Origin of the sequence: Paracoccus bogoriensis (genome assembly GCF_019431455.1) — a bacterium.
GTDB classification, from domain to species: domain Bacteria; phylum Pseudomonadota; class Alphaproteobacteria; order Rhodobacterales; family Rhodobacteraceae; genus Paracoccus; species Paracoccus bogoriensis.
In genome coordinates this window covers 54931-109383 of sequence record NZ_JAHYSR010000008.1, presented here as the reverse complement: position 1 = coordinate 109383, position 54453 = coordinate 54931, and the positions used below count along the sequence as shown (strand labels likewise).

General features: G+C 68.1%; 57 protein-coding genes, 1 tRNA gene and 2 pseudogenes (1 of these 60 only partly in view). 28 read left to right on the top strand and 32 right to left on the bottom strand.

The features are described 5' to 3' along the window. Positions 1-50: 50 nt before the first annotated feature. Positions 51-209: pseudogene (locus tag KY389_RS05920) on the bottom strand (IS5/IS1182 family transposase); the annotation flags it as partial. A 322-nt stretch (positions 210-531) separates the two neighbouring features. Here KY389_RS05920 and KY389_RS05915 point away from each other — a divergent pair. Continuing rightward, positions 532-837 (top strand): H-NS histone family protein, encoded by a 306-nt coding sequence (locus tag KY389_RS05915; RefSeq protein ID WP_219829929.1) that lies wholly within the window; start codon positions 532-534, stop codon positions 835-837. Between the two features lie 3 nt (positions 838-840). On the opposite strand, the gene KY389_RS05910 is transcribed toward KY389_RS05915, so the two are convergent. Genes KY389_RS05910 through KY389_RS05900 form a run of 3 tightly spaced genes read right to left on the bottom strand, consistent with a single transcriptional unit; the run spans position 841 to position 2598 of the window. Continuing rightward, positions 841-1446, bottom strand: a complete 606-nt coding sequence (locus tag KY389_RS05910; protein WP_219829928.1) for an HD domain-containing protein — start codon at positions 1444-1446, stop codon at positions 841-843. 6 nt (positions 1447-1452) lie between these two features. Continuing rightward, the gene (gene secB, locus KY389_RS05905) at positions 1453-1989 is read right to left on the bottom strand and encodes a protein-export chaperone SecB (protein WP_219829927.1); all 537 of its coding nucleotides are present in this window, start codon (positions 1987-1989) and stop codon (positions 1453-1455) included. Positions 1990-2043: 54 nt separating this feature from the next. Then, positions 2044-2598: an FxsA family protein gene (locus KY389_RS05900; protein WP_219829926.1), complete on the bottom strand. Its 555-nt coding sequence runs from the start codon at positions 2596-2598 to the stop codon at positions 2044-2046. A gap of 109 nt (positions 2599-2707) precedes the next feature. Between KY389_RS05900 and KY389_RS05895 the strand changes: the two genes are divergently transcribed. Further along, positions 2708-3364 (top strand): Tim44/TimA family putative adaptor protein, encoded by a 657-nt coding sequence (locus tag KY389_RS05895; protein WP_219829925.1) that lies wholly within the window; start codon positions 2708-2710, stop codon positions 3362-3364. Then, a complete protein-coding gene (locus KY389_RS05890) occupies positions 3364-3981 on the top strand; it encodes a Smr/MutS family protein (protein WP_219829924.1) in 618 nt (205 codons plus the stop codon). Before KY389_RS05895 ends, KY389_RS05890 begins: the two co-directional genes overlap by 1 nt. On the opposite strand, the gene hslU is transcribed toward KY389_RS05890, so the two are convergent. Further along, positions 3976-5274 (bottom strand): ATP-dependent protease ATPase subunit HslU, encoded by a 1299-nt coding sequence (gene hslU, locus KY389_RS05885; RefSeq protein WP_219829923.1) that lies wholly within the window; start codon positions 5272-5274, stop codon positions 3976-3978. The two genes, KY389_RS05890 and hslU, sit on opposite strands and share 6 nt — an antisense overlap. A 62-nt stretch (positions 5275-5336) precedes the next feature. Further along, positions 5337-5891 carry an ATP-dependent protease subunit HslV gene (gene hslV / locus KY389_RS05880; RefSeq protein WP_219829922.1) on the bottom strand — a complete coding sequence of 185 codons (555 nt, stop codon included), beginning with the start codon at positions 5889-5891 and terminating at the stop codon, positions 5337-5339. Between the two features lie 97 nt (positions 5892-5988). Here hslV and KY389_RS05875 point away from each other — a divergent pair, with 97 nt between their 5' ends. Next, positions 5989-6909, top strand: coding sequence for a capsular polysaccharide export protein, LipB/KpsS family (locus KY389_RS05875; protein ID WP_219829921.1), 921 nt, complete (start codon positions 5989-5991; stop codon positions 6907-6909). 34 nt (positions 6910-6943) lie between these two features. Here the strand turns inward: KY389_RS05875 and trxA are convergent, their stop codons facing one another. Genes trxA through KY389_RS05840 form a run of 7 tightly spaced genes read right to left on the bottom strand, consistent with a single transcriptional unit; the run spans position 6944 to position 17075 of the window. Beyond that, positions 6944-7264 carry a thioredoxin gene (gene trxA / locus KY389_RS05870; protein ID WP_219829920.1) on the bottom strand — a complete coding sequence of 107 codons (321 nt, stop codon included), beginning with the start codon at positions 7262-7264 and terminating at the stop codon, positions 6944-6946. 59 nt (positions 7265-7323) lie between these two features. Next, the gene (addA, locus tag KY389_RS05865; RefSeq protein ID WP_219829919.1) at positions 7324-10692 is read right to left on the bottom strand and encodes a double-strand break repair helicase AddA; all 3369 of its coding nucleotides are present in this window, start codon (positions 10690-10692) and stop codon (positions 7324-7326) included. Continuing rightward, entirely contained in the window at positions 10685-13624 is a 2940-nt protein-coding gene (gene addB / locus KY389_RS05860) for a double-strand break repair protein AddB (RefSeq protein ID WP_219829918.1), read from the bottom strand. The genes addA and addB overlap by 8 nt, the downstream gene beginning before the upstream one ends. Further along, positions 13617-14291, bottom strand: coding sequence for a nucleotidyltransferase family protein (locus KY389_RS05855; protein ID WP_219829917.1), 675 nt, complete (start codon positions 14289-14291; stop codon positions 13617-13619). The genes addB and KY389_RS05855 overlap by 8 nt, the downstream gene beginning before the upstream one ends. Further along, complete coding sequence (tsaE, locus tag KY389_RS05850; RefSeq protein WP_219829916.1) at positions 14288-15670, bottom strand: tRNA (adenosine(37)-N6)-threonylcarbamoyltransferase complex ATPase subunit type 1 TsaE; 1383 nt, start codon at positions 15668-15670, stop codon at positions 14288-14290. Before tsaE ends, KY389_RS05855 begins: the two co-directional genes overlap by 4 nt. Before the next feature lie 46 nt (positions 15671-15716). Then, positions 15717-16769, bottom strand: coding sequence for an NAD(P)H-dependent flavin oxidoreductase (locus KY389_RS05845; RefSeq protein WP_281426517.1), 1053 nt, complete (start codon positions 16767-16769; stop codon positions 15717-15719). Between the two features lie 33 nt (positions 16770-16802). Continuing rightward, on the bottom strand, positions 16803-17075 hold the full coding sequence (locus KY389_RS05840; RefSeq protein ID WP_219829915.1) for a hypothetical protein: 273 nt from the start codon (positions 17073-17075) through the stop codon (positions 16803-16805). Positions 17076-17261: 186 nt separating this feature from the next. Here KY389_RS05840 and KY389_RS05835 point away from each other — a divergent pair, with 186 nt between their 5' ends. Continuing rightward, the gene (locus KY389_RS05835; protein WP_219829914.1) at positions 17262-17735 is read left to right on the top strand and encodes a sigma-70 family RNA polymerase sigma factor; all 474 of its coding nucleotides are present in this window, start codon (positions 17262-17264) and stop codon (positions 17733-17735) included. A 6-nt stretch (positions 17736-17741) separates the two neighbouring features. Here the strand turns inward: KY389_RS05835 and KY389_RS05830 are convergent, their stop codons facing one another. From KY389_RS05830 to KY389_RS05820, 3 genes are read right to left on the bottom strand one after another with little or no spacing between them, the layout of a single operon-like run. Continuing rightward, positions 17742-19997, bottom strand: a complete 2256-nt coding sequence (locus KY389_RS05830) for a hybrid sensor histidine kinase/response regulator (RefSeq protein WP_219829913.1) — start codon at positions 19995-19997, stop codon at positions 17742-17744. Further along, entirely contained in the window at positions 19994-21184 is a 1191-nt protein-coding gene (locus KY389_RS05825; protein WP_219829912.1) for an FIST N-terminal domain-containing protein, read from the bottom strand. Before KY389_RS05825 ends, KY389_RS05830 begins: the two co-directional genes overlap by 4 nt. Continuing rightward, on the bottom strand, positions 21165-21884 hold the full coding sequence (locus KY389_RS05820; RefSeq protein WP_219829911.1) for a response regulator: 720 nt from the start codon (positions 21882-21884) through the stop codon (positions 21165-21167). Before KY389_RS05820 ends, KY389_RS05825 begins: the two co-directional genes overlap by 20 nt. A 167-nt stretch (positions 21885-22051) precedes the next feature. Here KY389_RS05820 and KY389_RS05815 point away from each other — a divergent pair, with 167 nt between their 5' ends. Continuing rightward, complete coding sequence (locus tag KY389_RS05815) at positions 22052-22654, top strand: COG3650 family protein (RefSeq protein ID WP_219829910.1); 603 nt, start codon at positions 22052-22054, stop codon at positions 22652-22654. On the opposite strand, the gene KY389_RS05810 is transcribed toward KY389_RS05815, so the two are convergent. Further along, the gene (locus KY389_RS05810) at positions 22651-23082 is read right to left on the bottom strand and encodes an HIT family protein (RefSeq protein WP_219829909.1); all 432 of its coding nucleotides are present in this window, start codon (positions 23080-23082) and stop codon (positions 22651-22653) included. The genes KY389_RS05815 and KY389_RS05810 overlap by 4 nt on opposite strands. Positions 23083-23142: 60 nt before the next feature. Continuing rightward, the gene (gene dapB, locus KY389_RS05805) at positions 23143-23976 is read right to left on the bottom strand and encodes a 4-hydroxy-tetrahydrodipicolinate reductase (protein WP_219829908.1); all 834 of its coding nucleotides are present in this window, start codon (positions 23974-23976) and stop codon (positions 23143-23145) included. 76 nt (positions 23977-24052) lie between these two features. Between dapB and rbfA the strand changes: the two genes are divergently transcribed. The 3 genes from rbfA (at position 24053) to truB (ending at position 26183) form a co-directional block, all read left to right on the top strand. Next, positions 24053-24475 carry a 30S ribosome-binding factor RbfA gene (rbfA, locus tag KY389_RS05800; RefSeq protein ID WP_219829907.1) on the top strand — a complete coding sequence of 141 codons (423 nt, stop codon included), beginning with the start codon at positions 24053-24055 and terminating at the stop codon, positions 24473-24475. Further along, positions 24465-25223, top strand: a complete 759-nt coding sequence (locus KY389_RS05795; RefSeq protein ID WP_219829906.1) for a phosphodiester glycosidase family protein — start codon at positions 24465-24467, stop codon at positions 25221-25223. Before rbfA ends, KY389_RS05795 begins: the two co-directional genes overlap by 11 nt. A gap of 66 nt (positions 25224-25289) precedes the next feature. Beyond that, complete coding sequence (truB, locus tag KY389_RS05790) at positions 25290-26183, top strand: tRNA pseudouridine(55) synthase TruB (protein WP_219829905.1); 894 nt, start codon at positions 25290-25292, stop codon at positions 26181-26183. Here the strand turns inward: truB and KY389_RS05785 are convergent. The 8 genes and pseudogenes from KY389_RS05785 to leuB form a co-directional block, all read right to left on the bottom strand. Continuing rightward, positions 26173-26990: pseudogene (locus KY389_RS05785) on the bottom strand (IS5 family transposase). The gene truB and the pseudogene KY389_RS05785 sit on opposite strands and share 11 nt — an antisense overlap. A gap of 25 nt (positions 26991-27015) precedes the next feature. Then, complete coding sequence (locus tag KY389_RS05780) at positions 27016-27345, bottom strand: transposase (RefSeq protein WP_219829904.1); 330 nt, start codon at positions 27343-27345, stop codon at positions 27016-27018. Positions 27346-27456: 111 nt separating this feature from the next. Continuing rightward, the gene (locus KY389_RS05775; RefSeq protein WP_219829903.1) at positions 27457-28269 is read right to left on the bottom strand and encodes a C40 family peptidase; all 813 of its coding nucleotides are present in this window, start codon (positions 28267-28269) and stop codon (positions 27457-27459) included. Next, complete coding sequence (locus KY389_RS05770) at positions 28266-29633, bottom strand: leucyl aminopeptidase family protein (protein ID WP_219829902.1); 1368 nt, start codon at positions 29631-29633, stop codon at positions 28266-28268. Before KY389_RS05770 ends, KY389_RS05775 begins: the two co-directional genes overlap by 4 nt. Before the next feature lie 98 nt (positions 29634-29731). Then, positions 29732-30109: a DNA repair protein RecO C-terminal domain-containing protein gene (locus KY389_RS05765; RefSeq protein ID WP_246587979.1), complete on the bottom strand. Its 378-nt coding sequence runs from the start codon at positions 30107-30109 to the stop codon at positions 29732-29734. A 258-nt stretch (positions 30110-30367) separates the two neighbouring features. After that, positions 30368-30444: transfer RNA gene (locus tag KY389_RS05760), tRNA-Pro, on the bottom strand. Between the two features lie 47 nt (positions 30445-30491). Continuing rightward, positions 30492-31448, bottom strand: a complete 957-nt coding sequence (locus tag KY389_RS05755; protein WP_219829900.1) for a DMT family transporter — start codon at positions 31446-31448, stop codon at positions 30492-30494. A gap of 245 nt (positions 31449-31693) precedes the next feature. Then, positions 31694-32812, bottom strand: coding sequence for a 3-isopropylmalate dehydrogenase (gene leuB / locus KY389_RS05750; protein WP_219829939.1), 1119 nt, complete (start codon positions 32810-32812; stop codon positions 31694-31696). 181 nt (positions 32813-32993) lie between these two features. Here leuB and KY389_RS05745 point away from each other — a divergent pair, with 181 nt between their 5' ends. The 5 genes from KY389_RS05745 (at position 32994) to KY389_RS05725 (ending at position 37571) form a co-directional block, all read left to right on the top strand. Next, positions 32994-33425, top strand: coding sequence for a hypothetical protein (locus KY389_RS05745; RefSeq protein ID WP_246587978.1), 432 nt, complete (start codon positions 32994-32996; stop codon positions 33423-33425). Between the two features lie 88 nt (positions 33426-33513). Further along, positions 33514-34719 (top strand): MFS transporter, encoded by a 1206-nt coding sequence (locus KY389_RS05740; RefSeq protein ID WP_219829899.1) that lies wholly within the window; start codon positions 33514-33516, stop codon positions 34717-34719. Then, positions 34700-35743: a glycosyltransferase family 4 protein gene (locus tag KY389_RS05735; RefSeq protein ID WP_219829898.1), complete on the top strand. Its 1044-nt coding sequence runs from the start codon at positions 34700-34702 to the stop codon at positions 35741-35743. Before KY389_RS05740 ends, KY389_RS05735 begins: the two co-directional genes overlap by 20 nt. Beyond that, entirely contained in the window at positions 35740-36354 is a 615-nt protein-coding gene (locus KY389_RS05730) for a glycosyltransferase family 29 protein (protein WP_219829897.1), read from the top strand. The genes KY389_RS05735 and KY389_RS05730 overlap by 4 nt, the downstream gene beginning before the upstream one ends. A 194-nt stretch (positions 36355-36548) precedes the next feature. Continuing rightward, the gene (locus KY389_RS05725; protein ID WP_219829896.1) at positions 36549-37571 is read left to right on the top strand and encodes an aspartate-semialdehyde dehydrogenase; all 1023 of its coding nucleotides are present in this window, start codon (positions 36549-36551) and stop codon (positions 37569-37571) included. A gap of 81 nt (positions 37572-37652) precedes the next feature. Here KY389_RS05725 and KY389_RS05720 read toward each other — a convergent pair whose 3' ends face one another. After that, entirely contained in the window at positions 37653-39050 is a 1398-nt protein-coding gene (locus tag KY389_RS05720) for a phosphohexomutase domain-containing protein (RefSeq protein ID WP_281426511.1), read from the bottom strand. Positions 39051-39193: 143 nt separating this feature from the next. Here KY389_RS05720 and KY389_RS05715 point away from each other — a divergent pair, with 143 nt between their 5' ends. Genes KY389_RS05715 through KY389_RS05690 form a run of 6 tightly spaced genes read left to right on the top strand, consistent with a single transcriptional unit; the run spans position 39194 to position 43426 of the window. Then, positions 39194-39595, top strand: coding sequence for a ketosteroid isomerase-related protein (locus tag KY389_RS05715; RefSeq protein WP_219829895.1), 402 nt, complete (start codon positions 39194-39196; stop codon positions 39593-39595). Next, a complete protein-coding gene (locus KY389_RS05710; protein WP_219829893.1) occupies positions 39592-40176 on the top strand; it encodes a GNAT family N-acetyltransferase in 585 nt (194 codons plus the stop codon). Before KY389_RS05715 ends, KY389_RS05710 begins: the two co-directional genes overlap by 4 nt. Next, complete coding sequence (locus tag KY389_RS05705; RefSeq protein WP_219829936.1) at positions 40176-41048, top strand: carbon-nitrogen hydrolase family protein; 873 nt, start codon at positions 40176-40178, stop codon at positions 41046-41048. Before KY389_RS05710 ends, KY389_RS05705 begins: the two co-directional genes overlap by 1 nt. A gap of 56 nt (positions 41049-41104) precedes the next feature. Then, a complete protein-coding gene (gene arfB, locus KY389_RS05700; RefSeq protein ID WP_219829891.1) occupies positions 41105-41527 on the top strand; it encodes an alternative ribosome rescue aminoacyl-tRNA hydrolase ArfB in 423 nt (140 codons plus the stop codon). After that, complete coding sequence (locus KY389_RS05695) at positions 41524-41979, top strand: NUDIX hydrolase (protein ID WP_219829889.1); 456 nt, start codon at positions 41524-41526, stop codon at positions 41977-41979. Before arfB ends, KY389_RS05695 begins: the two co-directional genes overlap by 4 nt. Next, complete coding sequence (locus KY389_RS05690; protein WP_343222907.1) at positions 41972-43426, top strand: inorganic phosphate transporter; 1455 nt, start codon at positions 41972-41974, stop codon at positions 43424-43426. The genes KY389_RS05695 and KY389_RS05690 overlap by 8 nt, the downstream gene beginning before the upstream one ends. 3 nt (positions 43427-43429) lie before the next feature. On the opposite strand, the gene KY389_RS05685 is transcribed toward KY389_RS05690, so the two are convergent. From KY389_RS05685 to KY389_RS05675, 3 genes are all read right to left on the bottom strand, one after another. Continuing rightward, on the bottom strand, positions 43430-44161 hold the full coding sequence (locus tag KY389_RS05685) for a metallophosphoesterase (protein ID WP_219829887.1): 732 nt from the start codon (positions 44159-44161) through the stop codon (positions 43430-43432). A 54-nt stretch (positions 44162-44215) separates the two neighbouring features. Further along, positions 44216-45805 (bottom strand): phosphoglycerate dehydrogenase, encoded by a 1590-nt coding sequence (gene serA / locus KY389_RS05680; protein WP_219829885.1) that lies wholly within the window; start codon positions 45803-45805, stop codon positions 44216-44218. Between the two features lie 117 nt (positions 45806-45922). Then, on the bottom strand, positions 45923-47068 hold the full coding sequence (locus tag KY389_RS05675) for a phosphoserine transaminase (RefSeq protein ID WP_219829884.1): 1146 nt from the start codon (positions 47066-47068) through the stop codon (positions 45923-45925). Positions 47069-47212: 144 nt separating this feature from the next. Here KY389_RS05675 and KY389_RS05670 point away from each other — a divergent pair, with 144 nt between their 5' ends. The 5 genes from KY389_RS05670 (at position 47213) to KY389_RS05650 (ending at position 50235) form a co-directional block, all read left to right on the top strand. Beyond that, entirely contained in the window at positions 47213-47638 is a 426-nt protein-coding gene (locus tag KY389_RS05670) for a hypothetical protein (RefSeq protein ID WP_219829941.1), read from the top strand. Next, positions 47635-47793 carry a hypothetical protein gene (locus KY389_RS05665; protein ID WP_219829882.1) on the top strand — a complete coding sequence of 53 codons (159 nt, stop codon included), beginning with the start codon at positions 47635-47637 and terminating at the stop codon, positions 47791-47793. Before KY389_RS05670 ends, KY389_RS05665 begins: the two co-directional genes overlap by 4 nt. Further along, positions 47790-48374, top strand: a complete 585-nt coding sequence (locus tag KY389_RS05660; protein WP_219829881.1) for a site-specific integrase — start codon at positions 47790-47792, stop codon at positions 48372-48374. The genes KY389_RS05665 and KY389_RS05660 overlap by 4 nt, the downstream gene beginning before the upstream one ends. Before the next feature lie 123 nt (positions 48375-48497). Next, on the top strand, positions 48498-49376 hold the full coding sequence (gene serB / locus KY389_RS05655; RefSeq protein ID WP_219829880.1) for a phosphoserine phosphatase SerB: 879 nt from the start codon (positions 48498-48500) through the stop codon (positions 49374-49376). Between the two features lie 100 nt (positions 49377-49476). Further along, complete coding sequence (locus tag KY389_RS05650; protein WP_219829879.1) at positions 49477-50235, top strand: TSUP family transporter; 759 nt, start codon at positions 49477-49479, stop codon at positions 50233-50235. 131 nt (positions 50236-50366) lie between these two features. Here KY389_RS05650 and KY389_RS05645 read toward each other — a convergent pair whose 3' ends face one another. Then, the gene (locus KY389_RS05645) at positions 50367-51353 is read right to left on the bottom strand and encodes an asparaginase (RefSeq protein WP_425517146.1); all 987 of its coding nucleotides are present in this window, start codon (positions 51351-51353) and stop codon (positions 50367-50369) included. Positions 51354-51544: 191 nt separating this feature from the next. On the opposite strand from KY389_RS05645, the gene KY389_RS05640 reads away from it, so the two are divergent. Further along, positions 51545-52066, top strand: a complete 522-nt coding sequence (locus KY389_RS05640; protein ID WP_219829877.1) for an invasion associated locus B family protein — start codon at positions 51545-51547, stop codon at positions 52064-52066. 154 nt (positions 52067-52220) lie between these two features. After that, positions 52221-53405 carry a dual-specificity RNA methyltransferase RlmN gene (rlmN, locus tag KY389_RS05635; protein WP_219829876.1) on the top strand — a complete coding sequence of 395 codons (1185 nt, stop codon included), beginning with the start codon at positions 52221-52223 and terminating at the stop codon, positions 53403-53405. Here the strand turns inward: rlmN and KY389_RS05630 are convergent. Continuing rightward, entirely contained in the window at positions 53402-54226 is an 825-nt protein-coding gene (locus KY389_RS05630) for an LOG family protein (RefSeq protein ID WP_219829875.1), read from the bottom strand. The two genes, rlmN and KY389_RS05630, sit on opposite strands and share 4 nt — an antisense overlap. Before the next feature lie 213 nt (positions 54227-54439). Between KY389_RS05630 and dapD the strand changes: the two genes are divergently transcribed. After that, on the top strand, positions 54440-54453 hold the start of the coding sequence (gene dapD, locus KY389_RS05625; RefSeq protein WP_219829874.1) for a 2,3,4,5-tetrahydropyridine-2,6-dicarboxylate N-succinyltransferase. 817 nt of this gene lie beyond the right edge of the window; 14 of the gene's 831 nt are visible here — the first part of the coding sequence; its start codon is at positions 54440-54442; the stop codon falls past the right edge of the window.

Here is a 54453-nt window from a genome sequence, read left to right as displayed (position 1 = left end):
GCCTGGTCGCGGCGGGTTTCGGCCCCTGCGGCCAGAGTGTCGTGCCATAGTCACGCCGGGCACGGGTTGAGGCGACGCAGCCGGACCAGACGGCGCATCGTCCCGGCGAGGTTCCTCATCCCGATCCTGGCCTTGGCGCGGATCAGGCCGATGCGGCACACCAGCGTCCCGCCCGAGCCGTTGGACTGGACGCCGCAGAAATGCTCGATCAAGGGCGCATGGCGGGCTTGCCCGCCCGGACCTCCCGCCCGGACCTGGGGCACCTCCCCGTTCCTGATCGCCGTGTTGTTGTGACTCTTCGGCAGCGGCCCGATGGCGTCGATCTCGACCAGCGGGCTCGCTTGGCTTCAAGGCCCGCATGGCGGTCTGAAGGATCAAGGAAACCCCTTTGCGCCATCGGCACACCCCGGCGGTCTGCCGTGCTCTGCCTTCCATCCCGGCCACCCGGCCAGAGCGATTTTTCGTGGGGGCCTGAAGTTGCTTTCGGACCGGTCATATCTGCTGAAGGCGAAAGGAATAGACTTCGACAAGATGTCACCCAGGGAATTGCGCGATCTGCCGAACAGGCCGGATCGCGCGATTTCCCGTTGCGAGGATCGCCGCCGACGCGAGGCGATCCGGACCGTCGAAAGCACCGCCCGCGCGAACACCGCCCGCGCACGTGGCTTCGATCTGCCGGATCTGTTCAAAGCCACACCGCGCAAAGGCGGCAAGGTTGCGCCGAAATACGCCCGTCCCGAAAGCCCCTCGCTGACCTGGCCCGGCCGGGGCCGAAAGCTGCGTTGGGTTCAGGACAGCCTGAATGCGGGCAAGTCGCTGGAATACCTGCCGATCTGACGCCTAGCCCGCATCCATCAGCGCCATGATCCTGGCAAAGCGCGCCAGATAGGCGGCGCGTGTTTCGGCAGGGGGGCGCAGGACCAGTTCCAGCCCCTCGGTCGCGCGCTCGTCCCGCAGCGGGAACAGCCGCCGCGCCTCGGCCGGATCAAAGCCGGCAATCGCCACAGCCTCGATCCGGGCCGAGATGCGGTCGGCCTGCTTGATGCGCGCCTTGATCGGCTTGGGCAGCGTGGCGGGCAGCCCGAAACGCCGGTGGATCGCAGCGGCGATGCGTTCGTCCATCGCGCCATATTCCGCCCCAAGCGCCGCCTTGACCGGCGAGATCATGTCCCCGATCACATATTCCGGGGCGTCATGCAGCAAGGCGGCCAACCGCCATTGCGGCGGCAGAGCCGGTTCCAGCCGGGTGAAGATCTCCTCGACCAACAGCGAATGCTCTGCCACGGAATAGGGCCAGTCGCCGCGCGTCTGGCCGTTCCATCGCGCGACAAAGGCCAAACCGTGGGCGATGTCCTCGATTTCGATGTCGAATGGCGTCGGGTCCAGAAGATCAAGCCTGCGGCCAGACAGCATCCGCTGCCAGGCCCTGCGCGGTCGCGGGGCCATGCTGGATCAGGACGGTTTGGCTTCGGCCTGCGCCTGCTGGGCTTGGGCGCGGCGCGCCAGTTCCTGACGATACAGCGCCACGAAATCGACCGGGTCCATGTTGAAGGCCGGGAAGCCGCTGTCGCGCGTCAGGTCGGCGATGATCCGGCGCACGAAGGGAAATAGCATCCGCGGGCATTCGATCATCAGGAAGGGATGCATCTGCTCGTTGGGCACGCCTTCGATCTGGAACACCCCAGCATAGTCAAGCTCGGCCAGAAACAGCGTTGCGCCATCGGCGCGGTTCTTCGAGGTCACGCGGAACTTGTTGATGACCTCGTACTGGTTTTCGCCGCCGCGGCGGCGGGCATCCAGGCTGACCTGCACCGATATCTCGGGCTGGATCTCGCCGGCGGGCGCGCCCTTCTGCGCCACACCGTTCTCGAACGAGAGGTCACGGATATACTGGGCAAGAACCTGCATGCGAAGCTGCGGCTGGCCTGCATTCTGCGCCTGTGCGGCGGGTTGCGGCGCGGCGCCGTTCGGGGTGTTTTCGTCAGCCATCTTGCTTCCTCGTTTGCGACGTTTGCCCGCTTCTATCAGGCAGGCCCGGCCGCCTCAATGCTGCGTCCAGCCCGAGCCATCGGGGCGGCGAGGTCCGCGGCGGGGCAGCTCGTCCAGTTGGGGCGGCAGGTCCAGCGGAGCGGGTTGGGGCGGGCGCGGCTCATCATCGGCCACATAATACTCGCCGTCGATCACGCCCTCGCCATAGGGCGGGCGATGATCGTCGCGACGCATCGTCGCATGACTGGCCTGCACCCGCGTCACGCGGATGCGGCTTGCAAGCTGGCGCAGCACCAGATCGCGGATGCCCGGCACCAGAAGCGCCAGCCCGGCCGCATCGGTGAAAAAGCCTGGTGTCAGCAACAGCATCCCCGCGACAAGGATCATCACGCCATGCGCCAAGGGCCGCGTCGGATCCCGCAATTCCGAGAAACTGCGCTGAATCTCGGCCCAGGCATGGGCGCCCTGACTGCGCATCACCGCCGCTCCCACGATCGCGGTCAGCACGACGATGGCCAGCGTCGGCCACAACCCGATCAGGCCCCCGACCTGGATGAACAGGGCGATCTCGATGATCGGGACGGCCAGAAACAGCCAGAAAAGCCACATGCGCTGATCCCTCCTTGCGGTGCTGAAACTGGACTTGCACCGGCGCGTTTCCTACATAAGGGCCACGCCGTCCGATACCAACAGACCCGATCGCACAAAAGGTTGCCTCATGTCCAACCCCCTTCTTCAGCTGCTTGTTCTGGCGGGGATCGCCATTTTCCTGATCCTGCGCTTGCGGAACGTGCTGGGAACGCGCGACGGGTTCGAGCCCCCGCAGGTCGAGAATCCGGCCCCGACGCCGCGCCGCTTCGAGGTGATCGACGGCACCGCCGAGGAAGTGGATCACGACATCCTCGACCATGCCGAAGCGGGCAGTCCGACCGCCGAGGCGCTGGCCGCGATGAAGCAGGTCGAACCGTCCTTTGGCGTGCGCGAGTTCCTCAGCGGGTCCAAGGTGGCCTACGAAATGATCCTGATGGCCTTTGAACGCGGCGACCTGTCCGAGGTGCGGCCTTTCCTGGCCGAGCCCGTGGCCGAGGCCTTCCAGTCGGTGATCGACCAGCGCGCGGCGAACGGCCAGAGCGTCGAGGCCAGCTATCTGGGCACGCGCGAGACTGCGCTTGTCTCGGCCGAATTCGACCGCGTGACCGGCATGGCCGAGGTAACGGTGCGCTTCGTGGGCGAACTGATCGCCGCCACCCGCGACGCAGAGGGCAATGTGATCGAGGGCGACCCCAAGGCCCCGCGCAAGCAGAAGGATGTCTGGACCTTCGCCCGCGTCATGGGGCAGGATGACCCGAACTGGCAGCTTGTCGCGACCGGCTGATGCCCCGCCGCAGGGGCCTGTCGCCCGAAGAGGCCGAACTATGGGCGCGCATCGCGGCAACGGCATCGCCGCTTGACGGCAAGGCACGGGGGCCGCTGACCCAGCCCCCCAAGACCCCCGCCGCCTCCGAACCGATGCCGCCGAAATCCGCGCCGCGCCCCCAGCCGGGCGCGGTTCCTGCTTTCCGCATAGGGCAGCTTGTCCAGCACCCGCTGCGCCAGACCAGCACCGCGCGCAGCCCGGCGGCTTCCCTGGCGGCTCAGCCCCTGCGAATGGACCCCAAGACGCATAGGCGCATGACGCGCGGCAAGCTGCGTCCCGAGGCGCGGCTGGACCTGCACGGGCTGACCCTGGCCCAGGCCCATCCGCGACTCATCGAGTTCATCCTCTCTTGCCATGCCGCAGGGCTGCGGCTGGTTCTGGTGATCACCGGCAAGGGGCGCGGCGATCACGGCCCGCTGCCGACGCGGCCGGGCGCGCTGCGCCATCAGGTGCCGTTCTGGCTGCATACTGGCCCACTTTCGGCGGTGGTGCAGCAGGCCACCCCCGCGCATCACAATCACGGGGGCGAGGGCGCCTATTACGTCTATCTGCGCCGCCTGCGCGGGGCGCTATAGCACATAGCGCGACAGGTCGGTGGACCGCGCCAGATCGCCCAGGTGCTGCTCGACATAGGCGGCATCCACCCTGACCGACTCGCCACTGCGATCGGGCGCGACAAAGGACAATTCCTCGAAGACCCGCTCGATGACGGTGTAAAGCCGGCGCGCGCCGATATTCTCGACCGCGCCGTTTACCTCGGCGGCAATGCGGGCAAGGGCGGCGATCCCGTCCTCGGTGAAGGTGACGTGGACATCCTCGGTGGCCATCAGCGCGGAATATTGCCGTGTCAGGGCATTGTCGGTCTCGGTCAGGATGCGGATGAAATCGCCCTCGGTCAGGGCGCGCAGCTCGACCCGAATCGGCAGGCGGCCCTGCAATTCCGGCAGCAGATCCGAGGGCTTGGCGACATGGAACGCCCCCGAGGCGATGAACAGGATGTGGTCGGTCCGCACGGGGCCGTATTTCGTGCTGACGGTGGTGCCCTCGATCAAAGGCAGCAGGTCGCGCTGCACTCCCTCGCGACTGATGTCGCCGCCGCGCGCCTCGGTCCGGGCGCAAACCTTGTCGATCTCGTCGATGAAGACGATACCATTCTCCTGCACGGCCTCCAGCGCGGCGGTCCTGACCGTCTCATCGTCCAGCAGCTTGTCGGCTTCTTCGGCGATCAACAGGTCATAGCTTTCCCGCACGCTGACCTTGCGGCGCACCCGCCGCCCGCCAAAGGCCTTGAACAGCGCTGAAAGGTCCATGCCGCCCGCCAGGCCCGGCTGGCCCGGAATCTCCATGCCCAGAGGCGAGGAATTGTCCTGCAGTTCCAGCTCGATCACGGTGTCGTCCAGCTCGCCGCGCTTCAGCTTGTCGCGGAACATCTGGCGGGTGCCCTCGCGCGCCGCATCCCCGGCCAGAGCGGCGATCACACGATCTTCGGCCGCCTTGTATGCGCGCGCCTTGACGGCCTCGCGCATCCGCTCGCGGGTCTCGACCATGGCGGCATCGGCCAGATCGCGGATGATCTGCTCGACATCGCGCCCGACATAGCCGACCTCGGTGAATTTCGTGGCCTCGACCTTGATGAAGGGCGCATTGGCCAGCTTGGCCAGCCGACGGCTGATCTCGGTCTTGCCGACGCCGGTCGGCCCGATCATCAGGATGTTCTTGGGATAGACCTCGTCGCGCAGATCCGCCCCCAACCGCTTGCGCCGCCAGCGGTTGCGCAAAGCCACGGCGACGGCCCGCTTGGCTTCGCTCTGCCCGATGATGAAACGGTCCAGCTCGGACACGATCTCGCGAGGGGTCAGGTCAGTCATGTCACTCTCCACGGGGCCGCAGCACGACGCCGCAGGCCCCTTCTCCGTTGCCCAAATACCCATCAACCGATCGTTTCGACAGTCAACCGCCCGTTGGTATAGACGCAGATATCGGCGGCGATCTGCATGGCCTTGCGGGCAATGGCCTCGGCGTCCAGGTCGCTTTCCAGCAGCCCCCGCGCCGCGGCCAACGCGAAGTTTCCCCCCGATCCGATGGCGGCCACGTCATGTTCGGGCTCCAGCACATCGCCCGCGCCGGTCACCACCAGCAGGTCCACGCCGTCGGTGACGATCAGCATCGCTTCCAGGTTGCGCAGGTACTTGTCCATCCGCCAGTCCTTGGCCAGATCGACGCAGGCGCGCTGCAACTGGCCAGGCGCGGCCTCCAGCTTCTTCTCCAGCCGCTCCAGCAGGGTGAAGGCGTCGGCGGTCGAACCGGCGAAGCCCACCACCACGTCGCGCCCTCCGGGGCTGAGGCGGCGCACCTTGCGCGCGCTGCCCTTCATCACCGTCTGGCCCACGCTGACCTGACCGTCACCCGCCACCACGACCTTGCCGCCGCGCCGCACCGCCAGGATGGTGGTGCCGTGCCAGCCGGGAAATCCGTCCTCTGCCATGATCGCTCCGCATGATCGTTCAGGGCGTCAGATATGGACCCCGCGGGCTGCTTGCAACCCGTTGAAAAGCGGCCCCCGGCTCCCTAGCCTGCCGCGCATGAGCAGTGATCTGGTCCTCAACGTCTATCTGCATCCCCCGATCCTGCACACGGCCCGGGCCGGCAAGCTGGGCTTTCTGAACCGCATCCGCGCCGTGCTGGAGCCGCGCGGCTGGCAGATCAACATCCGTCCTTCCGGCATGGACGCCCGGGCCGAGGCGCCGCATCAGCCCGGCTATGCGCTGTTCAACATGGAGCGGCCTACCCATGATCGCGCCCTGACCTTCCGGCTGGCCTATCATTATCCCTATTGGCGGCTGGAGCGGCTGGCCGAACGCTGGCGCTGGCCCATCGCAAGGGCGCGCTTCGACCCCTCGCGGATCGAGGATGACGCGGCGGCCAATTTCGCCCGCCGTCTGCGGAACCGTGTCCTGCCCGGCCCCGATCCGGTGCGGGGCGATCACATCCTGATCCCGCTGCAAGGCCATATCCGCCGCCAGCGCAGCTTTCAGTCGGCCAGCCCTGTCCAGATGATCCGCGCCGCTGCGCGCAGCGGGCGCCCCTGCATCGCGACCCTTCACCCGAAAGAGACCTATGATCAGGCCGACCACGAGGCGCTGCACGCGCTTGCGCGGGAATTTCCGAACCTGACCATCGGAGGCGACACGCAGGCCCTCCTGCGTGACTGCGCCTTTGTCGTGACGCAGAATTCCTCGGTGGGGTTCGACGGGCTGATCCTGGACAAGCCGGTGGTGCTGTTCGGGCAATCCGATTACCACCATGTCTGCCTGAACGCGGCCCGGCTCGGCGCAGACGAGGCGATCGCCCGCGCACCGGACCACGCCCCGCCGACCGGGAAGTTCCTCGACTGGTTCCTGCGCCGGACGGCGCTGGACATGATGGCGCCGGATGCCGACCAGAGGCTGCTGGCGGCCATGAGAAAGGGCGGCTGGCCCGTTCAGGCCGCCGCCCCCGGCTGACCGAAGCCCGGCTGACCGAAGCCCGAGGCCCCGATCAGATCGATTCGTCGATCCAGCTTTTCAGCGCGGCCTTGGGGGCTGCGCCCATGCGGTTGCTGACGACCTCGCCGCCCTTGAACATGAACAGGGCCGGGATACCGCGCACGCCAAGCGCCGCCGCCTGTTCGGGGTTCTCGTCCACGTTGATCTTCACGATCTTCACCCGACCCGCATATTCGTCGGACAGTTCCTCCAGCGCGGGGCCGATCTGCTTGCAGGGGCCGCACCATTCGGCCCAGAAATCGACCACGACAGGCGTGTCGGCCTGACGGACCTCGGCATCGAATTCGGCGTCGTTCACATGCACGGTGGCCATGCGCTGCTCCTTCCTGGAAATGGGGTCGCCGGCGCGGGCCGACGCATCATCTCCAACAGCTATGGACCCGGGTGGCTCTGGTCAAGTCCGGCCATCACCGCGTCCAGCAGCGGGTCGGGCAGGATCATCAGGCTGCGCGTCGCCGTCCACAGGATTGCCGTCTCGACAGGGCGGTCCGTCCAGATGCCGCGCAGAGCCGCACGGTAGGCCGCCATCTGCCGCAGGATGCCCAGGGGAACGGCGCCGGGCGCGTCGGGCACTTCGGCATTGGTCTTGTAGTCCACGGCCAGGATACGCGCCTCCTCGACGATCAGCCGGTCAATCACGCCGTTCAGCACGCCGATTCCGGGCAGAGGAGCGGTGATTGCCACCTCTGCCAGGATCTCGGCCCCCGGCGCGGGACGCAGCACCTGCGCCAGATCGGGCGCGTCGATCACGGCTTGTGCCTCGGCCAGCAGGTCGTCCAGTTCCACCGCATCGGGCAGGCCGCCCTCGGCCCCGGCCAGCAGGGCGCGGGCCAGAGCGGGCCAGTCGGCGCGCGCGTGGTGGGGCAGATGTTCCAGCAGCAGATGCAGGCGGATACCCCTCTCGATCGCGGATTCCCGGTCGGCCTTTCCCGAGCCGATACTCTTGAGCCCTTCAAACTTGCTGGGCCGCACTGGCGAGACATGACCCGGAGGGGTGGCCGCTTTTCTCAGCGCCCAATCCGGCAGCGCGACCGGCACCGGCGCGCTGGGCGCCGCCGCCTCGGCCTGGTCGGGCCAGTCGCCGAAGGACAGGCGCAACCCGTCGGGCAAATCGGGCAGAGGCAGGGGCGCGCGGGCCAGATCGCAGCGCGCCGCCCCCGCCGCGATCATGGAATGCCAACTGTCCAGCGCGTCGCCCACCTCGCCGGCCGCCGCCACGATCAGCCAGCTTTCCGCGCGCGTCATGGCGACGTAAAGCAGCCGCCTGCGTTCTTCCTCTTGCCGCCGTTCCCAATCGGCCACGGCCACGGCCACCGCATCGCAGCGTTCCGCCGCATTGCCGCGCCAGACCGGCATCCCGTCCAGATCGACGATCCGCCCGCCCGCAGGCGCACGGCGCTTCTGTGTCTCGGGCAGAAAGACGATGGGGCTTTCCAGACCCTTGGAGCCGTGGACCGTCATCACCCGGATCAGCCCGCCCGCCCCCGAGGGAAGCTGCCGCTTGACCTCGACCTCGTCGCCCTCCAGCCAGACGAGGAAGCCGGTCAGCGAGGGCGTCTCGACCTGCTCATAGGCCAGCGCCTGCGACAGAAGCTCGTCGATCCCGTCCTCGGCCTCGGGGCCAAGGCGGGCCAGCAGCGCGGCGCGCCCGCCATGCCGGGTCAGCAGCCGCGCGATCAGGTCATGGGGGCGCAGAAAATCCGCCAGCGCGGCCAGATCGTTCAACACCTCGCGCGCGCGTTGATGCGCCGAATGCCGCAGCCGCTCCCATACTGTTTCTCGCGGCTTGCGGTTGACGGCCAGCCGATAGAGATCATCCTCGGACAGCCCGAACAGCGGCGAGCGCAGGGCGGCGGCCAGCGCCAGATCGTCCTCGGGCGTGGCCAGAACCGACAAGGTGACGGTGATGTCGCGCACGGCCAGCTCGGCGGCCAGCTTCAGCCGGTCGGCCCCCGCCACCGGCAGGTTCGCGGCCTTCAGCGCCCCGATCAGCGCGTCGAACAGCCGCCCGCGCCGCTGGACCAGGATCTGGATGTCGCCCGGCCCGATCGGGCGCGGCTGGCCGGTCTTGGCGTCCAGGATCGGGCTGCCCAGCATCGCGCCGATCTGGCGGGCGATGGCGCGGGCCAGCACCACCTCGGCGTCGTTTTCGGCCGGCGCATCGACGGGGCGGGTCCAGTCGCCCTCTTCGGGCTTTTCGGGGGCGGGGATCGGCGGCCACAGATCGACGCGCCCCGGCAGACCCGCGCGAAAGGCGATATGGTTCGGCTGATCGCCCAGACCCTGCGCGGCCTCGCCCTGAAACACCGCATCGACCAGCCGCAGAATCGCGGGCGAGGACCGGAAGCTGTGCGCCAGCCCGCGCTGTTGCATCGGGGCCTGCGCCTCGCGAAAAGCGGTGTCGAAGCGGTCGCGCATCTCCTCGAAGACGGCGATGTCGGCGCCCTGGAAGGAATAGATCGACTGCTTGGGATCGCCCACCACGAACAGCGTGCGCGGCCTGTCCTGCGCGCCCGCCCCGCTGGTGAATTCGTCGGTCAGGCGGCGGATCACGCGCCACTGGCCGGGGCTGGTATCCTGCGCCTCGTCCACCAGGATGTGGTCGATCCCGCCATCCAGCCGCCACAGCACCCATTGCGCCATGCTGGATTCCTCCAGCAGCGCGGCGGTGCGGCGGATCAGGTCGTCGAAATCCAGCCAGCCATGCGCGGCCTTTTCGGCCTCCATCCGCAGGGTGAAGGCATGGCCGAAGCGGTGCAGCGCCAGCGTGTGTTCGGCGGTGGCCAGCGCGTGCATCAAGGGCCGGGCCTGTTCGACCCGAATCATCAGATCGTCCAGATCGGGCATCAGGGCCGCGCAGGGGCCCGTGCGCAGATCCTTGGTCGGGATCGCGCCGATCTTGGCGGCATAGGGCGCCTTGGTGGTGGCACCGAACAAGAGGCAGCCCGTCAGGATCGCCAGATCGTCAAGGCCGGGATTGCGCCATCTGCCCCGCGCCAGCTTCTCGGCCAGCTTGGCATCGGTGGATTTGCCCCCCCGAAGCAGAGGCAGCAGCGCGTCCATCAGATCGCCCTCGGACCCGGTAAAGACCTGCGCCAGCAGCGCCTCGGCGGTCAGTCCGGGCGGCAGGTCCAGCGCGCGCCAGATTGCCGCCGCATCGGGCGGGCTTGCATAATCGGATGCCGACAGCCCGGCCAGAAAGCCGTCGATTCCCTCGCCCGAATGCAGCCGCGTCAGCTCCGCGATGGCCGGATCGCCAGCCTCGGCCATGTCTTCCAGAATGCGCGCGCGCAAGGCGCCGGCACTGCGGTCGTCCAGTTCCCTGAACCCCATCGGCACGCCGGCCTCCAGCGGAAAGCGCCGCAGAAGCGCCGCGCAGAAGCTGTGGATCGTCTGCACCTTCAACCCGCCGGGCGTCTCGATCGCGCGGGCGAAAAGACGCCGCGCCTCGGCCAGATCGGGGGCGCCCTCCTCGCCAAGCGCGGCCAGTTCGGCGCGCAAGGCGGGTTCGGGCAGCATCGCCCATTGACCCAGCCGCGACAACAGGCGGTTCTGCATCTCGGTCGCGGCGGCCTTGGTATAGGTCAGGCACAGGATGCGTTCGGGCGCTGTGCCTGCCAGCAAAAGCCGCGCCACCCGGTCGGTCAGCACCCGCGTCTTGCCCGACCCGGCATTCGCCGTCAGCCATGTGGATCGCAGCGGGTCTGCCGCCGCGATCTGGTTTCGTGTCGCGTCATCCATGATCGCCCACCTTCCGCGGTTCGGCGGCATCGGTCAGCGCCCATTCCCCATAGCGCGCCAGATGGTTGTAATCGCCCGCAAAGGACAGGGTCTCGGGCGCGCGCATGGCGGTAAAGCCCACCTCACCGGTCAGATAGGCGCGCAGCAGGGCGATCAGCCCCTCCCAGTTCCGGCGCTCGAGATCGGGGGAGTGCTCGCGCGGATGGGTCTCGCCGCGCTCGCCCAACTGGATATAACGGATTCCCGCGACATCGACCGGCCCCAGATCGGCAAAGCCGCCGCGCCGCGCCATCGCAGCCTGCAGGACAAGCTGCTTGTCGAAGGCCGCAATCTGCTTGTCCGAGGGCGGCTTGCCGGTCTTGTAATCGTAGATCATCACGCGGCCGTCATGCAGCAAGTCGATCCGGTCGGGCCGGGCGGTCAGCACGATGCCAAGGCCCTCGATGGCGACCCGGCCGCCATTCTCGATTACCACGGGGCGGCCTTCGGCGCGGCGTGCAACCTCGTCGGCGACAAGCTGGTCCGCAATTCCCGCGATCCGCGCCGACCAGAAGGCACGGGCAGCAGACCAGGGCACATGTTCGGCCAGAACCTTGTCGGACAGCGCCAGAAAGCGCGCCTTCAGCGCCACCGGATCGGTCACGTCCGCATTGCCGAGCAGCAAGGCTTCGACGATGGCATGGAGCGCCTGCCCGCGCAGCGAGGCGTCGGGCTGCGGCCGCAGCGGCGGCAGGGGGCGCAGGCCCAGAACGCGCTTGGCATAGACCGCGTAAGGGTCGCGGATCAGCGTGGCCACATCCGTCACCGGCAATTCGGCAAAGGGTTTGCCCGGCGGCACCGGTGCCGGGCGGCGGGCCGGGGGCGTGCGCGTCTCGGGGCGGGCCATCGCCTCGGCCATGTCCAGCCAACGCTGCCCCCGCGCGCGCATCGCGGCCAGCGCCCGGGGCCCGCCGCGGTCGGGCAGGCCGTTCATCAGGTTGACCAGCCGGTTCAGCCAGCGCGAGGGGATGGTTTCCGCCTCGGCATCGCGCCGCGCGCGGGTCAGGATGACACGCTCGGCGCCGATGCCTTGCTGGAAATCATGCGCGGCCAGCCCGATCTGGCGTTCGGGCACCGGCAGGCCCGCCGCCAGCCGCATCTGCCGCGACAGCCACGGATCGGGCGAGGGCGCCTGCGGCCAGCCCCCCTCGTTCAGGCCCGACAGGATCACCGTGCCATGTCCGAAGATCCGCGCCTCGCGCGGGCCTCGGATGCGCAGGCGATGGTCGGTGGTAATATCCTCGCGCTGCGATTCCGTCTGAAGCTGCTCGATCAGCAGGGCGCAGAAATCGCCGGGCGTCAGGGGCGGGCCAAGTGCGGCATGCTCGGCCAGATGATCCAGCACGGCGCGCGACAATTGCCCCGCCTTGTCCTGCCACAGCCGCGACCGGCCCGCATCGCCGTCCGGCCCCGCCGCCAGTGCTTCGGCCAGGGACATCAGATCGGCCAGCCGGTCGGGCAAGGGCCGGGGGCGGCGATCGCGGGCAAAGAGAGCGATCCGCTCGACCATCCCGGCCAGCCATTCGGCCCAGAGCTTGCGGCTGGTATCGCCCCGGGTGGCCCAATCACGCAGGAAGGCTGCATCGGGAAAGGCGGGGCCGCGGCGGCGCAGCCGCAATTCCAGATCGCGGGTATGGCGCAGCATGTCGTTGCGCGCCACCAGGTCCGACCCGGTCGCGGTCAGCGGATGTTTCAGCAGGATCAGCAGCCGGTCGATGGTCAGAGCCTCGCCGAACACAGCCGCTACCTGCCGCAGGAACAGCCCCGGCGGGGTCAGCGGCAGGGGCTGGCCCGCGCTGTCATCAGGGCGGATATGCCAGCGGTCCAGCGCGGCCTTGACGCGCCGGATCAATCCGGCATCGGCGGCGATCAGGGTGATCTCCTGCCCGGTCTCGGCGGCCTCGCGCATGATGAGGGCGATGGCCTCGGCCTCCTGTCCCGGCTGGTCGGCTTCGATCAGGGTCAGGCCGTCGGTTGCCATGATCAGGTCGGGCAGGGACGGGCCCTCGGTGATCCATTGATCCGTGACCGGCGCGGGGCGGAGGGCCAGCGACACAAGCTGCGCCCGCGCGGGGCTGGGTGGCGCCAGATCGGTCCAGGGGCGCGGCAGCCCGCCTGTGATCAGCGGCGCATAGCGGGCCTGCGGGTGATCCTCGGACCGTTCGTCCAGCCGGTCCCAGACCGCCTGCGGCTGGTCGAAATCGAAGCCGGGCAGCACAACGGCGCCTTCGGGCAGGGCCATCACGGCCTGCATGAACAGCCGCGTTGCCCCATTAGAGCCGGTCGAGCCCGCAACGATCACGGGTCCGTCCGGCAGGTTCAGCCCAAGCGGCCAGTCGCGCGCGGCGGCTTCGGCCGCCAGCCGCTGGCGGGCGGCTTGATCGCGGGCGGCACCGTCCAGATAGAACCCGGCCGCGATGCGCAGAAAGGCCAGCGCGTTCTGCCAGTGGCGCGCGTGATCGCCGGTGTCGATCCCCTCCAGGGCAGCCGGGTCGCGGCCCTCGCGCTGCATCTCGGTCATCAGGTCGGCCAGCGATTTCGCCAGAACCGGAACCGAGCTTGCCGCCAGATCGGGTCGCGTCGCCGCAAAGCCCGCCACCAGCCGCGCCAGCTGCAGCTGCCGGGCCAGGGGCGGCTCGGGCGGGTCGGGCAGGGCCAGCGGTCCGGGCGCCAGTCTGGTCACGACGCGCAGACGCGGCAGCAGCAGCGGGCCGCGATCGTCCAGTGCACGGCGGATGGCCGAAAGGGTCGCAGATTGACGGACGAAAATCGTCACCCGCGCCAGATCCTGCGGCGGCCGGCCGCGAAACCGCTCCAGCAGGCCGCGCACGAATTCGGCGGCGTAATCCACCCCGCAGGGCAGAGCATAGAGACCACGCATCGGCTCAACCATGTAGCAGCCCTTCAGCCAGCGGGATGGCTTGCGGATAGCCCACATCGCACCAGCCGCCGTGATGGATCATGCCAAAGGCGCGGCCCTCGGCGATCATCAGATCCCACAGGCGATTCAGCGAAAAGGCGCGGTCGGGGATGGCGGCCAGCCGCTCGGTCCGGATGATCTGCGCACCGCCATAGACCAGATCGCCCCGCCGCGTGATGCGCCCTGCGCCATCCAGCGCGAAATCGCCCGCGCCCCGGCGCCCGACGGCGCGGTCCAGCGGCACCAGCGCCAGCAGCGCCTCCATCCGGGCGCCGTCCCAGGCAGCAGCCAGCGCCGCCAGCGGGTTCGGCCCCGTCCAGACCACATCCGGGTTCAGTGTCATCACCGGCCCCGGTCCCAGCAGGGGCAGCGCCTTTCGCAGCCCGCCCCCGGTATCGAGAATCGCGCCCGCCTCGCTGCTGATGGCGATGTCGCGCCCGGCCAGATGGCGGCGGATCTGCGCGCCCAGATAATGCGTGTTGACCACGATGGGCGCGGCCCCGGCCTCGGCACCCAGATCCAGCGCGCGGTCCAGGAGCGTTCGGCCTGCGACCTCGATCAGGGGTTTGGGGCGCATGTCGGTCAGCGGGCGCATCCGTGTGCCCAAGCCCGCGGCAAAGATCATCAGGGGCAGGGTCATCGCGCGGAAAGCCTTTCGATCATCGCATCCGAGGGCGGCGGCACGCCCTTCAACGCCCGCGCCAGAGGCGCCAGCGCAGGGTGGCGCAGGTTCGTCTGCACATGGTCCCAGACCCGCGGCATCAGCCCCAGATAGCGCGGCTTGTTGTCGCGCAGCGCCAGCCGCGCGAAGATGCCCAGGATCCGCAGGTTGCGCGCTGCACCCAGCAGCGCATAGGCGGCGGCGAAGCCGTCCGGGTCGTGGCCGGCCGCGTCCAGATAGCGGCGGATCGTGGCTTGGGCGATGTCGGGGGCGACGTCGCGGCGGGCATCCTGCAGCGCCGAGACCAGATCATAGGCCGGATGCGCGGCCACCGCGTCCTGATAATCGATCAGCCCAAGCGGCGCCGCGCCGCGCCAGATCAGGTTTTCGGCATGGAGATCGCGCAAGGCGACGACGGGCGCGACATCTTCGGCCAGATCGCGGTGAAGGGCGGCGATGATCGGGGCAATATCGGGCGCCGTGGCCCCGGCGGCGGGCAGGTAGAACTGCGCGAACAGCCCGACCTGATCGGCCAGCGCCGCCGCGTTCAGGGGCGGGACGCCCTCGGGCACCGGCAGGCGGTGCAGCCCGGCCAGCAGATCGGCGATGCGCGCATAGGCGACGGGGGCCAGATCGGGCTGGCGTTCCAGCACCCGCGCCAGAAGGTCGTCGCCCAGATCCTCGACCAGGGCCAGCCCCTGCGCGGCATCTTCGGTCAGGATCGCGGGCGCGCCGAATCCGTGGCCGCGCAGCCAATGCGTCATGGCCAGAAACGCCTCCATGCTGCCGCCCGGATCGTCCATCAGCACGGCCCGGCCCTCGGCGCCCTCCAGCCGGAAATAGCGCCGCGCCGAGGCATCGCCCGCCAAAGGCATCACCCGCGCATCGGACCAGCCCGCCCGGTGCAGGAAGCCCGCGCAAAGTGCAATGCGCGGATCGTCGCCAGCAAGGTCGATCCGGCGCAGGGCCGGGTCTGGCAGATTGGCCAGCCGCAGCCAGATCGCGCCTTTCGGCACGCGGTCCAGCCGGTCGGGCCATTCGATCAGACAGATCGCCTCGTCCAGCGCCTCGTCCAGACCCAGCTCGGTCAATTCCGAGGCGTCTGTCAGACGATAGAGGTCGGCGTGCCAGATCTCGGTCCCCATCGGGTCGTCATAGGTCTGGACCAGCGTGAAGGTGGGGCTGGGCACGTCCTCGGCCGCATCGCCCTGACGGGCGCGGATGAAGGCGCGGGCGAAATGGGTCTTGCCCGCGCCGACCGGCCCCTCCAGCAGCAGGGTCTGGCCGGGGCGCGTCGTGGCGGCCAGCATCCGGGCCAGCCCGGCGGTCAGGGTCTCGTCGGCGATCAGCGTGTCCATGTCGCCGTTCTAGCCAAAGCGGCGGGCCGGGGGAACAGGCCGCGCGTCAGGGCGCGGCGGCCTCGCGCGCCAGTTCCGCCACCAGCCTGGCGGCGGGCAGGGCGCGCGCCCGCGCCGCGCCGGTCCCGGCCCAATGCGCGCCAAAGCCGGTCTCGCCGGCAGCGCGGGCGGCGGCGTTCAGCGCCTTGCCCAGATCATAGGCGCAGGGATAGGGCGCGGGCGCGTCCTGCGGCTGGTCCCCGGCCCAGAGGGTGAAGCGGTTTTCCAGACAGCGCGCCGGCCGCCCCGAGATCGCCCGCGTCATCACCGTCCGCCCGCCCGCCATCCGGGCGCGGTAATCGGCATCGGCGGCGCTTTCGGGGCAGGCGATGAAGGCGGTGCCCAGCTGCGCGGCCTCGGCGCCCCATGACAGGGCGCGAGCGATGTCGCGCCCGTCCATCAGCCCGCCCGCCGCCACGACCGGCAGCGGCAGCTCGGCCCGGATGCGGCGGGTCAGATCCTCGGTCGTCAGGCGGCTGTCGGGGGCGTCGGGGTCGAAGATGCCGCGATGCCCGCCCGCCTGCCAGCCCTGCGCGATGATCCCGTCCAGCCCGGCCGCGGCGATGGCGCGCGCCTCGGGAAGGTCGGTCGCGCAGGCCAGCAGCACCGCGCCCGTCTGGCGCAGGGCGGCCAGTTGGTCGGGGCGGGGCAGGCCGAAGTGAAAGCTGATGACGGCAGGGCGCAGATCCAGCAGCACGGCCAGCATCGCCGGATCGTCGAGAAAGCTGCGATAGATTTCGGCCAGCGCCTCGGGCGGGCGGGCGCCGAACTCCGCGAAAAGGGGCGCGCTGCGGGCGATCCAGGCGGCCTCAAGCGCGGGGTCGCGGCGGGCCGGGGCGTGGCAGAAGAGGTTCACGTTGAAGGGCCGCGCGGTCAGGGCCTGCGTGTCACGGATCATCCGGGCCGCGCCCTCGGCCCCGGCGGCGCCGAGACCCAGCCCGCCAAGCGCGCCCGCATTGCTGACGGCAGCCGCAAGGGCGGGTGTGGCGACACCGGCCATCGGGGCCTGGAACAGGGGATGGGTCAAAGACAGGCGTTCGGTCAGGCGCATCGCGGCCATGCTGCCCCAGGCCCGCGCCCGGGGCAAGCGGCCTCAGCCCTGAAAGCGGCGGCGCAGTTCGTAGCGCAGAGCACCGCAGACATCGCGGAACAGGCGGCGCGGGTCATGTTCGCACAGGGCAAGCCAGGGCATGTCGCCCGAAGTCACCTGAATCGCGCCGTCATCGCGCATTTCCAGATTGAGGGTAATCGTGGTGCGCCGCAGGATCCGAGGCGGCGAATTGCGCCCCGGTCCGACCAGCGGAACCGGATCGGCCTGGGCCAGGAGGTCGCTGCCACCTTGGGCGGTCAGGGCGTGAAAGCTCATCGGGCTGCTCCGAATATCTGCCGCGGGAAGATGGGATTGAAACAGCTCTGCTGCGCGTTTGTTCCCGCGCCGGATCGCGTTGTGATCGGCGTTGGAGCGCCGGTTCCTGGCGGTCGCGGAACCGAACAGTCAGGCGCGGCATTGGGTGAGGCACATGCGATCCTCAATCCGGCCTGAAAGCTCATCATGTCCGACGACATCCTGGCCCATGTTCGCGCGCTGAAAGCCTATGGCAGATCGCTTTGCGGCAACGCCGCCGATGCCGAGGATCTGGTTCAGGACACCCTGCTGCGCGCCATCGAGAAGGCCCACAGCTATCGGCCCGGCACCCATATGCGGGCTTGGCTGTTTACCATCATGCGCAACCGTTTCTATACCGATTGCCGCAAGCGGGCGCGCGAAAGGACGGGGGCCGAGGATTGTGTCTCGGGCGGGCCGGTCGTGGCGGCGGCGCAGGACTGGCACATGGCGTCGCAGGAAATGCAGCAGGCGCTGCGCGACATGCCCGTTCACTACCGCGAGGCGCTGGTTCTGGTCGCGGTGATCGGCGAAAGCTATCAGCACGCCTCCGAAGTGCTGGGCTGCGATATCGGCACGATCAAGAGCCGCGTGAACCGCGCCCGGGCCATCCTGCGCCGCAGCCTGCACGCAGAGGCGTAAGCAGCGCTATTCGACCGGCCGCGCCTGACGCCCGGCCGCCATGACGATCCGCGCCAGCGTGGCGGGCAGGATCGGTTTCGTCAGCAACTCCACCGACAGGGCGGCGGCCTCCTGCGCCAGCGCATCAGCCCGGTTCGCGGTCATCAGCCAGCGACCAGAATGCGGCGGCAGCATCCCCGCCAGCGCCTTGAGGCATTCCAGCCCGTCCATGCCCGCGCCCAGCTGGTAATCGCACAGGCACAGATCCGGCTCGACCCCGGTTTCCTCGATCAGGGCGACGGCTTCCTCGCCCGAGGTGACGTCCAGCACGTCCACCCCCCATTGCTCCAGCAGCTGGGTCAGGGCCTGGGTCATGCCCTGGTCGTTTTCCACGATCAGCGCGGTCAGGCACAAGGCCTGCGCGGGCGCCGCCGCGACCGGACCGGCCAGCGCGTCGCTGGCCCCTTGCCGCGTCGTCGCCATCTCGACCGAGAAGGTCGAGCCCCGGCCCGGCGCCGAGCGCAGGCTGAGCCTGTGTCCCAGAAGCGAGGCCGCCCGATCCACGATCGCCAGCCCCAGCCCCAGACCTTCGGCCGCCGAGGCCTTGGCATCCAGCCGCCGGAACTCGGCAAAGATCACCTGATGGTCCTTTTCCGCGATGCCCCGCCCGCTGTCGCGCACCTGCACCAGCAGCCGGTCGCCCCGCATCCGCACCGCGACCATCACCCGGCCCCGATCCGTGTAGCGGATCGCGTTCGAGATCAGGTTTTGCAGGATGCGCCGCAGATAGGTCCGGTCCGAAAGGACCGTGGCGCGCGCCGGGCGCAGCACCAGTTCCAGCCCCTTCTGTTCGGCCAGGGGCGCGAATTCGGCGCGCAGCTGTTCCAGCATCGGCGCCAGCGCGACCGGCTCGATCGTCAGCGCGGCCTGTCCGGCCTCAAGGCGCGAGATGTCCAGCAGCGCCTCGATCAGGCCGCTGACGGAATCCAGTGAACGCTGGATCTTGTCCAGCTTGGCGCGCGGCCCCGCGCCTGCGATTTCCTCCATCAGCGAACCGACGTAAAGCGTTGCCGCGGACAGGGGCTGCATCAGGTCATGGCCGACCGCCGCGACGAAGCGCGCGCGCGACGCATTGGCGCGTTCGGCGCGGGCCAGCGCGTCCTTCAGCTCCATCGTGCGTTCCTGAACGCGCGTTTCCAGCGTCTCGTTGGCGCGGCTGATCTCGTAGAGGGCACGCTTGTGGTCGGTGATGTCGTCCAGCGACATGACGAAGCCGCCATCGGGGATCTCCTGCGCAAAGATGGCCAGCGTGCGGCCCGCGCCCAGCGTCACTTCGGTCCGGTAGCTTTCCTTGCGCCGGACCGACCGCGCCCAGGACAGCAGCGAATGCGCCCCCTGCCCGGCGGGAAAGACGAATTGCCGCCGGATCTGTTGCCACAATTCGTCGAAATGCATCCCACGCCGCAAGCGCGGCAGCGGCAAGGCCAGCATCTGCGACAGGTTGCTGTTCCAGCCCAGAAGCCGCAGCCCGCCATCGAACAGGCAGACCCCAAGCGGCAGATGTTCCAGCGTCGCCTGAAGGATTGCGGCCTGATCGTCCAGCATCCGTCCGCGCAGGGCGCGTTCGGCGCGCACCAGCTCCGTCACCTCGGTCTGGATGATTGCGGTGCCGCCGTCGCCCGTCCGCTGCTCGGAGACCTGCACCAGCCGCCCGTCGGCCATGCCCTGCGTCAGGATGAAGTGGCGTTCGGCATGGCGGCGGCGGCGCATCTCGATCCAGCCGGCGCGGGTCATGCCCTCGGGCAGAACCAGATGGCGCGAACTGGCCGCCAAGGCCAGATATTCCTCGAAGGTCAGGCCGGGGCTCAGGCGGTCGCGGATGTCGGGCAGCAGCGCGTTGAAGCGCGAATTGCACATCACCATCACGTCCGAGGCATCGAACAGCGCGAATCCCTCGTGCATCGTCTCGATGGCCGAGGCCAGGTTGCGCCGCGCAGCCTCCTTCTCGGCCAGGGCCGCCGAAAGCTGCGCGTTCGAGGCGTTCAACAGGTCCAGCGCATGTTCCAGTTGTTCGGTGCGGGCGCGGACTTCCTCTTCCAGCACGGCGGCGCGCTGGAACTGGGCATAGCCCGCGCCGTGATCGTCGGGCAGATCCTCGATCTGGCGGATCAGCGATTGTACGATCCTGACCAGCTTTTCATGCCGCCGGGCCGGATCGTCGCCGGGTCGCAGCATCGCCTCGATATCGGCGGGCAGGTCGGGCAGGACGGGAACGCGCGTCATGCCCAGCCTGCCCCGTCGGGATAGAAGGCCACGCCTGTCAGCGTCTGGTTCAGGTGCATCCCGTTGATCTGCTCGCCATAGGTCGAAAAGCCCGCAACCCGGTGACGCGCCAGCAGCGCCGAGACCTCGGCCAGACGCTGGCGCACCTCGACCTCGACGCGGCGGAACACGCAGTCGAAGCCCAGGATCAGACTGGGCGGCCCGTCGCGCGACAGGCCCTCCAGCGCGCGTTCCAGATGGGCCGCGATGTCGGTTTCCGCCGAGAGGGTCAGCACCATCCCTTCGGCCACGGCGCCGAAGAAGACCAGCGATTGCCCCGGTCCGACATCGCGGATCGCGCGCACGAAGTGGCGCCCGCCCACGCGCACCAGAACCGGGCGGGTGGCAAAAAGCTCTGGGCCCAGATTGTCGGGCGGGCAATCCAGAAGCCGCGCATATTCGGCGGCGGCGGGCTCGTCATTGATCCGCAGGATGATGCGCCGGGCCGGATCGGCCTGCGTCACCACCATCTGCCGACGCGAGGGCATGGTCGAATCGAAGGAAAAGGTCCGCATCATCATCCGGCTGCGGATCAGGCAGAGAATGGCCGCGTTGTCATGCACGCGCTCGCCGCGAAAGACCTGCGTGCGGGTGAAATTGCGACCGTCCCCGGCCGAGCCCCCGACAATGGGTATCGGCCCCAACCCGCCCGTAAGCGAGGCGATCAGGAATTCTTCCTCGCCCGAGACGCCATCGACCAGCAGCAGCGCCAGCTCGTGCCGTAACCGGTCGGCATGGCGGCTCAGATCCAGCCGCGCCTGCTGAAGCCGCGCGACCATCCGGCGCGAATCGATGGCCGACAGGGGGTCGATTACCACCGTCTCGACCGCAAAGGAGGATGCGGGAAAGGCGATGGCGACCAGATGCCCCTCGGCATAGCCGTTCTCGCCGATCTCGCCGGCCGTGGTGCAGCCCAGGATCTCGGTCCGGGGGTAGCGCGCGGTCAGGCCGGCCAGCACCTGCGGCAATGCTGCGCCTTCGCCCGCGAACAGCACGATCAGCGCGTGCGGGCCAGGCCCCAGCCGCGCGGCCAGGGCGCCCGCCGGATCGGCCAGTGCCGCCGCGACCGAGGCCCGGCGCGGCGCCTCCTCCTGCGCCGCGTCCTGCCCGCGATGCTGTGCCGTCAGATCATGCCGTGCCTCCACCATCGGCAGTCCGTCCCTTCAGATTCGCGTCCCGCGCCATCAGCACCGCCTGCGTCCGCGACGACACGCCCATCTTCCGCATGATCGCGGTGACATGGGCCTTTACCGTCGTCTCGGCGATCGACAATTCATGCGCGATCTGCTTGTTCATCTGCCCCTCGCAGATCAGATCAAGGATCCTGGCCTGCTGTCTTGTCAACTGCGACAGGCGGCGCATGATCGCCTCCGGGGTCGGACGGCCGCCCGGAGCCTCGTCCATGGCGGCTTCGGGGGGCAGGTCGGGGGCGAAGACCTCGCCCGCGGCCAGCGCCTCGAAGGCGGCGCGGAACACGTCGCGGCGCGAATGTTTGGGCACGAAACCCGCAGCGCCCCCGGCCAGGGCCGAACGGATCACCTGCGTCTCGTTGACCGATGTGACCAGCAGGACCGGCACGCCCGGCGCTGTGCGGCGCAGCGTCAGCAGGCCCTCCAGCCCGTCCACATCGGGCAGGTTCAGGTCCAGCAGGATCACGTCGAAGGGATGGCCCGGCCCCAGCAGCCCGCAGGCCTGCGCCAGGCTTTCGGCATGTGTCACATGCGCGATCCCCGAGACCGAGCGAAGCGTCATCGCCAGAGCATCACCGAACAGGGGATGGTCCTCGACGATCAGGGCCGACCGGAAACCTTCGGCGCTATTCTGGGCTTCGTGCCTGCTGTCTGCCATGTCTGGCCCCCGTTGGCGACGCTGTTAGCCGCCAGTCTAGACCTTTCCGCAGGAAAGGCCGACTTGTCAAAAGGTCGAATGGCGCGCGCAAAAGCGTGAAGCCCGCCCGGCTTCTGCCGGCGGCTCTGCCGCGATAGGCTGGCGCGGTTCCTCAAGGAGTGCCACTCATGCGCCTGCTGCCCTCTGCCTGCCTTGCCGCCCTTCTGGCGCTGAATGTCGCGCCCGCCCATGCGACGCAGGAATACATCCTGCCGACGCTGTTCGACGTGGCCCGCGTGGCCTCGGACGACGTGCTGAACATCCGCCAGCGCCCCGATGCGCGATCCCCGGTGATCGGCACGCTGGCCCCGGACGCCACCGGGATCGAGGTCGTCGAACAGATCGGCAATTGGGGTCGCGTGAATGCGGGCGAGATCTCGGGCTGGGTCTCGATGCGCTATCTCGATTACCGCACCGATGTCTGGGAATGGGGCCAGCTGCCGCAGGGCTTTTCCTGTTACGGGACCGAGCCCTTCTGGTCGCTTCACGCCGAGGGCGGCGACCTTGTCCATGCCACGCCCGAGGGCGAGACGCGCCACCGGATCGGCGCGATCCTCGACAGCGGCGTCTTCCGCGACCCGGCGCGTGCGATCGTGGCCGGGCCGATCACGCTGACGGCCACGCCGCAGGTCTGCTCGGACGGGATGTCCGACCGGGTGATGGGCTTGCGCGCCATGGCGGTGATGAACGGGACCGAGCTTCTGACCGGTTGCTGCCGCATCGCACGCTAGAGGCGCATCGCCCGCGCCAGATCGGCCGCGACGGCGGCCATGCGGTCGTCGGCCGCCCGCGGCGGGACCGAGAACGCCTGGGGCCCGTCCGCCAGATAGGCGGCCGAGGTCACGTCATGGACATGATGCATCGGCACGACATGGGCATGGGCATGGGGCACATGGATGCCGGTGAAGAACATCGACACCCGCTCGACCCGGTAAAGCGCCTTCATCGCGCGGGCGATGCCCTGGGCGCAATGGGTCACGCGGGCGGCCAGATCGGCGGGCATGTCCTCGAACCAGACGTGATGGGCGCGCGGGATGACCAGCGCATGGCCCTCGCGGATCGGATGCAGGTCCAGAAAGGCCATGACGTGATCGTCCCGGTGCAGGACATGGGCGGGCAGCGCGCCTTGGGCGATCTTGCAGAACAGGCAATCCTTCATGGCATCCTCCGGCTGGCACGGCGCAAGGCTGCGCCGGGCCGGGGGCCGCTGGCAAGAGGGTTACAGCCCCAGCACGTCATGCATGTCGTATTCGCCGGGGCCCTTGTCCTGCCCCCACAGCGCCGCGCGCAGCGCGCCGCGCGCAAAGATCGCGCGGTCGGTCGCCAGATGGCGCAGCACGATCCGCTCGCCTTCGGTTGCGAAGATCACGTCATGTTCGCCCACCACGTCGCCGCCGCGAATGGCGGCAAAGCCGATGCTGCCGGGCGCCCGGGCGCCGGTGATCCCCTCGCGCGCGGGGGTGCGCAGATCGTCAAGGCTGGCGCCGCGCCCCTCGGCGGCGGCCTCTCCCAGCATCAGCGCCGTCCCCGAGGGCGCATCGACCTTGTGGCGGTGATGGGCCTCGACCACCTCGATATCCCAATCGGTGCCCAGGGCGGCGGCGACCTTGCGCGTCAGCCCGACCAGCAGGTTCACGCCAAGGCTCATGTTCCCCGCCCGGATGATCGGGGCATGACGCGCGGCGGCCCGCAGCGCGTCCAGATGGGCAGGCTCGAACCCCGTCGTGCCGATCACATGAACCGCGCGGGCCTGCGCGGTCAGTTCGGCAAAGGCCACGGTCGCGGCAGGGGCGGTGAAGTCGATCACCGCCTGCGCCCGCGCGATGGCCGCGACCGCGTCGTCACTGACCGTCACGCCCACCGGCGCGCCGCCCATCGCCTGGCCCACATCGCGGCCGATCCAGTCATGGCCGGTCCGCTCCAGCGCGCCGACCAGCCGCAGGTCCGGGCTGTCCAGCAAGAGCCGGATCAGCATCTGCCCCATCCGGCCCGACGCCCCGGTGACGACCACGCCCGGACGCTGGGGCTGGGTGCTGTTCTGGAAATCGCTCATCGGGCTTCTCCGCTTTGGCTGTCCTGTGGCTCATATCCCGTTGCGGGCCGCGCCGCGACCCCCTACATCGGACGGCATGGCACAGAACCGCTTTTCCCATGGACCAGGCCCGTCGCAGCGACAGCTGCGCGTGGGCGAACTGATCCGGCGCACCCTGTCCGACGTGCTGTTGCGCGGGGATGTGCATGATCCCGACCTCAACCGGCATTCGATCACCGTGGGCGAGGTCCGCACCTCGCCCGACCTGAAGATCGCGACCGCCTTCGTGCTGCCCCTGGGCGGCGCAGAGGCCCAGGACGCGCTGGCCGCTCTGCGCCGCAACGCGCCCGAACTGCGCCATCTGGTTGCCAGGGCGATGTCGCTGAAATACGCGCCGCAGCTGCGCTTTCAGCTGGACGAGACCTTCGACCGGCTGGACGACACGCGCCGCATGTTCGCCGATGAGCGCGTGCGCCGCGATGTCGAAAGCGATACCCCCGAGGATGACGATGAGCGCTGACCTGCCGCGCCGTCTGGGCGTGGCCTTCGGGATGCTGTTGGCGCTGACCCTGCCCGCCGCCGCCGCGATCTGCGAACGGGTCGAACATGACGGACAGGGCTATGTCCTCTGCGAGGTGACTGCTGCGCAGGAAGGCGCGCTGCGGCTCTGGCAGGACGGGCCGGACGGCGCGCCGCTGCGCCACTTCGCCAATCTCCGCCGCGTGCTGGCGCCGGGCGAGTCGCTGGCCTTTGCGATGAATGCCGGGATGTTCCACGCTGATTACCGGGCGGTCGGCCTGCTGGTCATCGACGGGGTCGAGTTGTCGCCTATCGTGACAGGCGCCAGCAACGACAATTTCGGGATGCTGCCCAACGGCGTCTTCTGTTCGGGCGGCGCGCAGCCCTTCGCGGTGATCGAAAGCCGCACCTTCGCGCAGACCCGCCCTGATTGCCGGCTGGCCACCCAATCCGGCCCCATGCTGGTGATCGAGGGCGAATTGCATCCCCGCTTTCTGGTCGATTCGACCAGCCGCTACATCCGCAACGGGGTCGGCGTCTCGGCCGACGGGCAGACGGCCTGGTTCGCCATTTCGAATCGTCCCGTGACCTTCCACGAATTCGGCCGCTTCTTCCGCGACGGGTTGGGCGTGCCGAACGCGCTCTATTTCGACGGATCGGTGTCGCGGCTTTATGCGCCCTCGGTCCGGCGCGCGGATTTCGGCCGCTCGATGGGGCCGATCATCGGGCTGGTGGGGCAGGACGGCTGACCTCGCCCTGTTGACCGTGGGGCGCCGCCCGGCTATGCCGCCGCCTTCATTTCGGAAAGGTGGGACATGGGACGCAGGAAGGGTCGCGACATCAATGGCTGGCTGATCGTGGACAAGCCCGCAGGTGTGACCTCGACCGCCGTGGTCGCCAAGGTGCGTTGGGCGCTGGACGCGAAAAAGGCGGGTCATGCCGGCACGCTGGACCCGGATGCGACCGGCGTTCTGGCCGTGGCCCTGGGCGAGGCGACCAAGACTGTTCCCATCGTCACCGATGCGCTGAAATGCTACGATTTCACCGTGATCTGGGGCGCCGAGACGACGACCGACGACGCCTCGGGCGAGGTGGTGCGCCGCGCGGATGCCCGCCCCGACCGCGCCGCGATCGAGGCGGCGCTGCCCGCCTTCACCGGCGAGATCATGCAGGTTCCCCCCGCCTTTTCCGCCGTCAAGGTCGAAGGCGAACGCGCCTATGACCTGGCCCGCGAGGGGGTCGAGATGGAACTGGCCGCCCGCCCCCTCTGGGTCGAGAGCCTGACCCTGCTGGAAGTGGCCGAGGGTTCGGCACGATTCGAGATGGTCTGCGGCAAGGGTGGCTATGTCCGGTCCATCGCCCGCGATCTGGGCCGCGCGCTTGGCTGTCTGGGCCATGTCGCGCATCTGCGCCGCACCTGGTCCGGCCCCTTCGACGCGACCGAGGGCGTCGATTTCGACCGCGTGGACCGCGAGGCGCAGGATTGGCTTCAGACGCAGCTGAAACCGCTGGAGACCGGGCTGAGCGACTTGCCGATGCTGCGCGCCACGCCCGAAGGCGCGGTCCGCATCCGGAACGGCAATCCCGGTCAGGTGACGGGTGGGGCTGAATGGGGCGAGCTGGTCTGGGTCTCGGACCCTGCCGGGCCGGTCTGCATCGGGCGCTATCAGGGTGGCATGGTCCAGCCCGAGCGCGTGTTCAACCTCTAGGTTCCGTCTTCATCCACCTGAGCCAATCGAGGGCTGAGATGAGGAAGACCAGCCCATGAAGCCGGCGAGCGTTTTCTCGCAGCGCAGGGCGATGCGGCAGAAGCGTTTGATCCGTTGGAAGAAATTTTCGACCTTGTGACGCTTGGCATAGAGGTCGGGATCGAGGAAAGGCTTGATCGCGCGGGACGGGGTGGCCTGGATGGGGCCCTGTGCCCCGAGTTCTCCTTCGATCTTCTTGCGCAAGGCGCCCGAGTCATAAGGCTGCATCGGCGATGACATGACCCACATCGTCCAGCCCGTCGATCAGGGCGGCAGCCTGCGGGCTGTCACTGCGCTGGCCCGCCGTCGGGAGCAGTCGCACCGGCAGCCTTAGCGCATCGACGGCGGCGTGGATCCTGGTCGTCAGGCTACCACGCGACGCCCGATCCCGTGAGCCTGCGTCCCCCCTTCCGCCCGTCGCATCTGCGTTCGCCAATGTCACTTGGACCATTGGCGTTCCATTGGCGCACCCTTGCAGATGGTGCTGTCGATCAGGGCATATTCGAAGTCGGGGTCCGCGCTCAACTCATGGACAAGGCGCTCCCATACCGCTGCCAGCGCCCTGCGTCGGAAGCGAGCCTGCGCGCCGGTCCACTTGCCGAACTCAGGCGGCAGATCGCGTCAAGGCGCGGCTGTCCGTGCCAGCCAACGCACCGCGTCCATAAAAAGCCGATTGTCCGCTCCGCTCTGCCCCGGCAGCCCCTCACGGCCCGGAAGAAGCCCCTCGATCTGGGCCCATTGCGCGTCCGTCAATGGCCGTCTGCTCAAGATCGCCTCCGGTTTCGATCCTGAATCAGAACTCACCCCACAAGGGGGTCACATGAATGCAGACAGAACCGAGTTCAAGACCCTGCTGCGGCTGCGGAAATGGCCTGACGGCACCGGGGACAGGTCCATTCCCCCAGAACTTCGGGGACTGGCGGTGATTGCGCAAGTGCTGGAAGTCCCCGGCCTTGGCCAGCATGGCCAGCGCGTTGACAGGCTCGATGCCCGGAAGTGAGCGCAGCAACCGATCGCCGGGATGGTCTTCGAGAATCCTGGCCGCGCTGTTCTCGATGGCGTTGCGGCTCGGGATCGACATGATCTGTGAGGCAACCGAGAGCGAGCACCGCTTGATCGTCAATACGACCCAGCAGATGACAGGACTGAACAACGAGGCCGGCAAGGGAGGGCGCTGTCCCCCCCGTCGCGTTCCGCGCCCCCTCCGGGATGTTTGCGCCAAGGCGAAGGGGCGTCAGGGGCGATGCGCGCCGAGGAAGGGGCCCTGGCCTGCGGCCTCGATCCGGTTCATGGCGCTGACGATAGGCTCGTGGATGACGGCCATGGCCCAAGCGGTTGCGTGGATCATCATGTCCGCCGAGACGGCCATCGCCACATGACCCGGCCAGAACAGCAGGTCGCCGCGTTCGATCCTGTCGATGGGCGGGAAAGCCGCCCGCTGCAGGTCGCTGTCGCCGGGGCAGGCACGGTCGCAGGCGGTCAGCGCCATCTGCACCAGGCCCGAGCAGTCGATTCCCCACCGGCTGTTGCCGCCCCAGAGATAGGGCGTGCCAAGCAGGCTTTCCGCGATGGGAACCGGGTCCGGGGCCGGGTCCGTGCCGACATGCTGGACGGGCACATATCCGCCGGTGGCAAGGGCCGCGAAGCCGTCGTGCGTGGCGATGACGGCCAGGCGGCTGCCGATCGACAGGCTGCAGATTTCGCGCGTCTTCATGTCGGGTTCGGAATAGACATGTGTGGCCGGCGCCGTGACCCGGTGCGTCAGGGGAGGCAGGTCGGCGGTCAGCGCCGCGTTGTCGATCCAGCCGCAATAGCCGTCGGCCTTTGACTGAACGAAGGCGTGATCGCCCCGTGTCTCGATCACGGTAACATCCGCGCCCCAGAGCAGCTGGCGGTCGCGCGGCCCGCACGGTCGGGCCAGCAGGTCCGTGACCGGGCGGGCGATGCGGGCTGGCTGGCCATCCGTCCATTCCGGGCGGTCCAGCACGCCGCGCAGGCGGCTTAGCGCCACCCGGTCGGTGGCGGGGGTCAGGCGGCGGTCGCTCATGCGATGATCCGGGGCAGCGCCGCCAGGATCGCGCGCGCCCCTTGGCCCACGCCGCCCTTGGGCCGGCCTGGCGCTGCCGTCGGTTGCCAGCCATAGATGTCGAAATGCGCGTAGCGGCCCGCGCCTTCGGCGAAGCGGCGCAGGAACAGCGCCGCCGTGATCGAGCCCGCCATCCCCCCCGAGGGCGCGTTGTCCAGATCCGCGATGGCCGGTTCGATCTGCGATTCATAGGGCGCCCAGAAGGGCATCCGCCAGATCGGGTCGCCGACACGCATCCCGGCCTGTTGCAGCGCCTCGGCCGTCGCGTCGTCGTCGCAGTAGAAGGGTGGCAGATCGGGGCCAAGCGCCACCCGCGCCGCCCCCGTCAGCGTGGCCAGCGTGATCATCAGGTCGGGGCTTTCCTCGGCCCCGTAGGCCATCGCATCGGCCAGGACCAGCCGTCCCTCGGCATCGGTGTTGTTCACCTCGACGCTTGGCCCCTTGCGGCTGGCCAGCACGTCGCCCGGGCGGAAGGCATTGCCTGCCACGCTGTTTTCCACCGCCGGGATCAGCAGCCGAACGCGCATCCGGTCCGCAGCACCCGTCGCGGCCAGCATCTTCAGCAGGCCAAGCGCCGTCGCCGCCCCGCCCATGTCCTTTTTCATCAGCCCCATCGAGGCGCCGGGCTTGAGGTTCAGCCCGCCCGTGTCGAAGCACACGCCCTTGCCCACGATGGTCAGCAGCGGTCCGTCGTCGCCAAGCCGCATGTCGATCAGGCGCGGTTCGACCGCCGAGGCGCGGCCGACCGCATGGATCAGCGGAAAGTTCTGCTTGGCAAGCGCCGCGCCGCAGATCACCTCGACCCTTGCGCCGATGCTGTTGCCAAGCGCGCGGGCGGCGGCCTCAAGCTTGTCGGGGCCCATGTCGCTGGCGGGGGTGTTGATCAGGTCGCGCGTCAGGAACTCGGCCGAGGCGATGGCGACCAGCCTGTCGGCATCAAGCCCTTCGGGGCAGACGAGGCGCGGGCCGGGCGTGGGGCTGCCTTTGTAGCGGGTGAAGCGGTATTGTCCCAGAAGCCAGCCCAAGGCCGATTCCTCGGGGTCGAGGCCCTTGGGCAGGGCGGCAATGTGCCAATCCCGCGCGGGCAGGGCATGGGCGCGGGCCAGCGCGAAACGCTCTCGCCCGGCCTGCGCCTGATCGCCCAGGCCCAGCAGCGCGCCCGCCAGCCCGCCATCCGCGCCGGGCAGCAGGCAGATTTCGCCCGCGCGGGCGGAAAAGCCGCAGGCGCGGGGCCAGTCGCCAGCCTCGGACGGCAGATCCTGCCCTTTCCACAAGGGCCAAAGCGGAAGCGTATCGGCCGAGGCCGGGGCGAATTCAGGGGTCATCATCGGTTCCGTTCGCGGTTCGGCGCAAGGTTACAGCCTGCGCCATGGCCTGCAACCCCCCCCCATTGCCCCCAGTCCGCAGCCTGCAGGCGGCCTATTCAGGCCAAGGCGGTCCGGTCCCAGATCGCCGTCAGCGAGCGGTTGCCGACCCGCATCAGCCGCGCCTGCACCGCCGCCAGCGCCACCTGGTCGCCCCGGTCCGCGCAAGAGCCCAGATCCATCGCGACCCCTGCCAGAGACAGAAGGCCGATCTGCCATGCCAGCCGCGCGACCCGTTCGGCATCGGATGCCGCCTGGGCCAGATCGCCCTGACGCAGGGCCTGATCCACCGCCGTCAGCTTCGTCGCCAGCTGTTCAAGCGCCAGTTCGATCACGTTGCGGGCCGAGGTCTCGCCCAGCTCGTTGACGATGGTGGCCACGCGCCGCGTGTCCACCCGAACCTGTTCCCACATGGCCAGCGTCGTCACCTGCGCCATCCCCATTTCTCCAACGTCCTGATCCTGCATGCCCGCCGAAACTGCCCGGAAGCCATGAAGAAAGCCTTGCCCGGCATCGCCGAAACGCGTCGAATTTGCAGCAATGAGCGGACCAAGCCCGAAGAGATACGGCAGGATCGTCCAGGGGGTTTCACCCCGAGAGAGGAGGAGGGCGGAAAAGGATGATCGCGCCTCGGACCGGCGCGATGGCATCAGGAGATGGCGGGAATGGGAGTGACCGTCGCGCGGCGGTCATCATGGTCGGAGCGAGAGGATTCGAACCTCCGACCCCCTGCTCCCGAAGCAGGTGCGCTACCAGGCTGCGCTACGCTCCGACCGTGTCTTGGGCAGGTAGCGAAAGCCCGGGGGGAATGCAAGCCCCTCAGCCGCGCGGACCCCACAATCTTTGCAGGATCGTGGTCTTGGGGGCGGTCACGGTCTCGCTTCGCATCCGGGTCTCGATCACGGGGCTATTGGCGGAGTTGCCGCCGCGCCGCTCGCGCCAGACGATATAGACGCCCGAGGCGACGATCACCGCGATGCCCAGGATCGTCGGCAGATCGACCGATTCCCCGAACAGGAACCAGCCATAGGCCGTGGCCCACAGGATCTGGGAATATTGCATCGGCGCGACCATGGCAGCCTCGCCCGCGCGATAGGCAAGGATCAGCAGAAAGCCCGCCGCCAGCCCCATCGCGGCGATCGCGCCGCTCAGCGCCAGCGCGCCCGCGGTCATGGGCTGATAGGCAAAGCCCAGCGAAGCGCCGGTCACGGCGAAATTGGCCAGCATCGGCCACATCATCAGCACCATCGGCCGCTCGGTCCCGCCCAGTCTGCGGATGATCACCGCCGCCGTGGCACCAGTCAGCGCAGCCAGAAGCGCCGCCAGATGGCCTACCGAAAGGGCCTGCGCGCCCGGGCGCAGCACGATCAGCACGCCGACCAGCCCAAGCGCCACGGCGAACCAGCGATGCCGGCCCACGCGCTCGCCCAGCAGCGGGATCGACAGGACCGTGATCAGCAGCGGCATGGAAAACAGGATCGCATAGACCTGCGCCAGAGGCAGGCTCGAGAAGGCATGGAACCCCGCCATGCCGCCCAGCACCGCGCAGACCGTCCGCAGCGCCACCCAGCCCGGATTGGCCGCGCGCAGCGTGCCCGGATTGGGATCGCGCAGCAGGACCAGCGTCACCAGCGGAAAGGACAGCAACGACGAGAAGAACAGGATCTGCAGCGGCGGATAGGTGCTGCCGAGCGCCTTGATGACGACATCATGGGTCGCATAGATCCCCATCGCCAAAAGCGCCAGTGCGGCGCCGCGCAGGTTGTTCGCGGCCATGGTCCCTCCGATGTCGCTGTTGGCGCCAACACAAGGCATCCGTGCCGCAATTGTCAATCCTGCAGAGACCGGGAATCCAGTCGGTCGGGCCTCGCGTCCGGTTGCGGCGCCGGTGGCCTGCGGGGCCTGCCGGGCCGCCGCCTGACCCGGCCAGCCCCGCCAGCGCGCCCCGAGGCCGCGCCGACAGGATCAGCCCTAGGCAATCAGTCCGACACGATCAGCCCGACACGATCAGGCAGCCACGATCAGGCCGACAGCGCCGCCACGATCCGGTCGCCCATCTCGGAGGTGCTGACCGGCTGGCCGCCTTCGGGGCCCATCAGGTCGGCGGTGCGGACGCCCTCGGCCAGAACCGTCTGCACGGCGGCTTCCAGCTGATCGGCGGCCTTGCCCTCGGCAAAGGAATAGCGCAGCGCCATCGCAAAGCTGAGGATGCAGGCGATGGGATTCGCCTTGCCCTGACCCGCGATGTCGGGGGCCGAGCCGTGGACGGGTTCGTACAGCGCCTTGGGCCGGCCATTGGCCATCGGCGCGCCAAGGCTGGCCGAGGGCAGCATCCCCAGCGATCCGGTCAGCATCGCCGCCGCATCCGACAGAAGGTCGCCGAACAGGTTGTCGGTCAGGATCACGTCGAACTGGGCGGGCTTGCGGACAAGCTGCATCAGGCCGTTATCGGCATACATGTGCGACAGCTCGATCTGGCTGTATTCGTTGTCATGCACCCATTGCGTTTCCTCGCGCCACAGGATGCCCGATTCCATGACGTTGGCCTTTTCCATCGAACAGACCTTGCCGCGACGCTTGGCGGCCAGTTCAAAGGCGGCACGGGCGACGCGCCGGATCTCGCCCGAGGTGTAGCGCTGTGTGTTGATGCCGACGCGGCCGCCCTCATTGCCCGGCGTCGGATCGGCCTCGATCCCGCGCGGGGTGCCGAAATAGACGCCCGAGGTCAGTTCGCGCACGATCAGGATGTCCAGCCCCGCGACCACCTCGCGCTTGAGGCTGCTGAAATCGGCCAGCGCGTCGAAGCACTGGGCCGGGCGCAGGTTGGCGAACAGGTCCATTTCCTTGCGCAGGCGCAGCAGGCCGCGCTCGGGCTTCACCGCGAAATCCAGATCGTCGTATTTCGGACCGCCGACCGCGCCCAGAAGGACCGCATCCACCGACTGCGCCAGCGCCATCGTCTCGTCGGTCAGGGGCGTGCCATGCGCGTCATAGGACGAGCCGCCGACCAGGCCATGCTGGATGTCGAACGGCATGGCGCGGTTCGTCTTGAACCAGTCGATGACCTTGACGACCTCGGCCATGACTTCGGGGCCGATCCCGTCGCCGGGCAGGATGAGAAGCGAATAACGGTCGGACATGAACCCTCCAGAGGGCGCCGGATTGGCGCGGGTCTTCTGCCGCCAGGTGCGGCGCAGGATCGGGTTAGACAAGCGTTGCGATTGGGTCAAGTTCACGGCCATCCTCACGCCGAGTTGCCTTGCACCCGGCCGCCGGCAAGGCGACCTTGCGCCGCGCACCGACCGCAAGAGGGGGAATGCGATGAAGACCTGGGATGCGATCATGCTGGGAACCGTGCTGGCCGGCGGTCTCCTGCTGGCCGGTCAGGCCCTGTCTCAGGGCGCCGACGGCGTGCCGGGCGACCGGCTTGTCGTGCCGCTGCCCGATGTCTCGGACCTGTCGGACGAGGCCGCCCGCGACCTGATCCGCGAACTGGCCGAGGCGAACGTGATCAGCGAGAACTGCCCCGACTACGCCGTCAGCGACGGCGAATGGCAGCTGCTGAACGGCACATCGGACCGGCTGATCGCGCGGCTGGGGCTGGACCCGCTGGATTACGACCGCGAATATTTCCGCCCCGCCTACAGCGTGATGGACGACCCGCAGGCCTGCGCCACGCGCGGCCCGGCCCTGACGCCGCTGATCGAGCGGCTGGAATCGATGGGCGGCGCCACCACGCCCGCGCAGGGCTGATCCGCCCCGCCCACCGGGCGGCGGAAATTGCACATCTTGCAGCTTTCCGCTCCTTGGCGCAGCTTGCGGCCGGGGAACGGAGGACTACATGCCACTCGTCACGGCCGGAATCGTCAGCCTTGTGCTGGCCTACATGCTCAGCCAGTTCTATCGCGCCTTCCTGGCGGTGATGTCGCCGGTGCTGCAGGACCAGCTGGGCGCCACGCCCGGCGATCTGGCCCTGTCCTCGGGCCTGTGGTTCATCGCCTTCGCACTGATGCAGATCCCCGTCGGGCAGGCGCTGGACCGCTACGGCCCGCGCCGCACCTGCGCGCTGATGCTGGCCCTGGGCGGCGGCGGAGGCGCGACGGTCTTCGCCCTGGCCACCGCGCCCTGGCACCTGCATGTCGCGCTGACGCTTCTGGGGATCGGCTGCGCGCCGGTGCTGATGGCGTCCTATTATATCCTGGCGCGCGAATACCCGGCCTCGGCCTTCGGGACGCTGGCGGGGGCGGTGGTGGGCTTCGGCTCGCTGGGCAACATCCTCGGCGCCGCGCCGCTGGTCTGGGTGATCGAGGCGATCGACTGGCGCCCGACGCTGTGGCTGCTGGTCGCGATCACGCTGGGCGTGGCGCTGATGATCGCGCGGACGGTGCGCGACCCGGCGCGGCTGGGCGACGACCAGCCCAAGGGCTCGCTGCGCGAGATCCTTGCCCTGCGCGCGCTGTGGTTCATCCTGCCGCTTCTGGCGGTGAACTACGCGGCGGCGGGGGCGATTCGCGGTCTCTGGGCGGCGCCGTGGCTGGATCAGGTCTTTTCCGCCGATCCGCGCACGATCGGTAATGCGACGCTGGCCATGGGTCTGGCGATGGTGCTGGGCAATTTCCTCGTCGGTCCCGCCGCGCGGATCATCGGCAGCCTGCGCCGCACGATCCTGCTGTTCACCGCCGCCACCATCGCGGTGATGGCGGCGATGTGGCTGGTGCCGCAGCCCAGCCTCGGCCTTGCCGTGACGCTTCTGGCGCTGGTGGGTGTCTCGGGCGCGGCCTATCCGCTGCTGATGGCGCATGGCCGGTCCTTTCTGCCGCCGCATCTGGTGGGGCGGGGCGTGACCTTCCTCAACATGTTCTCGATCGGAGGCGTGGGGGCGATGCAATTCGCCTCTCGTCCGGTCTATTACGCGGCCGAGGCGGCCTATCCCCCCGCGCAGGCTTTCTCTATGCTGTGGCTGTTCTTCCTGATCCCGCTGGTGGTCGGGTTCCTGTTCTACTTCCGCACCCCCGAGGCCCGCCCGGATGCCCGACCCGACGCCTGATCCGCTGATCGTCGCCCCGAACCTCAAGCGCCGCCTGTCGGGCGTCACCGCGACCGTGGTGCGGCTGATCCCGGTGCAGGCGCGCATGATCGCCATCGCCGCGACCGGGCCGGGCCTGCCGCCCGAATTGCCGCATATCCCGCTGATGCGCGCCGCCATGATCCCGCGCGACCGCTGGCGGGTCTGGCACGCCCGGCGCAACACCGAAATGGCGCTTGGCCTGATCCTGCGCCATGTGCTGCGGCGCAAATACCGGCTGCTCTTCACATCCGCCGCGCAGCGCAGGCACACGGGCTTTACCCGCTGGCTGATCCGGCAACAGGACGCGCTGGTGGCGACCTCGCCACAGGCGGCCAGCTATCTGGAACGCCCCGCGCAGGTGATCCTGCACGGCGTCGATACGCAGGTCTTCCAGCCCGCCCCCGACCGCGCCGCCCTGCGCCGCGAGCTGGGCCTTGACCCTGACGCGCTGCTGATCGGCTGCTTCGGCCGCATCCGCGCGCAGAAGGGGATCGACCTTCTGGTGCAGGCGGGGCTGGACCTGCTGCCCGACCGGCCCCGCGCGCAGATCCTGATGACGGGCCGGATCACGCAGGACCAGCAGGGCTTTGCCGACGCGCTGAAGGCGCGGATCGCCCAGGCCGGGCTGCAGCACCGCATCCGCTTTCTGGGCGAACTCCCTTGGGATCAGGTCGTGCGCCACTATCAGGCGCTGGACCTGTTCACCGCCCCGGCGCGGTGGGAGGGCTTCGGCCTCACCCCGCTCGAGGCGATGGCCTGCGGCGTGCCGACTGTCGCCGCCCGCGTCGGCGCCTACGAGACGCTGATCCGCGACGGCCAGACCGGCAGCCTGATTCCGCCGGGCGACGCCCCGGCCCTGACGGCGGCTCTGGCGCGCTGGCTGGATGACGACGCGGCCCGCGCCGAGGCCGGTCAGGCCGCTCGCGCCCACGTCACCGCCAACCACGCCATCGAGGCCGAGGCGCAGGCGCTGGTGGACCTCTACCGCCGGATGCTGGCGTGACGCGGCTGGGCTTTCTGCTCGCGCGCACCCTGCGGGCCGAAGCGCCTCTGGCCGCGCTCTCGGTTCCGCAATCCGACTTGCTCGCGGCGCTGGCCGACCGCCATGTCGCGCTGATCGGCAACGCCCGCGCGCTGGCACGGACACGCCACGGCGCGGCCATCGACGCCGCCGATCTGGTGATCCGCATCAACCGCGCGCCGATGCCCGACCCCGCCAGCCACGGCACCCGCACCGACTGGCTGGCGCTGGCCACGCGCCTTGGCGATGCCGACCGCGCAAGGCTGGACCCGGCGCGGATCCTGTGGATGTCGCCCAAGCGCAAGCGGCTGGACTGGCGCAGCGCGACCTCGCCCGGCTTCTACCTGCATCCGCAGGCCGACCACCGCGCATTGGCCGCCCGCCTTGGCGCGCCCCCCACGACGGGCGCGCTGATGATCGACCTGTGCCTGCGCGCGCCCCTGGCATCGCTGACGCTCTACGGGTTCGACTTCTTCGCCAGCCTCTCGCTGTCAGGTCGCCGCACCGCTGCGCAGGTGCCTCATGATTTCGGGGCCGAGGGTGCATGGGTTCGCGGCCTTGTCGCTTCCGATCCGCGGCTGCGCCTGATCTGATCCCCGCGCGCGATGTTCGCAGCCGGGCCGATCCGCTGCGCATCCCGCGATGCGGCCGAATTCCCCGGCATTTCAAGACCCACCCTCCGGTGGCCGCGCAAGAGTGTTGCGCAAGACCCCATGCAACGCGCACTGGCATTGCGCACGGTTTTGCGCTAAACGCCCCCGACCGCAAGAAAAGGAGTCCCCCCGAAATGGGTTACAAAGTCGTCGTCGCGGGCGCCACGGGCAATGTGGGCCGCGAAATGCTGAACATCCTGGCCGAGCGCCAGTTCCCGGTGGATGAGATCGCCGCGCTGGCCTCGCGCCGCAGCCAGGGAACCGAGGTCAGCTTTGGCGACAAGACCCTGAAGATTCAGGATATCGAGCAATTCGACTTCGCCGGATGGGACATGGCGCTGTTCGCCATCGGCTCGGACGCGACCAAGCTGCACGCGCCCCGCGCGGCGGCGGCGGGCTGCGTCGTGATCGACAATTCCTCGCTTTATCGTTACGACCCGCAGATCCCGCTGATCGTCCCCGAAGTGAACCCGGATGCGATCCACGACTACAAGAACAAGATGATCATCGCCAACCCCAATTGCTCGACGGCGCAGATGGTGGTGGCGCTGAAGCCGCTGCATGACCGCGCCCGGATCAAGCGCGTGGTGGTCTCGACCTATCAATCGGTCAGCGGCGCCGGCAAGGATGGCATGGACGAGCTGTGGGACCAGACCAAGGGCATGTATGTGCCCGGTCAGGAGGTCGCGCCGAAAAAGTTCCAGAAGCAGATCGCCTTCAACGTCATTCCCCAGATCGACGTTTTCATGGATGACGGCACGACCAAGGAAGAATGGAAGATGGTGGTCGAGACCAAGAAGATCCTCGACCCCGCGATCAAGGTCACGGCGACCTGCGTGCGCGTTCCGGTCTTTGTCGGCCACTCCGAAGCGGTGAACATCGAATTCGAGGATTTTCTGGATGAGGACGAAGCCCGCGAGATCCTGCGCGAGGCCCCCGGCATCCTGGTCATCGACAAGCGCGAGCCCGGCGGCTACGTCACGCCCATCGAATGCGTGGGCGATTACGCGACCTTCATCAGCCGCATCCGTCAGGACGGCACGGTCGAAAACGGCTTGAACCTGTGGTGCGTCAGCGACAACCTGCGTAAGGGTGCGGCGCTGAACGCGGTGCAGATCGCGGAATTGCTGGGCAACAAGGTTCTGAAAAAAGGCTGATTTCCCAGATCTTCGAGCAAGATGACCGCCTGCGCCCCGAAAGGCGCGGGCGGTTTTCGTTTCGACCCTTGCGAACGCCTCTCAGGCGGCCTCGCCTTTCAACAGGGCGGCCAGTTCGGCCTGTTTCTCGGCCACCAGCGCGGCATCGCCGTCGGCCTCGACATTCAGGCGCACCACCGGCTCGGTGTTCGACTTGCGCAGGTTGAAGCGCCAGGTTCCGAAATCCAGCGACACGCCATCTAGATCGTCGCGGCTGTCCGCGCGCGATTCATAGGCGGCGATCACACGCCCGATCGCCGCATCGGGATCGTCGATATGATAGTTCGTCTCGCCCGAGGAGGGGTAGAGCCGCATCCGTTCCGACAGCAATTCCGCCAGCGTCTTGCCCTTGCGCGAGAGCAGCTCGATCATCAGCAGCCAAGGGATCATGCCGCTGTCGCAATAGTAGAAATCGCGGAAATAGTGATGCGCCGACATCTCGCCACCATAGATCGCGCCGACATCGCGCATCTTGCGCTTGATGAAGGCGTGGCCGGTCTTGCTGACCACGGCCTGGCCGCCCGCCTCGGCGATCATGGCGCGGGTGTTCATGATGACGCGCGGATCGTGGACGATCTTCTCGCCCGGCGACTTCTCCAGAAACGCGGCGCCCAGAAGGCCCACGATATATTCGCCCGGGATGAAGCGGCCATCCTCGTCGAAGAAGAAACAGCGGTCGAAATCGCCGTCCCAGGCCACGCCCAGATCGGCGCCTTGCGCCTTGACCTCGGCTGCGGTCGGAGGCTGGTTCTCGGGCAGAAGCGGGTTCGGAATACCGTTCGGAAAGCTGCTGTCCACATCGTGGTGCATCCGCACAAAGGTCAACGGCGCGCCCCGACGCTCCAGCTCGGCGGCGATCGCGTCAAAGGTCGGGCCGGCCGTGCCGTTCCCGGCATTCACCACGATCTTCATCGGCTTCAGCGCCGAGACATCGACGAAATCCGCCATCCGCGACGCATATTCGGCGCGGGCATGGCTGAAATCGGTCACGCTGCCCTTGCTTGCCGGGGCAAAATCGCCCGAGGTCGCCAGTTCGACGATCGGCGGCAGTTCGGTCGCCGGGTCCAGCGGCGCCGAGCCCCGACCCACGATCTTCATGCCGTTGTAATTGATCGGATTATGCGAGGCCGTCACCTCGATCCCGCCATCGGTGTTGTGAAAGCCGGTGTGGAAATAGACCTCTTCGGTGCCGGCCAGACCCAGATCCAGCACATCCGCGCCGCCGTCGGTCAGGCCCTCGATCAGCGCCTTGGCCAGTTCGGGCGAGCTTTCGCGGCTGTCGCGGCCCACGACCACGCGCCTGGCGGCGCGGGCCTGCGCAAAGGCGCGTCCGATGCGATAGGCCACGTCGGGATCGAGGTTCTTGCCCAGTTCTCCGCGCACGTCATACGCCTTGAAACAGGTGATTTCGCGCCTGCCCATCTGATCCCGTTCGTTCATTGAAGAACCCCTTCGCTGGTCAATCAACCCTAGCGCTAACAGCTTCACTCGGGATTGCAAGGCGTCCGGGGGCTCAGCCTTTCGGCCGACGTGACCCCGGCGCGAAAGGCCGCTAGGCTGACCCACCGGAAAAGGAGTTCACGATGGACGCCAAGTCACTGATCACCGCCTATTACGACGCCTTCAACGCGGGCCAGACCGACCGGATGCTGGACCTGCTGCATGACGAGGTCGAGCATCACGTCAACGAGGGCCAGGTCCGCAAAGGGCGCGACCTGTTCGCGGCTTTCAACGCGCACATGACCCGCTGCTACCGCGAGACGCTGACCGACATCGTCGTCTTCGCCAATGAGGCGGGGGACCGCGCGGCGGCGGAATTCGTGGTCAACGGCACCTATCTGGAAACCGACGAGGGGCTGCCCCCGGCCGATGGCCAGACCTATCGTCTGCCTGCCGGCGCGTTCTTCACCATCCGCGATGGTCGCATCGCGCGGGTGACGACCTATTACAACCTGGCCGACTGGATCCGGCAGGTCGGCGGATGAGCGTCACGACCCGCGTCCTGACCGGCACGGCCCTGGCCGAGGCGCTGGATGATGTCGCCCGCCTGCGGATCACGGTCTTTCGCGACTTTCCCTATCTCTATGGCGGGACGCTGGACTACGAACGGGACTATTTGCGCGCCTATCTCTCGCCCGGTGCGGTGGTGGTCGTTGCGGTGGATGACGGGCGCATCGTGGGGGCGGCGACGGGCGCGCCGATGGCCGATCACGCCGCCGATTTCGCTGCCGCCTTCGCCGACCGACCCGAACCGCTGGACCAGATCTTTTATTGCGCGGAATCGGTGCTGCTACCCGATTATCGCGGGCAGGGGCTGGGCCATGCCTTCTTTGACGCGCGCGAGGCTCATGCCCGTGCGCTTGGTGCGCGCTGGTCGGCCTTTTGCAGCGTGATCCGGCCTGCGGACCATCCCGCAAGACCGGCCGATTACCGCCCGCTGGACGGGTTCTGGAGGCGGCGCGGCTATCGACCGCTGCCGGGCGTGGTCGCGCATTTCGTGTGGCGCGACCTGGATCAGCCCTCGGATACGACGAAAGACCTGCAATTCTGGATGCGCTCGCTATGATCCGCATTGCCGCTGCTGCCTATCCCGTCGAATTCATGCCCGATTTCGACGCCTATGCCCGCAAGCTGTCGGCCTGGGTGGCCGAGGCCGATGCCGATCTGCTGGTCTTTCCCGAATATGCCGCGATGGAGCTGGCCTCGCTTGGCGGGGCGGCCGTCGCGGCCGATCTTCAGGCCAGTCTGCACGAGGTCGCCCGCCACTGGCCGGCGGTCGAGGCGCTGCACCTGCAACTGGCCGCGCGGCATGGCTGTCACATTCTGGCCGGCTCGGGGCCGGTCTTCGACGGGTCCGGGCGGCCGTTCAACCGCGCGGTTCTCTACGGGCCGCAGGGCCGGATCGGCCATCAGGACAAACAGATCATGACCCGGTTCGAGCGCGAGGAATGGCATGTCGCAGGCGCGCCGGGCCTGCGCGTCTTCGACACCGCGCTTGGCCGCATCGGCATCCTGATCTGCTACGACAGCGAATTTCCGCTGCTGGGCCGCGCCCTGGCCGAGGCGGGGGCCGAGATCCTGCTGGTCCCCAGCTGCACCGACACGGTCGCGGGCTTCAACCGCGTGCGGATCGGCGCCATGGCCCGCGCGCTGGAAAGCCAATGCGTCGTGGTTCAGGCGCCGACCGTGGGCGCCTGCGCCTGGATGCCCGCTCTGGACGAGAACCGGGGCCGCGCTGCGATCTACGGCCCGCCTGACGGGTTCTGGCCCGAAACCGGCATCATCGCCGAAGGTGCGATGGACGCCCCCGGCTGGGTTCGCGCCGTCATCGACCCCGCGCGCATCCGCCGCAGCCGGACCGAAGGCGCCGTCCTGCCCTTTGCCCATTGGCCCGAGCAGAAAGCCTGCCGCGTTCTGCGCCAAGTGCCAGAGAATTAATCTTGAATTCGCAAAAAGCGCTTTAACTGGGATTCGGGACCGACATATCGTCGGATATGCTTCACGTCACCGATCAGATCGCGATAGCGGAATGGGAATTGTCGGAACAATTCACCCGGTCGCAGGGACCGGGCGGGCAGAATGTGAACAAGGTCGAAACCGCCGTCGAATTGCGGTTCGAGGCGGCGCGTTCCCCGAACCTGCCCGATCCGGTCAAGCGGCGGCTGAAGCATCTGGCGGGCCGCCGCTGGACGCAGGACGGTGCCATAGTGATCCTGGCGCAGGACACTCGCAGTCAGGCGCGCAACCGGGACATTGCGCGCGAAAGGCTGGCGGAACTGATCCGGCGGGCTGCGGTTCAACCCAAGCGCCGCATCGCCACACGCCCCACGCTGGGCAGCCAGAGGCGCAGGCTCAAGGCCAAGGCTGTACGAAGCGGCATCAAGATACTGCGCGGAAAGGTAAACGACGAGGAATGAACGCACTGGTCCGCTCGCTCAGACTGGTTCTTGGTCGCCGCCCCCCTGCGATGCAGGTCGGCGCGGTCTGCCGTGATCCGGTTTCGGGGGATGTGGCGCTTGTGACCAGTCGCGATACAGGCCGTTGGGTGATCCCCAAAGGCTGGCCAATGGCGGGCCGCAGCCTGTCGGGGGCCGCCGCGCAAGAGGCCTGGGAAGAGGCCGGCTTGCGTGGGCATGTCCATAACGCCGAGCTAGGCCGCTATCGCTATGACAAGACGCAGGACGCAGGCTTTGCCATTCCTGTCGAGACGCGGGTCTTCCTGCTGGACGTGACCGAGGCGGTCGAGGATTTCCCCGAAGCCTGCCAGCGCCGCCGCCGCTGGTTCGCCCCCGAGGATGCCGCCCGGATGGTCGCTGAGCCGGGGTTGAAACGCATCCTGCTGGCTCTGCCGCCGGTTTCCCGTGGCTGAGCCGCAGCCGGGCCGCCGCGGCGGGCAATTCCGCGTGCTGGACAAGGATCTGGGCCGCATCACCCATGCCGAGGCCGCGCAGCTTCACGCCATGCGCCCGGTCTGGCGGCTGGGGCTGATGGTGCTGGCCTTCGTCGCGCTGATCCTGCTGGCGGTCGGTCTGTCGGGCGCGGGTGCGGCCTATGTCTGGCTGGGCGCCGGTCTGGTCGTCGCTGCCTGGCTGGGTCTGGCGATCGGCTCGAACGACGTTGCAAACTCGCTTGGCCCGGCGGTTGGCGCGGGGGCCATCGGGCTGGTGCCGGGGCTGATCCTGGTGGCCCTGGCCGAGATCGCGGGCGCGGTCCTTGCGGGTGGGGCGGTGGCGCAGCGCCTGGCGGGCGGCATCGTGGACCCGGCCGTGCTGGAGGCGTCGGGAACCGGCGCGCTGGTCATGTTGGCGGCCCTGACCGGGGCGGCCTGCTGGATCACACTGGCCACGGGCATCGGCCTGCCGGTCAGCACTTCGCATTCCATCGTCGGCGGCATCGCGGGGGCGGGGACGGCCGCCTATGGATTCGCGGGCGTGGATTGGGGCGCGATCGGGCGGATCGCCCTGACATGGGTGGCGGCGCCGGTTCTGGCGGGGCTTCTGGCCGGGGCGCTGGTGATGCTGTTGCGCCACAAGGTGCTTGAGGCGCCGGACCGCGCCCGTGCGGCTCGTCTCTGGCTGCCGGGGATGGTCGCGCTGATGTGCGGGCTGTTCACCATCTATCTGATGCGGCTTCTGGGTCTGGGACTCGATCGTGGCGGCTTGGGCCTCGCGCTGGCGGTGCTGGCGGGTGGCATCGGCTGGATCACCACCTTCGGGCGGATCACGGCAGAGATCGCGCGCGATGGCAAATCTGCCGCCAAGACGCTGTTGCGCCCCGCGCTGCTGGTTTCGGTCCTGATCATGGGCTTCGCGCATGGCGCCAATGATGTCGGCAATGTCGCCGGGCCGCTCTCGGTCATCCTGGGCGGTGCGCGGACCGGGGGCTACGGCCTGGTGCCGGGCGCTGTCCTGCTGGCGGCGGGCATGACCATCGCGCTTGGCACGATGCTGTTCGGCGCGCGGCTGGTCAGCATGGTCGGCAGCGGCATCACCCGCTTGAATGCGGGCCGCGCCTTCTGCGTGACGCTGGCGACGGCCATCGTGGTGATCGGGGCCTCGGGCACCGGGGTGCCGGTCTCGACGACCCATGTGGCGGTGGGCGGCGTCTTTGGCGTTGGCTTTGCCCGGGAATGGCAGGATCGCCGCCGCCGCGAGGCCGCGCGCCCTGGTCTTCCCGAAGAGGAACAAAGCCGCCGCCGCCTGATCCGCCGCAGCCATGTGGCCACGATCCTCGCCGCCTGGGCAGTCACGCTGCCGGTCACGGCACTTCTGGGCGGCGCAGCCTCGTGGCTGACGCTGCTGTTGTCGGGTGCCTGAGGCTCAGGCTGCGCTTTCGGGCGCCAGGGGCACGCGACCCCTGGCGGTCAGCAGATGCGCACCCCAGGGCTCGATCACGGCAGCGCAAAGAGGGCGGCCATAGCCTGCCCCGCCGTCCATGTTCAGCCGGTTGCCGTAATGGGTGGCCGTGTCCAGCGCAGTATGGCCATGCACGACAAGCGGGCCGAAATCCGTGTCGCTGCCCAGAAAGCCCTTTCGGATCCAGACAAGATCCTGTTCGACCTGATCCAGCAAGCCGACGCCCGGCCTGATTCCGGCATGAACGACCAGGGCCAGCGGATGCAGGTGCCACAAGGGCAGGCTTGCCAGAAAGCGCGCATGATCGGCAGGCACGGCGCGCTGCGCCTCGCGCATCAGATCCGCGCGATCCAGGCCCGGATCGACCCCGTAGGATGCCAGCGTTTCGGCCGCGCCAAGACCGGGGTGGTCAATCCAGTGCTGGCCTGAACTCAGCCCCGGATCGACCCAGTCCGGCCGTTCCAGAAAGGCCGGCAGGAAACGGTCATGATTGCCGCGCACCACGATCCAGGGGCGCCCTGCATCACGGCCCCGTATCAGATGTTCCACCACACCACGCGAATCAGGGCCCCGGTCGATCAGGTCGCCAACATGCGCGATGACGGCGTTGCGCCCCGCTTCGGTCTGGATGCGGTCATGGGCCTCCAGCAGTTTGTCCAGATGCCCGTGGATGTCGCCGATGGCGTAAAGCCGCATGTCGCCCCCCAAAGCCTGTGCCGCGCCCCTTGATGACGAGGCGCGGTGCCGAGGTCAAATCTCGAACTGCAACCGGCGGGCCTGCTGGAACTTGCCGGTATTTTCCAGCGCGGCCAGCGCCTCGTCGTTGATAGGCTCATCCAGATAGAGAATCGCGATCGCATCCCCGCCGCTGGCCGCCCGGCCAAGCGTGAAATTCGCAATGTTCACGCCCAGATTGCCCAGGATCGAGCCCAGCGCACCGATCACGCCGGGCACGTCCCTGTTGCGGGTATAAAGCATGTGGCGTCCGACCTCGGCATCGACATTGATGCCGCGGATCTGGATGAAGCGCGGCTTGCCGTCGCTGAACACCGTCCCCGCGATAGAGCGCTCTCGCGTTTCGGTGACGCAGGTGACCTTGATGTAACCCTCGAAGACGCCCGCCTTGTCCTGCGTGGTGGTCGAGACCTGCACGCCGCGTTCCTTCGCCATGACCGGGGCCGAGACCATGTTCACGTCCGGGTTCGTGGCCTTCATCACGCCCGCGATCACGGCAGCATTCAGCGCATTCAGGTTCATCTCCGAGGCGATACCGTCATAGAGCACGTTGATCGCCTTGATCGGCTCATCGGTCATCTGCCCGACAAAAGCGCCCAGATGCCCGGCCAGCTTGATCCAGGGGCCCATGATCGCGGCCTCCTCGGCCGTGACCGAGGGCATGTTCAGCGCGTTCTGCACCGCGCCGGTCAGCAGATAATCGGACATCTGCTCGGCGACCTGCAAGGCGACGTTTTCCTGCGCCTCGGTTGTCGAGGCGCCCAGATGGGGCGTGACCACCACGTTGGGCAGGTTGAACAGCGGGCTTTCGGTCGCGGGCTCGACCGCAAAGACGTCAAAGGCCGCTCCGGCGACACGGCCCTCTTTCAGCGCCTCGGCCAGCGCCTCCTCATCGACCAGACCCCCACGGGCACAGTTGATGACCCGCACGCCAGGTTTCATCCTGGCGATGGCCTCGCGCGACAGGATGTTTTTGGTCTTTTCGGTCAAGGGCACGTGGAGTGTGATGAAATCGGACCTGGACAGCAGCTCGTCCAGCTCGACCTTGGTCACACCGATTTCCCTGGCGCGCTCTTCCGAAAGAAAGGGATCGTAGGCCAGAACCTTCATGTGCAACCCAAGCGCCCGGTCAATCACGATCGAACCGATATTGCCCGCCCCGATCACGCCAAGCGTCTTGTTGAACAGCTCGACCCCCATGAAACGGTTCTTCTCCCATTTCCCGGCATGGGTAGAGGCGTTGGCCTCAGGCAGTTGACGCGCCACCGCGAACATCAGGGCGATGGCGTGCTCGGCGGTGGTGACGCTGTTGCCAAAGGGCGTGTTCATCACGATGACGCCTTTCTTGCTGGCAGCGGGGATGTCCACGTTGTCCACCCCGATCCCGGCGCGGCCGATCACCTTCAGCTTGCTCGCGCGCTCCAGCAGCTTCTCCGTCACCTTGGTCGCCGAGCGAATCGCCAGCCCGTCATACTGCCCGATCACCTCGGCCAGCTTCTCCTTGTCCTTGCCCAGGTCGGGCAGGTAATCCACCTCGACGCCGCGATCGCGAAAGATCTGGACGGCAGTTTCCGACAGCTTGTCAGAGACGAGAACCTTCGGCATGTCATTCATCCTTGTCTGGGAACGTCCGGGCCTGGCCACGCTGACGTCCGGCTTCTTCGTTGGAAAAATACCCTGCGGGGGGTGCGGGGGGCGCAAAGCCCCCCGGCACCTGACGGATCACTGTGCGGCCAGTTCGGCGCGATAGGCCCACTCGATCCACGGCATCAGCGCGGCCACATCGGCGGTCTCGACCGTGGATCCGCACCAGATCCGCAGACCGGCCGGCGCGTCGCGATAGGCGCCAGCATCCAGCGCGACGCCTTCCTTTTCCAGCCGCCTGGCCACTGCCTTTGCAAAGGCGGCGCCGTCCTTGATGGCGGGATCCGTGAACTTCAGGCAGACACTGGTCGTCGAGGCCGTCGCCGGATCTTCGGCCAGATCGGCGATCCAGTCCCTGCCCGCGATGAAGTCGCGCACGGCGGCGGCATTGGCATCGGCCCGCGCGATCAGAGCCGGCAGCCCGCCGATCGACTGCGCCCATTTCAGCGCGACCAGGTAATCCTCGACCGCCAGCATCGAGGGCGTGTTGATCGTCTCACCCTTGAAGATGCCCTCGATCAGCTTTCCTCCCTTGGTCAGGCGGAAGATCTTGGGCAGCGGCCAGGCAGGGGTATAGGTCTCAAGACGCTCGACGGCGCGCGGCGACAGGATCAGCACGCCATGCGCGCCCTCTCCGCCCAGCACCTTCTGCCAGGAGAAGGTCACGACATCCAGCTTGTCCCAGGGCAGGTCCATGGCGAAGGCCGCGCTGGTCGCGTCGCAGATGGTCAGGCCCGCGCGATCGGCAGGGATTGCGTCGCCATTCGGCACCCGGACACCGCTCGTGGTGCCGTTCCAGGTGAAAACCACATCCTTGTCGAAATCGACCTGCGTGAAATCGACGATCTTGCCATAATCGGCCTTGCGCACCGTGGCATCCAGCTTCAGCTGCTTCACGACATCGGTAACCCAGCCCTCGCCGAAGCTCTCCCAGGCCAGCATTTCGACACCGCGCGCGCCCAGCAGGCTCCACATCGCCATTTCGACCGCGCCCGTGTCAGAGCCGGGAACGATGCCGATGCGGTAATCGGCCGGAACGCACAGGACCTCGCGGGTCAGGTCGATGGCCTCGGCCAGCTTGGCCTTGCCGATGGCTGCGCGATGCGAGCGGCCCAGAGGCGCGTCCGACAGCATGTCCAGCGAATAACGGGGAATCTTGGCACAGGGGCCCGAGGAGAAACGCGGATTTTCCGGCCGCGCAGCCGGGATCGCATGATCGGTCATGTGACTAGCCTTCCAGCTAAAAGCCCCTCGTTGGGGAGGGGTGTCCCGCTGCGGGGCATACGCTTCCCCTGAAAAGACTGCAAGTGCCATTGGTGCGGGCCGTGCCGGTCCGCGCGTGACGGTGCAGAACGACGGTGCAGAACGATGCCGGAACCTGCGGGCAACCGTGGCACAAATCTGACACAGCGTGTTCCGTTCACGTTCCTGCGCGGGAAAACGAAAACCCCGGCGCGCAGGCGGGCGCAACCGAAGCTGACGAAAAGCCCTTGGCTGGATTGGGTTGATAATAATGTCAACATTCACCGGGAGGTCTCCGCAAGGGCGCTGTTGACCGCCGTTCTGGACTGCGACCCGCGAGACCGCGTTCCTTTGATGGAGCGGTTTATCGAGGCTCTGCGACCCGGCCAGCCGATCACCGCCTTTGACGGCGTAATGGCCGAGGCGGCGTTCTGGGCCGACATGGCCTCGACCGCCGAGCGCAAAGCCTATGCGCTTGCCTGCTTCAACCGGCTCTCTGTGGCGGATCGCGCGGCCTTCCTGAACTACGTGCAACGGGGGACAGACGCATGAACGCATTTGCCAACCTTGGGGCGCAGGACGCGCAACACCGTGCGGAAACAGGCTTCAACCGCGCCTCTGCTATTGTCGGGCGCGCTGGCGATCTGGCGGCGGCGTTCCGCCCGCTGGATCGCGTCAAGCCTTCGCTCAATGCCGTTACCTGGTGAAGGGCTGGCTAGATCGCGGCGCGTTCAGCGTGGTCATTGGTGAAAGCAACGCCACCAAGATCTTCTTTGCAAGGGATCTTGCTTTGCAATGGACCTTGCGTTCCATGTCGCGGCAGGGGCCGACTGGCACGGGCACCGCGTCCCTGACGGGGAAAAGAAACTTGGCCCCGTTCTCTACATCGCGGCAGAGGGCGGCAGCGGCATCTTCAACCGCGAGGAAGCCATGCGGCGGGAAAGCCCGGCGCTTGTGCAGCGGATCAAGGGGAGCGGCGACCTTGTCCTGGTGTGCGTGCCTCTGCACCTCGAACGCTGCGGAAAGCGTTGTTCGCGGTGCGGGCATCAAGGGGACTACCCTGCATGGACGCCGTCACGGCTTTGCCACGGCGATGCTGCACGCCGGATGGGACACCAGGAGCCTGGCCGAAATGGGCGGTGGGAAAGACGCGGGTATCGTCCTCGGACACGACCCCCACGCAATCAAGGATCGCATGATCGCCGACGCCATCTTTGCCGCAAAACTCGTCGCAAGGCCGATCGGACGAGACGCCGATACGATTCAGTCCAAAAGAAAGATGGCGTGAACATGACCCTTCGATGAGAAAGGGTGTCCCGCCGCCGCAGATAACCCCCGCTCTGGCGCAAGAAAAGACTTTGCCCTAGACCCGTCTGGCCGACGCCGCCCGTGCTGACAAAGGATGCCGCGCATGTTCACCGTTTCGCTGATCGCATCGCCCCGCGCCGCCAATCTCGATGCGGACCTGCCCGCGGGCCTTGCCGCGCGATGGGGCGGAGACGCGCCGCGCTGGCTGGCCCAGGGAATCGCGGCCGAATTCGACCTGGCCCGGGCACCCGAGGACAGCCAGCAGGTCTGGCAGGATCTCCAGTCCATCGGCATCGACATGGCGATCCAGCACAAGGCGGGCCGACGCAAGCGCATTCTGATCGCAGATATGGATTCGACCGTGATCGAGCAGGAATGTATCGACGAACTGGCAGATCTGGCGGGGGTGGGACCGCGGGTCGCCGACATCACCGCCCGTGCGATGAATGGCGAGCTGAACTTCCACGAAGCGCTGATCGAACGCGTCGCGCTGCTGGCGGGCCTGCCCGAATCCACCATCGCCGAGGTGCTGGCCACGCGCATCACGCTGGCCCCCGGCGGTGCGGCCCTGGTCGCCACGATGCGCGCCAACGGGGCCTATGCGGCGCTGGTCTCGGGCGGCTTCACCGCCTTCACCGGATCGGTTGCCCGGCAACTCGGCTTCGACGAACACCGCGCCAACACGCTTCTGGCCGAAGAGGGCGTGCTGACCGGTCACGTCGCCCTGCCTGTTCTGGGCCGCGAAGCCAAGGTCGAGGCCTTGACCGAGATCGCTGCACGGCTGGGCACCACCCCCGAAGACGCGATCGCGGTCGGGGACGGCGCCAACGACCTGGGCATGATCCAGCTGGCCGGGGTGGGCGTGGCGCTTCACGCCAAGCCCACCGTCGCCGCGCAGGCACCGATTCGCATCAATCACGGCGACCTGACCGCGCTTCTCTACCTTCAGGGCTACCGCGCCGACGAATTTGTCATTCCCTGACGGCCACAGCGCACGGGACCAGCCCTTTGCCTTGGTCCAGATGTCCCGCGAGGGTGTGGGGCGCGAAGCCCCACGGTGCCCCCTTCTTTGAAAGGCGACCATGCCCGAAATCACGATCGACCTGATTCTCCTGCTGCTGGGTGCGGCCTTCGCGGCAGGCTTTGTCGATGCCATCGCAGGCGGCGGGGGGCTGATCACCCTGCCGGTCCTGATGCTGGCCGGTATTCCGCCTGCGCAGGCCCTGGCCACGAACAAGGTGCAGGGCGCCTTTGGCGCGGCGACGGCAGCGATCAGCTATGCGGCAAAGGGGCTGGTCGATCTGCGGGCCCAGTGGGGGCTGGCTCTGATCGCGGGACTGGCGGGCGCGGCGGGGGCGGTGCTGATCAGCAGCGTGCCGACCGACGGGCTGCGGCTGGTCCTGCCGGTCGTGCTGATCGGCATCGCGGCCTTCTTCGCGCTGAAGCCCGGCCTGAATGATCTGGACCGCGTCCGCCGGATGGCGCCATGGGCATTCGCCGCGTTCGCGGTGCCGCTGGTGGGATTCTATGACGGGCTGATCGGACCGGGGGCGGGGTCGTTCTACATGATCGCCTTCGTGACGCTGGCCGGCTACGGCGTTCTGAAGGCCACGGCGCATACCAAGCTGCTGAACTTCGCCTCGAATATCGGCGGGCTGATCGCCTTCGCGGCCGTCGGCCAGCCCCTGTGGCTGATCGGTCTGATGATGGGCGCGGCGCAGATCCTGGGCGCGGTGCTGGGCGCGCGGGCGGCATCGCGGGTGGGCGCGCGGCTGATCAAGCCGCTCTTGGTCGTCACCTCGACTGCGCTGGCCCTGCGGCTGATCTGGCAGATGATCTGAACCCGGCTTCCGGCGCCGCCTCTGCCAAGGGGCGCCGGATCCTGAGGCGGGACGGGACAGTCAGGGCGCGGGGGGCGCCCGGCGCATATCAGAGCATCAAAGCGCAACGATTTCATGACGCAGCTCCACCATCAGCCAGGAAAACCCGGCGCGCAGCGCAGATCGCCCGTGGCGATGCCGCGCCAGTTTCGCACCGGCTGCGGCAGGAAGCGCGCGATCACCGGATCATCGGCGGCCAGCGCGCCGACATGCCGCAAAAGCGCCGTGATCGCGGCCTCGCTGGCCCGCGTCGCCCCGTCCGTGATCTTCAGCGCGATGCCCAGACCTTGCGCGGGCAGGATGGCGACGAACACGGCCTCGGCGCCGGTCTTCAGCGCCGCGGCGCCGCCGCAGGCGCGCATCAGCGTGGTGCAGGCCCGGCCCTCGCCTGCGACCATCTCGGGGTGCGCGCGCATCGCATCGACCAGCCGCCGCATCGCCTGGCCGCGACGATCGGTGCCGGGCGTGGCGAAGGCCGCCATCGCGCGGCCCAGCCCCTCGAGCGAACAGGCCCAGTTCGGGGCCGAGCAGCCGTCGATTCCGTATCCCGGGCTGGTCTGGCCCGTGACCTCTTCAAAGGCGGTGCGGACGGCCTGCTGGACCGGGTGATCGACCTTCTCGTAATCCGGCCCGCCCCTGAGATGCCGGTTCAGGGTCAGGAAACCCGTATGCTTGCCCGAGCAGTTGTTGTGGCACTGGCAGGGGGGCTCGTCTGCGCAGATCAGGCGGCGGTTCTCGTCGCGGTCCTGCGGCATGTGGCTGCCGCAGCGCAGGTCGTCATCGCCAAGGCCAAGCCCGGCCAGCCAGTCCTGCACGGCCTTCACATGGATGCGTGCGCCCGAATGGCTGGCACAGGCCAGGGCAAGCTGGCGGTCGCTCAGCCCCGCTGCATCGGCCGCGCCGCTTTCGATCAGCGGCAGCGCCTGGATCATCTTGCAGGAAGAGCGCGGAAAGATGGTGGTGCCGGGGTTTCCCCAGGCCTCGATGACGCCTCGTCGGTCGCAGATGACGGCGTGTCCGGTGTGGTGGCTCTCGCGCAGATTGCCGCGCCAGAGTTCGATCAGGGTTGCTGCATTCATGGTCATCCTCGGACCGGACCTGCGGTCTGATCGCTGTTCGATCTGGCCGGGTGACAATCGCGCGATCATGCAAGGCCGGGCTTTCTTGGCGGTCGAATTTCGCTATCCTGAAGCCAGATGGTTGAAATGACCATGGCAATAAGGGAAAACGCCGGGCGAAACGGCGAAAGTGAATGGCAGGAGGCCAGAGCATGTTGACCACCACGCTGCGCGGACTGGGCGCCAGCCTTGTCCTGATCGCCGGGCTCGGGACGGCCATGGCGCAGGAATCCACGAATGTCGTCGCCACCGAAGGCGACTGGACGGTGTTTGCGGCGGACAACCCGCGGGAATGCTGGGCGGTTTCGCCGCCGCGTTCGACCATCAACACCCGCAACGGGCAACCCGCCGAGGTGACGCGTGGCGATATCCGGTTATATATTGCCTATCGCCCCGGCCAGAACGGCGAAGTCTCGTTCACCGGCGGCTATCCGTTCGCCCCGGATTCGACGGTTGAAGTCGATGTGGGCGGGCGCAAGTTCAACCTGTTCACCGAGGGTGACAGCGCCTGGACCGGCAGCCCCTCGGATGACGAGGCGTTGATCGCCGCGTTGCGCGCAGGATCCACCGCGGTCGTGACCGGTCGCTCGGCCCGTGGCACGACGACGAAGGACACGTTCAGCCTGACCGGCGTGACGGCGGCAACGAATACGGCGCGGTCGCGCTGTCAGTGAGGTCGGGCAGGGGCGCTGCCCCGCCCCCCTGGCGGGGACTCCCCCCGGGATATTTCGGGCCGAGGCAAAGCGGCGGGCTGGTTGATTTCCGGCTCGCTTTTGCTTAGATAGCGGCCTTTCGCGCCTTTCCCCTTGACCCGGAGCCGGTGGTGCCATGACCGATCAGACCCCCTCTGCGCCGATCACGCAGGATGTGCTGACCATTCCGCGCAAGCTGCCCCAGACCGGCCGCACCAATATCGTTGGCCTGACGCGCCCGCAATTGCACGAGGCGCTGATCGCCGCCGGCACGCCCGAGCGGCAGGCCCGGATGCGGGTCGGCCAGGTCTGGCAATGGGTCTATCATTGGGGTGTGCGCGATTTCGCAGCCATGACCAATCTGGCCAAGGACTATCGTGCTCTTCTGGCCGAACATTTCGAGATCGTTCTGCCCGAGCTGGTCACCCGGCAGATCAGCCGGGACGGCACGCGCAAATATCTGGTTCGGATCGCCGGCGGACACGAGGTCGAGGTCGTCTATATCCCCGAAGAGGGGCGCGGCACCTTGTGCATCAGCAGTCAGGTGGGCTGCACCCTGACCTGTTCCTTCTGTCATACCGGCACGCAGAAGTTGGTCCGCAACCTGACACCGGCCGAGATCGTGGGCCAGGTGATGCTGGCGCGCGACGATCTGGGCGAATGGCCCGTCCAGGGCGCGCCCAAGGACGAGACGCGGCTGGTCAGCAATATCGTGCTGATGGGCATGGGCGAGCCGCTCTACAATTTCGAGAATGTCCGCGACGCGATGAAGGTCGTCATGGATGGCGAGGGGCTGTCGCTGTCGCGCCGCCGCATCACCCTGTCCACCAGCGGCGTGGTTCCCGAGATCGCCCGCACCGCGCAGGAGATCGGCTGCCTGCTGGCCGTCAGCTTCCATGCGACCACCGACGAGGTGCGCGACCGGCTGGTGCCGATCAACAGGCGCTGGAATATCGCCACCCTGCTGGAGGCGCTGCGTGATTATCCCCGGCTGAGCAACAGCGAGCGGATCACCTTTGAATATGTGATGCTGGACGGGGTGAACGACTCGGACGCCGATGCCCGCCGCCTGGTCAAGCTGATCCAGGGCATTCCCGCCAAGATCAACCTGATTCCCTTCAATGAATGGCCGGGGGCCCCCTACAGGCGATCCTCGCCCGAGCGGATCCGCGCCTTTGCCGACATCATCTACAAGGCAGGCTATGCCAGCCCGATCCGCACGCCGCGCGGCGAGGATATCATGGCCGCCTGCGGGCAGCTGAAATCCGCGACCGAGCGGGGCCGCAAGACCCGCGCCCAGATCGAGGCCGAGGCCTCCTAGCCCTGCGGAGGGGGGAAGGCGTCGATGATCGCGACGGCTTCCTCGGCCGTTTCCACGTAGCGGATCAGGTCCAGGTCTTCCTCGCTGATCGTGCCGGCGCGGGCCAAGGCGCGCCAGTTGATGATCTCTTCCCAGAAGTCTTCGCCGAACAGCAGGACCGGAATGCGCGCCATGCGCCGCGTCTGGATCAGGGTCAGCGTCTCGAACAATTCGTCCAGCGTGCCGAAGCCGCCCGGAAAGACCGTGATCGCGCGGGCGCGCATCAGGAAATGCATCTTGCGGATCGCGAAATAGTGGAAGTTGAACGACAGGTTCGGCGTCACATGCCGGTTGGGGGCCTGTTCATGCGGCAGCACGATGCCGAGGCCGATGGACTGGCCGCCTACCTCTTCGGCACCCAGATTGCCCGCCTCCATCACGCCGGGGCCGCCGCCGGTGCAGATCACGAATTCGCGCCCGCCCGTCGTCAGGCTGCGTTCGGTCATCTGCCGGGCGAAGATGCGGGCCTGTTCGTAATATTTCGACAGGGCCGCCAGTTCGGGCGTGCGTGCCTGGGCCTGGCGTTCCGGCGAGGGGACGCGGGCGCCGCCGAACATCACCACCGTCGAGACGATGCCGCGTTCGTCCAGGATCATCTGCGGCTTCAGCAGTTCCAGTTGCAGGCGGACGGGACGCAATTCCTCGCGCAGAAGAAATTCGGTGTCGGCAAAGGCCAGCCGGTAAGAGGGCGCGCGCGTCTGCGGCGTATCGGGCGAATGGCGCGCGGCTTCGATATCCTCGCCGCTGTGGCGGAACGGGGTCTTGCGGCTGTCATCATGCATTGTTCTGCCTCGTGCTGATCCATCCAGCAGTAACGCGCGCGCGCGCCCGAGGCAAACCGTTGCCGTTCCGCAGCGGTTGGCAGACATGGTCCGGCGTCGCGAACTTCAGGCGGCGCCCGGCGGATCGGCGTCAAGGCCCGGTCTTGCCCCGCCATTGCCTCGGCGGGACAAGCCCGTTAATCCCGGTTGCGACAACCGACCGGGGGACCGCAGATGAACAACGCCGC

Coding starts and splice junctions, on each gene's coding strand:
- KY389_RS05815 (WP_219829910.1), top strand. CDS start 22,052: ATGCGCCTGCTGCCCTCTGCCTGCCTTGCCGCCCTTCTGGCGCTGAAT.
- KY389_RS05820 (WP_219829911.1), bottom strand. CDS start 21,884: ATGGCAGACAGCAGGCACGAAGCCCAGAATAGCGCCGAAGGTTTCCGG.
- KY389_RS05675 (WP_219829884.1), bottom strand. CDS start 47,068: ATGACCGATCATGCGATCCCGGCTGCGCGGCCGGAAAATCCGCGTTTC.
- KY389_RS05775 (WP_219829903.1), bottom strand. CDS start 28,269: ATGAGCGACCGCCGCCTGACCCCCGCCACCGACCGGGTGGCGCTAAGC.
- KY389_RS05795 (WP_219829906.1), top strand. CDS start 24,465: ATGAGCGCTGACCTGCCGCGCCGTCTGGGCGTGGCCTTCGGGATGCTG.
- KY389_RS05835 (WP_219829914.1), top strand. CDS start 17,262: ATGTCCGACGACATCCTGGCCCATGTTCGCGCGCTGAAAGCCTATGGC.
- dapB (WP_219829908.1), bottom strand. CDS start 23,976: ATGAGCGATTTCCAGAACAGCACCCAGCCCCAGCGTCCGGGCGTGGTC.
- KY389_RS05695 (WP_219829889.1), top strand. CDS start 41,524: ATGAACGCACTGGTCCGCTCGCTCAGACTGGTTCTTGGTCGCCGCCCC.
- KY389_RS05645 (WP_425517146.1), bottom strand. CDS start 51,353: ATGAATGCAGCAACCCTGATCGAACTCTGGCGCGGCAATCTGCGCGAG.
- KY389_RS05830 (WP_219829913.1), bottom strand. CDS start 19,997: ATGACGCGCGTTCCCGTCCTGCCCGACCTGCCCGCCGATATCGAGGCG.
- KY389_RS05890 (WP_219829924.1), top strand. CDS start 3,364: ATGCCCCGCCGCAGGGGCCTGTCGCCCGAAGAGGCCGAACTATGGGCG.
- KY389_RS05825 (WP_219829912.1), bottom strand. CDS start 21,184: ATGGTGGAGGCACGGCATGATCTGACGGCACAGCATCGCGGGCAGGAC.
- hslV (WP_219829922.1), bottom strand. CDS start 5,891: ATGGCAGAGGACGGATTTCCCGGCTGGCACGGCACCACCATCCTGGCG.
- hslU (WP_219829923.1), bottom strand. CDS start 5,274: ATGACTGACCTGACCCCTCGCGAGATCGTGTCCGAGCTGGACCGTTTC.
- KY389_RS05685 (WP_219829887.1), bottom strand. CDS start 44,161: ATGCGGCTTTACGCCATCGGCGACATCCACGGGCATCTGGACAAACTG.
- rbfA (WP_219829907.1), top strand. CDS start 24,053: ATGGCACAGAACCGCTTTTCCCATGGACCAGGCCCGTCGCAGCGACAG.
- KY389_RS05640 (WP_219829877.1), top strand. CDS start 51,545: ATGTTGACCACCACGCTGCGCGGACTGGGCGCCAGCCTTGTCCTGATC.
- KY389_RS05875 (WP_219829921.1), top strand. CDS start 5,989: ATGAGCAGTGATCTGGTCCTCAACGTCTATCTGCATCCCCCGATCCTG.
- serB (WP_219829880.1), top strand. CDS start 48,498: ATGTTCACCGTTTCGCTGATCGCATCGCCCCGCGCCGCCAATCTCGAT.
- secB (WP_219829927.1), bottom strand. CDS start 1,989: ATGGCTGACGAAAACACCCCGAACGGCGCCGCGCCGCAACCCGCCGCA.
- KY389_RS05630 (WP_219829875.1), bottom strand. CDS start 54,226: ATGCATGATGACAGCCGCAAGACCCCGTTCCGCCACAGCGGCGAGGAT.
- KY389_RS05725 (WP_219829896.1), top strand. CDS start 36,549: ATGGGTTACAAAGTCGTCGTCGCGGGCGCCACGGGCAATGTGGGCCGC.
- KY389_RS05740 (WP_219829899.1), top strand. CDS start 33,514: ATGCCACTCGTCACGGCCGGAATCGTCAGCCTTGTGCTGGCCTACATG.
- KY389_RS05670 (WP_219829941.1), top strand. CDS start 47,213: ATGCCGGAACCTGCGGGCAACCGTGGCACAAATCTGACACAGCGTGTT.
- KY389_RS05915 (WP_219829929.1), top strand. CDS start 532: ATGTCACCCAGGGAATTGCGCGATCTGCCGAACAGGCCGGATCGCGCG.
- KY389_RS05710 (WP_219829893.1), top strand. CDS start 39,592: ATGAGCGTCACGACCCGCGTCCTGACCGGCACGGCCCTGGCCGAGGCG.
- leuB (WP_219829939.1), bottom strand. CDS start 32,812: ATGTCCGACCGTTATTCGCTTCTCATCCTGCCCGGCGACGGGATCGGC.
- KY389_RS05900 (WP_219829926.1), bottom strand. CDS start 2,598: ATGTGGCTTTTCTGGCTGTTTCTGGCCGTCCCGATCATCGAGATCGCC.
- KY389_RS05735 (WP_219829898.1), top strand. CDS start 34,700: ATGCCCGACCCGACGCCTGATCCGCTGATCGTCGCCCCGAACCTCAAG.
- truB (WP_219829905.1), top strand. CDS start 25,290: ATGGGACGCAGGAAGGGTCGCGACATCAATGGCTGGCTGATCGTGGAC.
- KY389_RS05650 (WP_219829879.1), top strand. CDS start 49,477: ATGCCCGAAATCACGATCGACCTGATTCTCCTGCTGCTGGGTGCGGCC.
- KY389_RS05810 (WP_219829909.1), bottom strand. CDS start 23,082: ATGAAGGATTGCCTGTTCTGCAAGATCGCCCAAGGCGCGCTGCCCGCC.
- addA (WP_219829919.1), bottom strand. CDS start 10,692: ATGGATGACGCGACACGAAACCAGATCGCGGCGGCAGACCCGCTGCGA.
- KY389_RS05745 (WP_246587978.1), top strand. CDS start 32,994: ATGAAGACCTGGGATGCGATCATGCTGGGAACCGTGCTGGCCGGCGGT.
- KY389_RS05855 (WP_219829917.1), bottom strand. CDS start 14,291: ATGACCCTGCCCCTGATGATCTTTGCCGCGGGCTTGGGCACACGGATG.
- KY389_RS05665 (WP_219829882.1), top strand. CDS start 47,635: ATGAACGCATTTGCCAACCTTGGGGCGCAGGACGCGCAACACCGTGCG.
- arfB (WP_219829891.1), top strand. CDS start 41,105: ATGCTTCACGTCACCGATCAGATCGCGATAGCGGAATGGGAATTGTCG.
- KY389_RS05840 (WP_219829915.1), bottom strand. CDS start 17,075: ATGAGCTTTCACGCCCTGACCGCCCAAGGTGGCAGCGACCTCCTGGCC.
- KY389_RS05755 (WP_219829900.1), bottom strand. CDS start 31,448: ATGGCCGCGAACAACCTGCGCGGCGCCGCACTGGCGCTTTTGGCGATG.
- serA (WP_219829885.1), bottom strand. CDS start 45,805: ATGCCGAAGGTTCTCGTCTCTGACAAGCTGTCGGAAACTGCCGTCCAG.
- KY389_RS05910 (WP_219829928.1), bottom strand. CDS start 1,446: ATGGCCCCGCGACCGCGCAGGGCCTGGCAGCGGATGCTGTCTGGCCGC.
- tsaE (WP_219829916.1), bottom strand. CDS start 15,670: ATGGACACGCTGATCGCCGACGAGACCCTGACCGCCGGGCTGGCCCGG.
- KY389_RS05715 (WP_219829895.1), top strand. CDS start 39,194: ATGGACGCCAAGTCACTGATCACCGCCTATTACGACGCCTTCAACGCG.
- KY389_RS05770 (WP_219829902.1), bottom strand. CDS start 29,633: ATGACCCCTGAATTCGCCCCGGCCTCGGCCGATACGCTTCCGCTTTGG.
- rlmN (WP_219829876.1), top strand. CDS start 52,221: ATGACCGATCAGACCCCCTCTGCGCCGATCACGCAGGATGTGCTGACC.
- KY389_RS05895 (WP_219829925.1), top strand. CDS start 2,708: ATGTCCAACCCCCTTCTTCAGCTGCTTGTTCTGGCGGGGATCGCCATT.
- addB (WP_219829918.1), bottom strand. CDS start 13,624: ATGGTTGAGCCGATGCGTGGTCTCTATGCTCTGCCCTGCGGGGTGGAT.
- KY389_RS05720 (WP_281426511.1), bottom strand. CDS start 39,050: ATGAACGAACGGGATCAGATGGGCAGGCGCGAAATCACCTGTTTCAAG.
- KY389_RS05845 (WP_281426517.1), bottom strand. CDS start 16,769: ATGGCCGCGATGCGCCTGACCGAACGCCTGTCTTTGACCCATCCCCTG.
- trxA (WP_219829920.1), bottom strand. CDS start 7,264: ATGGCCACCGTGCATGTGAACGACGCCGAATTCGATGCCGAGGTCCGT.
- KY389_RS05765 (WP_246587979.1), bottom strand. CDS start 30,109: ATGGCGCAGGTGACGACGCTGGCCATGTGGGAACAGGTTCGGGTGGAC.